The following is a 56329-nucleotide window of genomic DNA, read 5'->3' as shown; positions in this document are numbered from 1 at the left end:
CCGCCCGCACCCAGGCCCCCGCCTTCCACCCCTCGCGCGGGGACGAGGTTCTCGGGCGCTACCCCTTCCTCGCGCCGGGCCGGGAGCTGCGCGAGGCCGCCGAGTGGCACGGCGCTCTCGTCGGCAAGTCGCTGCCGGGCGGGACCGTCACGGCCGCCGCCTGGGAGGAGCTGACCGGTGAGCTGATCGACCGGCTCGCCGCCCTGCCCGAGCTGGACGGCCTCTGGTACGACATCCACGGCGCCATGACCGTAGAGGGCATCGACGACGCCGAGGCGGTACTGCTGGAGCGCATCCGCGCCACCGTCGGCCCCGACGTGATCGTCTCCACCTCCATGGACCTGCACGGCAACGTCTCCCGGGAACTCGCCCACCGCAGCGACCTGATCACCTGCTACCGGATGGCACCCCACGAGGACCACATGGAGACCAAGGAGCGGGCCGCCCGCAACCTGGTGGACCTGCTGGCCTCCGGCGCGCCCCGTCCGGTCAAGGCGTGGGTGCCGGTGCCGGTGCTGCTGGCAGGCGAGCAGACCTCGACGCGCGTCGAACCCGCAAGGAGCGTGTACGCCGCGGTCGAGGAGGTCGAGGCCGCCGAGGGCGTCATCGACGCCGCGATCTGGGTCGGCTACGCCTGGGCCGACGAGCCGCGCAACCGTGCCGCCGTCGTCGTCACCGGCCAGGACGAGGCCGCCGTCGCGGCCGGCGCCGAACGGCTCGCCCGCGGATTCTGGGAAGCGCGCCGCGACTTCGGCTTCGTCGCCCCCACCGGCACCTTCGACGGCATCCTGGACGAGGCTCTCGCCTCCGTCCAACGCCCCTACTTCGTCAGCGACACCGGTGACAACCCGACCGCCGGCGGCGCCGGCGACGTCACCTGGGGCCTGACCCGGCTGCTGGAGCGGCCGGAGTTCCACAAGGAAGACGGCCCGACGGTGATCTACGCCTCCGTGCCGGGGCCGGAGGCGGTAGAGACCGCCGTCGAGGCGGGCGTCGGCGCGACCGTCACCGTCACCGCAGGAGCCGAGGTCGACGCCCGCCACGCCGGACCGGTCACCCTCACCGGCGTGGTGCACGCGGTCCGGCACGGCGACCGCGACGCCCGGACGGAGGTCGTCGTCCGGGTCGGCAGCGTCCACGCGATCCTCACCCAGCTGCGCAAGCCCTACCACCACGAGGACGACTTCACCGGCCTCGGCCTCGACCCGCGCAGCGCCGACATCGTGATCGTGAAGATCGGTTACCTGGAACCCGAGCTTGCGCAGATGGCCGTCAGCTGGAAGATGGCGCTCACCCCCGGCGGTGTCGACCAGGACCTGGTGCGCCTGGGCCACCACCGCATCCGCCGCCCGATGTTCCCCTTCGATCGCGACATGGCCGACCCCGGCCTGACGGCCCGTATCATCCCCGCCTCCGACCGGCCGCTGACCGGGGACGACGAGTGAGCGGCCGCCCCGCTCTCGAGATCGCCGTCACCTCGCCGACCGGCGCCCGCACCGCCCGCGAGCACGGCGCCGACCGGGTCGAGCTGTGCACCGGCCTGGAGTTGGGCGGCCTCACCCCGTCCGCAGCACTGATCGAGGCCGCCGTCGAGGCCGGGCCACCGGTGCAGGTGCTGGTCAGGTGCCGGCCGGGCGACTTCGTGTACGACGCGGAGGAGGTCGCGCTGATGGCCGCCGAGGTGCGGTCCGCCGTCGCCTCCGGCGCGCGCGGGGTGGTGATCGGCGCGCTCACCGCCGACGGCGGCCTCGACGTCCGCGCCATCGCCGCGCTCAGCGACGCCGCCCACGCCGCAGACCGGCCGGTCGAGGTCACCCTGCACCGCGCCGTCGACCAGGCCGCCGACCCGGTTGCCGCCGCCGCGCTCCTCCCCGGGCTCGGTCTCACCCGGGTGCTGACCTCCGGCGGCGCCGCCACGGCGGCCGAGGGAGCCGGACAGATCGCCGCGATGGCCGCCGCCGCTCCCGGCGTGGAGGTGATGGCCGGCGGCGGAGTGCACCCCGGCACCATCCCGGAACTGGTCGCCGCGGGCGCCGCCGCCGTCCACCTCTCCGCCAAAACCCGGGCCGCCCCCCGGCGCGGCGGCCACTGGGTACCGCTCGGCGCCTCAGGGGCCTCGGCCGAGCAGGACACCCACTTCGTCACGGACCCCGCTGTCGTCGCCGACGCCCGGCGGGCGCTGGACGCGGCGAGCTGACCCCGAACCGGCCGCCGGCTGCGCCGGACGCCCCACCGACATGGACGCCCCGCCGCCCACCCTGCGGGCGGCCTTCTCCTTGGCATCGAAACGGGCAGCGCCTCCGTTGGTGTCAGCCCCTGGCTGTTCGTCCCCTGCTCAGTGACGAGGCCCGTCCTCGTCGTCCCGGACGATTGGTCCGACGTCCACGGTGTTGCCGATGTCCCCGAACGCCGCCCTGGTCCGTAGTGCGATCAAGTGCCCGTAGCAGATCGGTGGAGCCATGTGGCTGTGGACCGATGTCGCTCACTTCGCGTTCCACGGCGCCGAACCTCCCCGACCGGCTCCCCTCCCAGTGATCTGCTCGGTGACGGGCTGTCAGTGGAGCGTGGTGCACTGGGAGTTCGCGGGGATCCGCTGAATTCACCAAGGGAGGGCATGTGGTTGACGTCCGTGCGTACACGCGCAGGGATGGGACTCCGGTACGAGCGCACAGCAGGTCTGCTCCGGCCTTGCGAGGGGCGGTCCCGGGAGGGCCGGTGCCGGTTCTGGCGGTGGCTGCTGCCATCGCGCTGCTGCTCATAGCCATCGGGGGGCACGGTGGCGGAGACGGCCATGCCGCCTCCCGTGAGCAGCGGGGCAAGCCGAAGGCTCCTGCGGCGCCCCGCGGCGAGGTGGAGACGCCACTGCTGCGGATCACCTTTCCCACCGGCAAGCCGCCGCAGCCCGGGAGCGCCCGGTGAGCGGGCGGCGGCCGGTGCGGAAGGCTCCGGCCCGGAGGGCTCCGGTCCGTCGCCGGCGCAGGCGGCGGGGCAACGGGGAGGCGAAGCTGCTGGCTGCCGGGGTGGTCGTGGTGGTCGGCGTGAGCCTGGTCATCGCCCTGGTGCAGTGGCTCCTCGCTCACTGGTGGGTGCTGGTCCTGGCCGGGGTACTGACCGCGGCTGCCGCAGCCGTGTGGTGGCAGCAGCAGGTGCAGCGGCGGCGGTGGGAGGCGGCTCGGGCTCACGGGCTGCGCTTCCAGGTGGCGCAGCTGGACACGCTGGGTCACGCGGAGTTCGAGCACGCGGTACGTGACCTGATGTTCCGGGACGGCTGCCGGGACGCGGTACGCACCGGGGGCCGGGGGGACAAGGGTGCGGATGTCATCGCAACGGACCCTGCGGGCCGGCGGTGGGTGATCCAGTGCAAGCACCGCCGTGACGGCCTGGCCGGCGCGGCCATCGGCACCCCGGACCTGCAACGGCTCAACGGGACGGCACGGCCGGTGCACAACGCGGACGTGGTGGTGATGCTCACCAACGGGCGCTTCACCCGGGACGCCGTCCCCTTCGGGAGGGACCAGCAGATGCACCTGGTGGACCGCCACATGCTCGCGCGGTGGGCTGCGGGCTCCTGGCCGCTGTGGGAACTGTTACCGAAGGTTCCGCCACCGCGGCGGCCGGCGCGCTGACCGAGCACAGCGGTGGGGGGCTGACCACCGGCCGGTATCAGCCCCCCACTGCGCCGTCCGCGACTAGGCGTCTTTCAGTTGGACTCCGAGGGGCATCGGGCGCGTCGTACGGGACAGCGCCGCGTACTTCCAGTCAAAGGGGGACTGAACAGCGCCAACTGCGCTCGCATGCCTGCGCGGGGGAGGCAATGTGCCTTACAACGGGGCAGAGGCGAGAGGGGGGCGGGTGCTCAACATCAACCTGGCTGTGCTCCTGGCGTTCATCGTCGTAGTGCGTCTGCGGCGCCGTACGGAGGCTCGGAGTCGTGCCGACGAGAAGCTGACCGTCCTCATCGTCCTGGTCCTGGGCCTCCTCCTCGCGCCGACCGAACTGGGGCAGGGGCTGCTGCGGGTGACAGGGCAACTCGTCGAGCAGGTCGCTGAGATCAAGCTTTAGCTGTAGCCGGATGGCCGGGAAACGGCTGGGTCGCCCGCCCATTTCGGCAGTGGGCAGCCGGACGGTGACGGGCGGGTGAGGGAGCGGAGCCGCCCGCCCGTCGGCGTAAGGCAGCCGGCTCCGCCTCGGCGTCGCCGTCCGGTTCAGCCGGAGACGCTGGCGTGCCCGTTTTCGATGTGGCCCATCAGGCGGCGGTGGAAGGCGGAGTCGCCGTCCACGGTCACTGCCAGGTCGTACCAGCCGTGCGTCCGTGCCGCCGGGTGGACGGCGGTGGCCTCGGCGCCCGGGGCCACCCGGATCTGCTGGGTGAGCCGGGTCGCGTCCGCTTCGCTCACATAGCCCTGCGGCCTGAGGGTGAAGGTGAGGGCGGAGGCCGAGCGGTTGCGGAGGGTCAGCCGGAGCTCGCGGGTGCCCGCGTCCACGGCCGACCGCACCTCGGCGCCCGGCGCCTTCACACCGCCGGCGAACTCGCGGCGGAAGCCGTTCGGTCCGGTCACCGTGAAGCGGTAGCGGTCGCCGGAGACCGGAACCGTCCAGCGGCCGCTGTCCGTGACGTCCTGGTGCTGCGGCGTCTTGAACTCGCCCGCGTACGGGTACAGCGCGAAGTGCACGCCGGACTTGCCCGTGTTGGTGAGCGCCACCGTCACCTTGCCGTCGGTTACCGTTGCGTGCGCCTCCGGCTGGTACGGCAGCGGACGGGCGGGCCGGGTGCCCGGCTCCGGCTCCGGCATCCGCTGGTCGGCAGGGGGCTCGGGCTGCCAGCGGCCGGTGAACGGCGGTATGGGCCCCGGCTGTTGCACAGTGGGCTGGGCCTGGCTGTCGGTGAAGTCGAAGGCCGAGGTGAGGTCACCGCAGACGCGGCGGCGCCAGGGCGTGATGTTGGGGTCCTCGATTCCCGTCCAGCGCTCCAGGAAGCGGTTCACCGAGGTGTGGTCGAAGACCTCGGAGCAGACGTAACCGCCCACTGTCCAGGGCGAGACCACCAGCAGCGGCACCCGGATACCCAGGCCGGTGGGCTTGCCCTTCCACCACTCGTCGGGGTCGTCGGCGGGCGGGACCGGCGGCGGGACGTGGTCGAAGAAGCCGTCGTTCTCGTCGTAGTTGATCAGGACGACCGTGTGCTGCCACACCTCGGGGTGCGAGGCGAGGGCGTCCAGCACCTTGTAGACGATGGACGCGCTGTGGATCGGTGACGACACGCTGGGGTGCTCGGAATCGACGGCCGAGGGGACGATGTACGACACCTCCGGCAGCTTTCCGGCGGCCACGTCTCGTGAGAAGGCCTCGGCGAGGGTGCCGGTCGCCACCCGGCGCAGCGCCCGGTCGAACAGGCTGCGCTCGGCCGGGGAGAGTGTGGCGACGCCCTCGTCCAGCAGTCCCAGCAGCCGCTTGCGCTCGGCGGCGTCGGAGGTGTCGCGGACCACCGCGTAGAAGGACTCCATATAGGTGTGGCCGCCGGTCTTCGCCAGCGCCTTGCGGGCCACCGCCTTGAAGGTGGCGAAGAACTCGATCTGGTTGTCGGTGAAGTTCTCCCACTCGGTGTACGTCTGCCAGCTGCGGCCCGCCTTCTCCAGCAGTTCCGCGTAGGTGGCCCAGGTGTAGCCCGGGTGGGTTCCCTCGTCGTAGGCATCGTTGCCGATGGCCCGCTTGCCGTCTGCCTCGTTCCCGGAGTTGCCGCTCCACAGGTAGTTGCGGTTGGGGCTGGTCGAGGTGTGCATGGAGGAGTGGTAGGCGTCGCAGACCGTGAAGGTGTCGGCCAGCTCGTACTGGAGGGGGATATCGGCCCGGTCGTAGTACGCCATGGTGGCCGGTGTCTTGGCGGCGATCCACTGGTTCATCCAGCCGCCGTTCCACGCCTTCTGGCCGCCGTCCCAGTCGTGGTTGAGCGCACCGATGTACTGGAGATCCTTCTCCTGCGCCTCCGCCGCGGCCCGCACAGGGAAGGGAAGTACGTGTTTTCTGCCGTCCGGCTGTCGGTAGACGGGACCGCCGTTCGGCAGCTCGACGGCGTTGCGGTCGGCGAAGCCGCGCACGCCGCGCAGCATGCCGAAGTAGTGGTCGAAGGACCGGTTCTCCTGCATCAGGATCACCACATGCTTCACCGTGTCCAGACCGCCGGACAGCGGCTCGGCGGCCAGGGCTCGCTGCAGGGAGGGCGGCAGCAGCGAAGCCGCTGCCGAGGCGCCGAGCGCTCCGGCGCCAAGGGCGAGGGCCCGGCGCCGGGAGAGGGACGTACTCATCTCGGTCTCCGTATCTTTCGGGGAGGGGAAGGGGATGGGGGGTGGAGTGCCGGTTCGGCCGGACACCTCGGTGGTCCGGGCCCGCTCGGGTGTCCGGGGCGCGCCACTCGTCCTGCGGGGGCGGCGATCCGGTCGGCCCGGCTTCGACCCGAGTTGTCAGCCGCCGCCCGCACTCCCCCGCCGGGACGCAGGCCCCGCACCGAAGCCGACCACGGCGGTCCCCAGGCCCAGCTCCCGGGAACGAAGTGCACGTGCTCACGCCGAGGAGGCTCTGCGCCGAGCTGGTCACATCGATGGACGGTTGCGGCCCGCTGGGTGAACAGCTCATGACAAGGGCGAGCGGAACCTGGTGCGGAGGGTCCGCGGCCAGCACGTACTGTGCGTACTGCTGGTGCTCGAGACGCGATCCCGGCGCGCCGAAATCCAGCGCCTGCTCACGGCAAATCCGGCTCTGCGGAGCACGCATGACGACAGGCGGCCGGTGCCCCGGTGGTGCAGCCGGACAAACCGCCGTCTGCCAGCGGTGAACACCGGCCCGGCGGGCCTCGACGATCACTAAAGTCCGGTCTCATGACGACGATCACAACGCGTACGGTCGAATACCCGGCCGACGGTCTGACGATGACCGGGCACCTCGCGCTCCCGGCCGGTGCCGAGCCCCGGCCCGCGGTGCTGCTCGGGCCAGAGGGCATGGGGCTCAGCGACGTCGAGCGCCACCGGGCCGATGCCCTGGCTGAGCTGGGGTACGTGGCGCTGGCCTTCGACCTCCACGGCGGGCGGTACTTGGACGACCCGGAGGAGATGCTGGCCCGCTGCATGCCGCTGCTCGCCGACCCCGGCCGGATGCGGGGCATCGGCCATGCGGCGCTCGACGTGTTGCGCGCCGAACCGCGGACCGACCCCGACCGGATCGCCGCTGTCGGGTACGGCACCGGGGGCGCCATCGGGCTGGAACTCGGGCGCGACGGCGTCGACCTGCGCGTGATCGGGACGGTCAACGCACTGACCACGGGCCGACCGGGCGAGGCGGCGCGCATTCGCTGCCCGGTGTGGGCCGGAGTCGGATCGGAAGACCCGATCATGCCCGCTGAGCAACGGGAGGCTTTCGCCGCCGAGATGCAGGCCGCGGGTATCGACTGGCGCCTCGTGGTCTACGGCGGAGCCCTTCACGCCTTCCACCACCCACCGGTCGACCACGCCGCACCCCCCGGCGTCGGCTACCACCCACGGCACGCACGGCGAGCCTGGCGCGACATCGTCGACCTGCTTGCCGAGTGCCTGCCCGTATCGGAGTGATTCGGCCGGCTCCCGCGCCCACTCCTGCCCGCCCGTCCTCGGCGCATACGGAGCCGATCGCCGCCAAGCAGCTCGGTTCGAGGTCCGAAGCAGGTAGCGCCCCTTCCGGTGCCTGCGGGTCACCTCTGGCGTTCACCCGGGCCAACCCCCACCGCTAATGGGCGGCGGCTGCCTCGGCCCTGGTGCGGCCGCGGCGTACGCCGCTCGTCATGGCTTGCGCGCGACTCCGCCCCAGCCCGCCCGGTCGGTGGCTGTTCCCGTGTCCGCGTCAGGCATCCAACGCGGCCAGGAGGTGTATCCAGGAGGGTCGATCAGCTCGAGGCCGTCGAAGAGCTGCACCGTCTTGGAAGGCTCACGGAAGATGTACGGGATCGCACCGCTGCGGTTGTACTCCTCCTGGACCTCACGGTGTTTCTCGTCCGCTGCGGTGGAGTGACTCATTGCCAGCCAACTTCCCGACGGAAGCCTGTCCATCAGGCGGCGCACCAGCCCGAGAGCCTCGTCCCAGTCCACGATGTGGCCCAGCACATCGCTGATGACCACGGCGACGGGCTTGGACAGATCCAGTGTCTCGGCGGCGCCTTGCAGGACAAGGTCCGTGTTCTCCATGTCCTCCTCGACGTAGGCCGTGGCACCTTCCTCCGTACTCGTGAGGAGTGCCTCGACATGAGTGATCACCAGCGGGTCGTGGTCGATGTAGACCACGCGGCACTCGGGTGCGATGCGCTGTGCGATCTCGTGCGTGTTGTTGCTCGTGGGCAGGCCGGCACCGAGATCCAGGAACTGCCTGGCCCCTTCGTCCCGCGTCAGGAAGGTCACGGCACGCCGCAGCCAGTCCCTGCTCTCCGGGGGAAAGAGGCGCATCGGCGGGTAGTTGTCGATGTAACGGTCGCCGGCGATGCGGTCGACTTCGTAGTAATCCTTGCCCCCTGTCCAGTAGTTCCAGATCCGGGCCGAGTGCGGGACCGTGGTGTCGATCTTGCGGCGAGGCCGGGATGCGTTCGTCATGGCTGTTCATCTTCCAGAGGGTGGGGGGTCAGGGCACGGGGACGGATGCGGGGCCTGAGCTTCCTCAACGCGTCTGCGCAGCTTGTGCGTTGTGCCATGGGACGCTTGACGGAGAGCTGTTGCCGACAGCAGGCAGCGACCGCGGAGCGGGCGGCAGCGCTTCACTGAGGCGGCAAGTTGGAGCGTACGTCATCATCCGCTGCGCCAAGTCCTCACCCGCTGAAGGCCGTTGGGAGGGCACGAGCGCGCCCTCGCACATCAGTACCGTATCGCCGCCCCATTAGATCACCCTCGCCTTGGGAGGGAAGGTTGACCCGCGGCGTCGTCCGGCTCACGCCAGTCGGTCCTGGTCACGGCGCAGGCGATCACGCTCGGGGCTCATCCGGGGGCGGCGACTCCCGGTCAGGAGAAGAGCGCATGCACCTGGTCGACCGCTTCGGGGCCGTAACCGACGCTGCCCACAGGAACCGCCCCGCCAACGGCCTCGATGACACGTCCCGCCCACACCGGGCCGAACCCTCCGCACAGCTCGATCAGCTCCACCCCCTCGCTCACCAGGCGGTGTGCAACTTCGACACCTTCCTCGGGCTTCTCCACACCGACGAACACGCAACGGCATTTCCCGGTCTCCACGACACTGAAGTTCCCACCCGCAGCGCTACCGGCTGCCGTGTAGATGAAGCCGAAATGCGTAAGCGCCATGGCTATGGACCTCCTACTACTGTTGCCCCGGAAAAGATCACTGGTGTCCGAAAGCGCGGGCCAGGGCGAGACTGTCCTCAAAGGTGACGTACCGGCTGATCTTTCCGTCGACGACGGTGAAGTGGAATGCGCAGGGCGACTCGAAGAGCTTGCCGGTTGCTTTGACGATCTGTCGCATGCGGGCGAAGGCGACCGCGTCCTCTCCGTCCACCAAGATCCGTTCGATGGAAAAGTCCTCCATCTGCAGATGTTCGGGGAGTATGGAGAAGAACTCGGCCGCTGCCTCGCGTGTGAAGCGTCTGCCCACCCACGGCACGTCTTCGGAACCGTAGATCTCCCAATCGATCCGCTCGGCGAACAGTTCGTGGAGTGTGGACAACTCGCCCTCCTCAAGGCGGCGATAGAACTCATCCACGACTGCGCGTGTACCGGCCACGGCGAACTCCCCTACTGCGAACATCTCACCCGGGTACCCCCCGGTGAGTACCCGGGCATGTATCGCCAAGTGTGCTTTTGACCAGGGGATTTAGCCTTAGCACACGGACCACACCTCCCTTCGCGGTGCGTCTACTGCCCCGCCTCACCCGCCCCGCTGCGGTAGTCCCTCGGGGTGCAGCCATAGGCTGCGCGGAAGGCTCTGGTGAAGTCGGCCGCGCGCGGAAAGCCGGAACGAGCCGCTATGCAGTGGATGGGAACGGTGTGCAGCGCCGGGTCGGCGAGGTCACGCCGAGCAGCCTCCAGTCGTCGCATGCGTATCCAGGCAGCGACGGTGGCTTCCTCACCCTCGAAGAGACGGTGCAGGTAGCTGGTCGACATATGGAGTGCCGCCGCGATCGTGGCCGGGCTGAGCTGGGGATCATGCAGATGCCGCTGGATGTGGCTCTTGACGCTCAGCACGAGCGTCCGTCGGCGGGTGTCGGGGGCGAGAAGGTTTTCGGCCTCGAGAACGTGCGCGAACAACGCGGCAACCATCTCGGCCGCGATTCTGCCCAACCGGGCCCCGTCACCGGGCTCGTATGAGTCGGCGTCCTTGGTCACCTGGATGAGAAAGTGCGACAGCAGCGCTCCGATGCCCTCTCCAGCCGGCACTCGCCGTGGCAGCGTGCGGCCGGTCAGCTTGCGCGGCAGCGGCACCATCGACTTGGGCAGCTCAAGGCTGACAGCGGTGACGGGGTCGTCGCCGGTGCGGATCTCCCACGGCAGGGAGGAATCGTTGAAATGCAGATCGGCGGGCCGGTAGGCGGCCTCGTGATCCTCCCAGGTGCCTACACCGGTACCATCCCTGACCAACGAGACATGGAACACTTCCGGGTCGGACCGCCGGATCAGTTTCGGCGTGCGCTGAATGACCAGTTGCTGGAAGGTCTGCGGCCACAACGACACGGCCCCCAGGTCCAGTACGCGCAGATGGGCGTGGAAGTCGTGGGCGTGCTCGCTTCTCATCCGCACCGGGGCATGTGTCTGCCCGACGCTCTCGGCCCAGTAGGCCAGCCGGTCCGCCGCAGGCACATCGTCGCTCCGGACAACCGTCTCGTTCAGCACGCGCCTTTCCTCCCCCGAGATCGCGAGTCGCTCATGACCAGCGACGACGATAATCGAGGGGCCGCGGGGCCCTCAGGCCCGGCACACGATGGAGGCGTGAAACAGGAAAGGAATTTGCGCACAGCGGGGATGACCATTGCCATCTCGGGCCGGCTCTGTGAGGTCTGAACGTCCTATACCGTACGGGCGGGGCCGTGGGCCCGTGCTCCCTCGTTGCCGGCGCGCCAGTCGGGCCCACCGGCGCCCAGGGGACCAAGGGCGGCGGGGCCTTCGCCCCACCGCCACGGTCACCCGGCCGAGTCGGGCCGGGTGTCGGTCGCGGTCTCGGCGCGGAACTTGGTCCCGTACCAGTTGCCGACCTTCGCGGTCCTTCCGATGGACGGGAGGCGGTCGTACTTCCCGAAGTGGAGAGGGGTGGCCGTCCGCCACAGCTCGGCGCTGTGCGGCTGCATCACGCCGAAGTACATCAAGCGCTGCGCCGTCCCCTTGTCCGAGGCCGTCTTGGTGGGGATGCTCGCGTAGGCACGCCCATGCGCCGCGACCGTGAGCACGTGGCCGTCCAGCAGCTCCGGACCGCCTTCATAGAACTTCAGCGGCTTCGCCCTGTCGTACGGCTCGTCCTTCGTACCGTCCTCGCCGCGGTACAGCACCGGGGCGTTGTGGAGAGTGCAGCTGGAGCTGCGCTTGTTCCGGTACTCCACCAGCACATGGCTGGGCTCGGACAGCGGGATAAACCGGAACGAGCCGGGGGCCGGCCTGCACATGCTCCGTCGCGCACGGGTCGTGTGGTCGGCGCCGCTGCCCGAGCCGCCCCCGATGATCTTGCGCTTGTGACTCTTCTTGCTCCCCGTGCTCTTCTTGACGGACGAGGAAGAGCTCCTCCTGGACTTCTTGGAGGAGTGGTGGCTGCAACCGGTCACCGCGAGCGCACCGGTGAGCCCGAGCACCAGCGCGGCCAGCACCACGCGGTGGCGGCGGGAGCGGTGTACGGTCATGGTTCGAATCTCCGTCAGGGTGTCACTGTGTTCGGCGAGCCGTGAGTATGGCATGCCAGCGTCAGATGGTTTCCGCACGGCCACCCCCCGAACCCGCCGTACGTGGCCGCCTCAGGCTTCCGCTCGCGCCCAAGGGGAACAATCCGTACCCCACTTGCTGACCAGGCACATCCGCATCGAGTAGACGCCGTTCTCCGGCAGATCGCCGCCCTTGCACGCGTACGAAGGGCTCGGCTTGCCGGCTGTGGAGACTTTGCGTCCGGTGCTCAGCTCCGCCCGTACGTACCAGCCGTCCGCGAGCTTGTCGTTGGCGCACAGCTTGTCGCCGTTGTTGAACCAGTCGGCGATGCCCTTCCTGTGGCCCTCGAAGCTGCCCTCGATCCATGCGTTCCCGTGCTCGTAGTCGACGTGCTCCTTCCATACCACCCCGGAACCGGCCGTGGTCGCGGGAGCTTGCGCAGTTGCGGGGGTGGCACCGAAGGCGGCGAACGCCCCAATCGCCAGGAGAGTGGATGCGGCGGCACCCAGGGCGCGCTTCGTCATACGCATAGTGATCCTTTCAAGGTCAACAGTGAGGAACAGCTGCGGGCTCTCGCTCATCCGCGAAGGCGACCGGACCGCCCCTGCAACTCCTCGCGGCACCGATCGGTCCGCTTCCGACATCACTCGGCCGCCCCTCAAGAGTTGCGGAAGGAGGCTGATAAGTCGTTGGCGATGCGTCCACAACCAGATTCGCACCGCGTGTACCAGTGGCGGTGATTGTGGGAGAGGGCGCCGGGCAGCAGCGGCCCCGTCCGGCGCGCCGCAGCGCCGCGGCAGGTGAAGAAGCCGGGTGTTACGCGCCGGTGTCGACGGCGGCGAGGACTCGGTGAGCAGGGTGACCGCGGCGCGCGCCGGATCGGGCGTGCGCCGCGGCCGCCGGTGCTGACGTTCAGCCAACACCCACTCCGGCAACTGGCAGGCCGCAGCCGCCGACCGCGGAGGTGACCGGCTATCCGGCCTTGCACGCCCCCGATGCGCAGGCGTCGAGCCACGCGTACCAGTCCTGGTCGTAGCGCGAGCCGATGGTCTCCTTCAGATAGCTGCGGGCCGCGTCCCAGTCACCCGCGCGGTAGGAGGCCAGCACCGTGTCCACGTCTCCGGGGTGCTTCTCCAGCATGTAGCGCACAGCCAGATAGCCCCAACGGTAGGTGCGGTTGGTGTCGGTGTTCTCGTAGGTGGTGTCGAACAGCGTGCTCAGCGGATACGTCTTCTTGCCCGCCTCCTCGATCGCGTCGTCGTAGGGAAGCTTGCGGTACGAGTACGAGACGTACTCGGCGAAGCCCTCGATCCACCAGACGGTCGGCGTCGAGACACCGGCCTCGAAGTCGCCGTACATGTCGAAGCGGCCATCGAGGTAGTGCGTGTACTCGTGGTTCAGGTTCCAGATCTGGAAGTCGGGCCGCAGCCAGTCCGCCTCGTAGGCGACGAAGCGGGGAAGGTTCCCCTCGGCCGACGGGTCGCCCTCCAGGTACATGCCGCCGTTGTTGGTGTCGATCCCGTAGATCGCGCCCGCGTACGTCTGGTAGTCGGTGCGGGAGTCGAAGACGACCACCTCGATCCTCGTGTTCTTGTCGTCCTTCACCGGTCCTTCGTCCTTGGCGACCTCGTGGAAGAACGCGTCCTGTCCGTTCAGGCTCTTGCAGGCGGCGGCGAAGTTGCCCGCGTCCATCTGCTGCGCGGCCATGGAAATGCTGTCGCTGCACGACTCCTTGTCCGTCAGCACCGCGTCCTTCAGCCGCTGCTGGAGGTCGCAGACGTCGTAGTACGCGCAGTTGTCCTTGTCGTACTCGTCGGCCATCTCCGCCACGCCGACCCACAGCGGGGCCGTTTCGCCGGTCATCCCGCTCACTCCGAGCAGGTCCTTCATCAGCGGGCGCGCCTTCTCCGTCAGCGCGGTGTGCTGGACGAACCGTCCCAGCTCGCGGCCCGCGTTGGAGGTGAGGTACGACTGCTCGCCGCCGAGCAGGTCGAGGTGCTCCTTCGCGAAGGTGTGCAGCGTGTCGAGGACACTCGGGTCGCCCTCGACGGCCTTGACGAAGTCCGGCATCTGGTGGCCGCGCCACAGCACCGTGTAGACGTTGTTGACGGCGCTGAGCATCCGCTGCTTGTCGTCGTACGAGTTGTCGTAGCCCTCCAGCATCCGCTTGACGATGCCGAGGTAGCGGGCGTTCTCCTCGGCGCTGTCGATGAGTGTGACCGCCTCGGACAGGGTCTCACCGTTGGCGTCGGTCACGTCCCGCGAGTGCTCCGAGCCGAAGAACGCGTCCAGGCCGCCCCGGATCGCGGACTTCAGTTCGGGCCCGTACTCGCCCACGTCCGGCTCGTGGTTCCAGTGCACGTAGTAGCCGGCGCGCAGGAACAGCACGATCTGCGGCATGCCGGTGCTGCCGTCACCGGGGTAGCCGGCGGAGCCGTCGCGCAGGGCCTCGGCGACTGTGATCATCTGCTCCTCGCGGAACGCGCCGTGCGCGTCCTGGCCGGTGAGGCCGAAGAGGGTGTTGATGCACTCTGTCGTGGCCGAGGTGATCTCCTTGACCAGCGCATCGCCGGTCTGCGCGAAGTCGCCGGGAGAGCACCCCGCCGCTGAGGGGCGCTGTGCTGCGGGGACCGCGGGGGTGTCGTAGTCCTGCCGCAGGGCGTCCTGTGAAGCGGACAGCGGGGGGCGGTCCTTGGCCTTGAGCCGCTTGCTGCGGACGTGCTCCGCCTCCGCGGCGGCGGCCGATGGCCGCGGCCCCTGCCCCTGCTCGCGGGACGCCGCATGGGCCGTGCCCTCCGGTACCGCATGGGCCGCGCTCGGCGACGCCGCCCGGGCCGTGCCGACGTCGCCGAACTGACCGGCTCCGGCACCGAGCGAGACGGTGAGGACACCGGCGCACGCGGCGCGGGTGAGACGTGCGCGTAACGAGCTTCTTCGATCGTTCCGGCTCATCTGGGTTCTCCTGTGGGGGATGTTGCTGCCAGTGGTGGGCGCCAATGATCGACTGTCGTGAACACGCCCACATGCGGACAGTACAATTTCACACATCACATGGCGCAAGACTGCTTCCGGTCACGAGTGAATTGCCTTCGCTCGCAGACGCGTTGAGCGAGCTCCGACGTACGATCAGCTACGGACAAGCCCGTACGCCAGCACGATGTCCTGCGAGGAGCAGCGCACCCATGACCGCAGAACGCCCGCTGAAGCTGCCCGCCGTGCCGGACCGGCTCAGCATCCGCGACCACGTCGCTCAGGCTCTGCGTGCCGCGCTCATCGCGGGAGAGCTGCGTCCCGGGTCCGTCTACTCCGCGCCGCAACTGGCCGCGCAGTTCGGCGTCTCGGCCACCCCTGTGCGCGAGGCGATGCTCGACCTCACCCGTGAGGGCATGGTCGAACCGGTCCGCAACAAGGGTTTCCGCGTCACCGAGTTGTCCGAGCGCGATCTCGCCGAGTACGTCGCGATCCGCGAACTGATCGAGGTGCCGACGGTGGGCCGGGTGGCACTGACCGGCGACCCGGAGAAGCTGGAGGCACTCCGCCCTGTCGCCCGCGAGATAGTCGCGGCTGCCGACGCAGGCAACCTCGTGGGCTTCCTGGAGGCCGATCGCCGCTTCCACCTCGCCCTGCTCGAACTCGCGGGAAACCGCCGCCTCGTGGAGGTCGTCGGCGAACTGCGCTGCCACTCCCGCCTGTACGGACTCGCCGGGCTCGCCGAGAGCGGCCAGCTCATCGAGTCGGCCGAAGAGCACGAGGTGCTGCTCGACCTCGTGCTGGCCGGCGACGCGGTGGGCGCCGAAGCCCGGATGCGCACCCACCTCGGCCGGTTGCGCACCCAGTGGGAGGTGGCCGAACGCGCATCGGGGTAGAACCTGTCCCCGGCAGCACAACCGGGGGTGTACTGCCGCGCTGCGCCGCGTCACCGCTCCGTGAGGGAGCGTTCGGAGGCGTACTTCCCCAGCCCCGGGCTCAGCTGCGTCCCCGTTCCGGAGGCGGTCACCGGACCACGCGACACGGGGGCGGCTGTGAACGCCGTGCCCTTCGCGGCCCCCGGCCCCCCAGGCGGCCTGCTCATCCCGGACTGCGCACGCGTTTTCTCCTTACTCTGGAAGGGGCCGCACCCGGCCGGTTCGGAGGCAATGGGATGAGGGAGAACACGGGGGCGGCATTCGGGTTCGCGGGGGCGGCGATGGCGGCTGTCTATGTGCGCGATCAGGAGGACGCCGACCGGCTGCGGATGATCGAGACACTCGGCCGGACGAGTACGCCGTACGAAGTGCGCGCGGTGCTGTCCCTCAGTGATCGCTCCCCCGTGGCCGATGCGTGCCGCACCGGCCACTCCGTGTGGCCGGCCCCGGGCCCGCCGGCCACCGCGGACGAGACGCCCGCCGTGTCGGTCGGCGCCCTGCCGCTGGGCGCGGGGGACGCCCGGCTGGGCTGCCTGATGGTCGTCGCCGACGGTCCCCACGGCTTCGACACCACGCGCCGCCGGCTGCTGGAGATGTACGCAGCGCAGGTCGTCACCCGGCTCGAGGCGGACGGCCGACCGCCCACCACGTCCGGACTCGGTCAAGCCGGGGAGCCTGCCCGGGGCGACTCGGTACTGCGCCGGATTCGCCCTGGGGCCTTCACACTCGACCTGGACACCGGCGGCATCGAGGCCGACGAGCGGCTGCTGCGGCTGTTCGGCATCGCGCCAGAGAGCTTCGACGGGCGGGTCGAGGCCCTGCTCTCACGCACCGTGCCCGACGACCTGCCCGCGCTGATGTCCTTCGTCGAACCGGACCGGCGCGCCCGGGGCGTCCGTAACCTGGAGTTCCGGGTCCGGCTGACCAGCGGCGAACTGCGCTGGCTCGCGCTGAGCTGCCGGGTGCAGATCGCCGCGGCCGGGCTGCCGGACCGGCTGCTCGGCGTCGTCACCGATGCCTCCCAGCTGCGGCCCAGGGTCCATGAGGTCTCCCGGGTCCAGCGGCTGGCCACGGCCCTCGCCGCCGCCACGACCATTCGCGATGTCGGCAGCGTCGTCGTCACCGCCCTGCTCGACGCGCTGAGGGCCGACCGGGTGGCGCTCGCCGAGCTGGAGGGTGACCGGCTGGTGATCACCACCCTTGAGCCTCCGGAGCAGAACGCCTGGCCAGGGGCGTGGTGGTCGGCCTGGCGCGCGGAGTGGCCCGGCACACCGTCCAGCTCCCTCCCGAGGCTGGAGGCCGCCTTGCGTGCGGGGACCGTACGCCTGTGGCCGTCGGATACGGCCCTCCAGCCCGATCTGGCGGGCCTGGGTCCCGGCGGGCTGGCTCTGCTGCCGCTGCCGGCCGAGGACCGGGTGGTCGGCGTGTGCGTGGCCGGCTGGGACGAGCCGCACGACTTCGGCCCGGAGGAGCGTTCGCTGCTGACCGCCACCGCGTCCCTGGCGGGGCAGGCCCTGGTGCGGGCCCGTGCGGTCGACGCGGAGCACGAGCTCGCCACGATGCTCCAGCGCAGCCTGCTGCCGCGCAGGCTGCCCGCCCTGCCCGGCGGGGTCGCCGTCGCCCGGTATCTGCCCGCCACAGCGGGGCTGGAGGTGGGCGGCGACTGGTACGACGTGATCCCGCTGACCGACGGCCAGGTCGCCTTCGTCATCGGGGACGTACAGGGCCACAGCGCTGCCGCCGCGACCATCATGGGCCAGATGCGCACGGCGATCAGGGCCTACGCGGTCGAGGGCCACGCCCCCGATGTGGTCGTCTCGCACGCCAACCGGCTGCTGGTGGACATGGAGACCGATCTGTTCGCCACCGTCTGCTATGTGGCACTGGACATGGAGGAGGGAAACGCCTGGTTCGTGCGGGCCGGGCACCTGCCGCCGGTGGTGCGCGACCCGGAGGGCAGGACCGTGGAGCTGCAGGCCGAGGTGGGGCCGCCGCTGGGCGTAGTCGCGGAGGCGGAGTTCACGATGGCGGCCGCCGCGTTCGCGCCCGGCTCCGTCCTGGCTCTGACGACGGACGGCCTGGTGGAGTCCTCGCACCTGGACGTGGAGGAGGGGATGCGCCGCGTCGGCGACTCGCTGGCAGCCGCGGACCCCGCCGACCCCGACCGGATGGCGGATGCTCTGCTCGGGAGCGCCGCACGCCGCGACGACGACGTGGCGCTGCTCCTGTTGCGCTACGACGGGATGGCGGTCCGGCCCCGCCGGGCCGGCTGGGCGGTGTGGCGGCTGCCCGACGCGGCAGTACACGCACGCCGCTTCACCACGCGCACCCTGCGCAAGTGGGAGGTGACGGAGGAGTCCGACACGGTCCTCCTGGTGGTCTCCGAGCTGGTGACCAACGCGCTGGTGCACACCCGGGGCGAGGTCCGGCTGGATCTCACGCTGATCGGCGACCGGCTGCGCATCGCGGTCAACGACTCCTCGCCCCGCACGCCCGTCAAAGCGGCCAGCATGGACTGGGAGGCCACCGGGGGCCGGGGCATTCTCCTCGTCGATGCGCTGTCCGAATCGTGGGGATCGGTGCCGCTCAGCGGTGGCAAGCAGGTGTGGAGCGAGATTGCGCTGCCGTCGGGGGAATCCGGCCTGCTCGCGCCGGAGGACGAGGCCACCCAGGGGAACGGGGCCGACCACGGAGATGCCGCAGCCGCGAAATAACAAATAAAGCCGCGAAGTGCGGAATAATAGGACATTATGGCGTCTCTGAACTGACAGACGGGCCGGGCGGGCCAAGGAGGTGCCGTGCATGAAGCCTCACCGGGCGCGTACCGGGGCCGTGCCGGCCGCCATGGTGCTCGCGCTCATCCTTGCCGCCTGCGGGCAGGCCAAGCTGTCCGGCAGTCATCTGGACAGGAACAACGCCACCCCGCGCAAGAATCAGGCAGTCACCATCGGACTGCTCCTCCCGTCCAGCCAGGCCACCCGCTGGCAGCAGTTCGACCGGCCGCTGATCCAGCGCAGGGTCCACAAACTGTGCCGCGACTGCAAGGTGCGGTATGTGGCAGGCGGAGCGGATGCGGCCGCCCAGCAGCAACAGGCCCAGTCGCTGCTCTCCAGCGGTATCGATGTGCTGATCATCGGCTCCGTCGACTCCAGGGCCGCCCGTCCCGCGGTCCGGCAGGCGACAGCGGCACAGGTGCCGGTCATCGCGTACGACCAGCTGGCCGAGGGACCGATCTCCGGGTATGTCTCGTTCAGCGGCAGGGAGGTCGGCAGGCTGCAGGGCAGGGCGCTGCTGAAGGCGCTGGGTCCCGGGGCGTCCCGGCGCAGCATCGTCATGCTGAACGGGTCACCGAACGACCCGAACTCCTCGGACTTCAAGGACGGGTCTCTGTCCGTGCTCAGGGGCCGGGTGAAGATCGCCAAGGAGTACGACGTGCTCAACTGGAGCCCGGCGGGTGCGTACACCGACATGGCCGCCGCCATCTCAGCCCTCGGGCCCGGTCGCGTCGACGGCGTCTACGCCGCCAACGACGGCCTCGCCTTCGGGGCCATCGCCGCTTTGAAGGCGGCCAACGTCGGCCCGCTGCCCCCGGTCACCGGCCAGGACGCGGACCTGGACGCCGTACGGCGCATCATCACCGGCGAGCAGTACGAGACCGTCTACAAACCCTTCAGCCGTGAGGCCCGTGCCGCCGCCGACATGGCCGTCGCCCTGGGGCGGGGCAGGAGCATCGCCGATATCGCCACCGGGACGGTCAGCAACAGCTCTCTCCAGGACATCCCCTCCGTGGTGCTCAAGCCCCGCTCGCTGACCGTCGCCGACATCGGCATCGTGATCAAGGACGGCATGTACACCACCGATCAGATCTGCACCCACCCATTCCGCTCCGCCTGCGCGAAGGCCGGCCTCCTCGGATAGGCCTCCGCCGGAGGGCAGCCACGCAAGGCAAGGTTCGAGGCAAGGGAAAGCTCACGTGTCGACCACCCCCGTCCTGGCGCTACGCGGCATCTGCAAGCACTTCGGTGCCGTGCAGGCGCTGATCGACGTCGACTTGGAGATCCACGCCGGTGAGGTCGTCGCCCTGGTGGGTGACAACGGCGCAGGCAAGTCCTCACTCGTCAAGGTCATCACCGGTGTCGGGCCGGCCGACGAGGGCGTGATCGAATGGCAGGGCCGTACCGTCCGCATCCTCCAGCCGCGTGACGCCCGCGAGCTGGGTATCGCCGCCGCGTACCAGGACCTGGCGCTGTGCGAGAACCTCGATGTGATCGGCAATCTGTTCCTCGGACGGGAGGTCCGCCGGCTGGGGGTGCTGAACGAGGTGGCGATGGAGCAGCGGACCAGGGAACTGCTGAACACCTTCTCCCTCCACATCCCCGACCTGCGCGTCCCGGTCGCCTCGCTGTCCAGCGGGCAGCGGCAGGGGATCGCGATCTGCCGCTGCCTTCTCGGCGAACCCGAGCTGATCCTGCTGGACGAGCCCACCGCCTCGCTGGGCGTCCAGCAGTCCGTACAGGTCCTCGACTACATCGAGCAACTGCGGGAGCGGGGACTCGGCGTGATGCTCATCAGCCACAACCTCGGTGACGTCAAGGCCGTCGCGGACCGCGCGGTGGTGCTGCGGCTGGGACGCAACAACGGTTTCTTCGATGTCACCACCACCTCTCAGGAGCAGATCGTCTCCTCCATCACCGGTGCCACGGACAACGCGGTGACCCGTCGTGCGACACCGGAGTGGGAGCTGTGACGCCCCCGGAACCGCCCTCGGCCGGCCCATCGTCCGGAGCCACCGGTTCACCCGGCCGGGAGGCCGGGCAGTGGCGCAAGGACCTCGTGGAGGTCGCGCGGCGACGGCTGCGCGGCGGGGAGCTCGGCTCGGCCTCCGTCATCGTCGCCCTGGCCGTGATCTGGGCCGTCTTCGAGAGCCTGGACACCAGCTTCCTCAGCCCGCGCAATCTCTCCAATCTCAGCGTCGACATCGTCGGCACCGGTCTGATCGCTGTCGGCGTCGTGTTCGTGCTGCTGCTGGGCGAGATCGACCTCTCGGTCGCATCGGTCAGCGCCCTGGCCGCGGCCGTGTTCGCGGCGGGCAATGTGCGCTACGGCATCCCCGAAGTACCGGCCGTTCTCCTCGCACTGGCAGTGGGCGCGGCGGTCGGCGCCATCCAGGGCTTCATCGTCGCCAAGGTGGGCGTACCGTCGTTCGTCGTCACGCTCGCCGGGCTGCTGGGCTGGAACGGTCTGACGCTGTACGTCTTCGGCGGGCAGGGCTCCATCATCCTGGACGACAACGGACTGGTCGTCACACTCACCCACTACTACTTCCACGACGTCGCCGTCGCCTACGGCCTGGCGGCGTTCGGTACGGCCGCCTACTTTCTGCTTTCCTACCGCAACGCGCGGCGCCGCAGAGCCGTCGGCGCGCTGCCGACCCGTGGCATGCACGAGATCGCCTTGCGCACCCTCGCGCTCGCCGCTGTCTCCTTCGCCGCCGCCTGGACGCTCAACCAGTTCCTGGGGCTGCCCCTCGCGCTGCTGATCTTCCTTGGATTCCTCGTCTGCCTCGACGTGCTGCTGCGCCGGACGACCTACGGGCGCCGGATCTTCGCCCTCGGCGGCAGCGTCGAGCCGGCCCGGCGCGCCGGCATCGCCGTGGTGTCGGTACGTGTGTCGGTCTTCATGATCTCCAGCACGATGGCCGCGATCGGCGGCCTGTTCCTGGCCTCCCGGATCACCTCCGCCAGTGAGACGGCAAGCTCCGGCAATCTGCTGATGCAGGCCATCGCCGCAGCCGTCATCGGCGGTACCAGCCTCTTCGGCGGCCGGGGCCGCACCTGGTCGGCGCTCCTGGGCATCCTGGTGATCCAGTCGATCGCCTCGGGCATGGCGCTGCTGGGTATCCCGGTGGCCGTCCAGCTCATGATCACCGGCGTGGTGCTGCTCGCCGCGGTCATCATCGACACTCTCGCGCGCCGCACGATGCACGCACACGGCTGGGCCTGAGCGCGCGTGGGCTTCGCAGCTCGTGCTCGACGGCCGACTGCACCGGCGACGGCCGACTCCCCCGGACGGCCCAGTCGCCGACGCGGAAGATGTCACTCCGCAGGGGCGTCCCCCGGCTTCAGCACCTGGCGGATCGCGGTGCCCGCCGCCAGGGACTCCAGGGCCTGGTTGACCTCGGAAGTGGTCAGGCCGAGGGTTCCGGTGTGCAGTTCCTCCACCGGCAGCAATCCGGCCCGCCACAGGCTGAGGAAGCGCGGTATGTCGCGGCTGGGGACGGCGTCGCCCATGTAGGAGCCGAGGAGGGACTTGCCCTCGCCCGCGAAGGCGAGGGCCGGAACCGCCTCCAGCTTCCGGTCCGGCGCGGGCAGCCCCACCGAGACGACTTTGCCGCCCCGGACCACCGCGGCCAGGCATGCCGCCGTCACACCGGGGCTGCCGACCGCCTCGACGGCGACCTCCGCGCCACCGCCCGTCCAGTCGGCCACCGCCGCGGCGGCCTCCTGCGGCGGGCACGCGTGGGTGGCGCCGAGTCGCAGCGCCAGCTCCCGCTTGGCCGGCACGGGGTCCACGGCGACGATGGGCGAGGCGCCGGCTGCTCGCGCGCCCAGCACGGCCGAGAGACCGACCCCACCGAGGCCGAAGACCACCGCGGACTGTCCGGCTCGCAGCTCCGCGGTGTTGAGTACGGCTCCCGCACCCGTCAGCACCGCACAGCCGAACAGCGCGGCGGTCGAGAACGGCACATCGGCAGGGATCGGCGCCAGTGACTCCTGCGCCACCACCGCATGCCGCGCGAACGCGGAGACGCCGAGCTGGTGGTGGACCGTACCGCCCATGGCGTCCCGCAGCAGTGAGGGACCGTGCAGCAGTCCCCCCGAGCCGTTCGCGGCGGCTGCGGGGGCGCACAGTGCCGGCCGGCCCTCGGCGCAGCGGGCGCACCCTCCGCAGCTGGGCACGAACACCATCGCGACGTGTTCGCCCGGCGCGACCCGGCGCACCCCGGGGCCGGTCTCCTCGACGACGCCGACCGCCTCGTGGCCCAGAGCCATCGGCAGCGGGCGCACCCGGTCTCCGTTGACGACGGACAGATCCGAGTGGCAGAGGCCGGCTGCGGCGATCCTCACCAGCACCTCGCCCTCCCGCGGCGGGTGCAGCTCCAGCTCCTCGACCTGCACCGGGTGCGTCGTCCCGTACGGGCGGGCCGTGCTGGTGCCGCGCAGAACGACAGCCGTGGTCTTCATACGGCGCCCTCCGCACAGGGCGCGAGACGTACCACGTCGCGGGATTCCAGCAGCGGTACGACCCTCTCCAGCAGCAGGCTCCGGAAGTGCCCGGTGGCACAGTGCGCGGGGAAACCGGCCTCGGTGTCGTACTCCTCGTACAGGACCACCGTGCGCGGGTCCTCGGTGCCCTGGTGCACCCGGTACTGCCGGTTGCCGGGCTCGCGGCGGGAGGCGGTTGCCATTTCGCCCAGCAGCGCGAGGACCTCGTCCTCCTTGCCGGGCCTGGTGCGGTACCGGGCTATGACGACAAAACTGTGGTGACTGACGAAACTGTCGTGGCTCATGAGGTATCAGCTCTCGGTAGGCGGCGGCAGGGCGTCCCGGGTCAGGTGCCACAGCCGGGGGTCGGAGGTGGCAGCGGCTACGGCACCCATCCGCAGGGCGGCCGTGATGTCCTCGGGTGTCTGCACGAACCCGGCTGCCACATGCGGGGACATCGCCCGCAGCGAGGCGGGCTCCATACGGGCGACGATCGGCGCGGGCATGATCTCCACCAGATCGGGCAGCCCGCGGGCCACGGCGTCCAGGCTTCGGGCGAGGTTGGAGCGGTCGGTGACGAACACCTTCTGCATCGTCAGCAGTCCCAGCGGGCGTCCTCTCTCGATGAGGGAGAGGCGGGTGCTGACCACCCCCGCGGCGCCCATGTGCTTCAGGAACTCCAGTGCGCCGCGGTCCTGGGCCAGTCCCGGGGAGGAGTCGACGTTGACGAAGACGGTGTTGCCGGCCCGGCCCAACGCGGGGACGACCTGGGGCAGTTTGCCCACCGGGACCGAGGCGAGGATGCACACGGAGGTGGGGGCGGTCAGGAAGTCCTTGAGATTCTGGGCGCCGACCACAGAGGCGACGATCGGTACTTTCGCGAACGCGGTGGACAGTCTGCGGTCGAGCGCCGTGGCGCTGGGCCGGGGGTGATCGGTCATGACCTGCCTAGGCTTTCGTCAGCTCAGCGGGGAGATCCCGAAGCGGCTGGGGAGGCCCAGCTTGCCAGGGTTGAGAATGCCGGCGGGGTCCAGCGCCTGCTTCACCGCCGTGAAGGTGGCGAAGCCGTCGCCGAGCGCCTCGGGCAGGTACGGGCCGCGCAGCAGTCCGCAGCCGTGGTGATGGCTGAGCGTGGCACCGTACCGCAGCAGCACGGCGTTGGCCGCGTCCCACACCGACCGGTACCAGCTGCCGCGTTCGGCCGGGTCGACATCGCCGCGCAGCGAGAAGTAGACGCAGGCACCGTCGGTGTAGGCATGCGACTGGTGCGCGGAGGCGGCGAGCGTGCCGGGCACCGATTCGATGGCTGTCACCACCTCGTCGTAGAGACCGGGGAGGTCTCGCCAACGCGCTGCCATCTCCAGGGTGTCGGCGACGAAGCCGGGGGATGCCTTGAAGCCGTCGGAGGACTTGCCGACCAGCATCCGCTCGTCCAGCCACCGGGCGAAGACGCCCTCGCTGTCCAGTTCGGGCCCGTACTCCGCGCACACCTCGCGGCTGACCGCCAGGGCGGCGTCGACCAGCGCCGGATCGCCCTCGTCGGCGATCAGCAGGAGGTTGGTGTCCGGATGGCCGAAGTGCACACCGCTCTCCAGCCGGTCGTAGAGCCGCAGCACGGCCGGGGTGGCGCCGCGTTGCAGGATGCGGCGGCACGCCTCCAGGCCTTGCGCGAACGTCCCGAAGCCGAAGGCGAGCGCCTTGGCGTGGTCGGGCAGCGGATGCACCCGCAGCCGCACCGCGACGATGATGCCCAGGGTCCCCTCCGAGCCGACGAACAACTGGCGCAGGTCCGGGCCGGTGGCGGCGCGCGGGTGGTCGCCATAGGTGGCGCGGGAACCGTCGGCGTGCACGACGTCCACCCCGACGACCATGTCCTCGATCTTCCCGTAGCGGGTGGACAGCTGCCCGGCACCCCGGCAGGCGACCCAGCCGCCCACCGTCGAGAGGGCGAAGGCTGAGGGCCAGTGCCCCGTCGTCACCCCGTGGGTCTCCTGCAACTCCTTCTCGAACAGGTCGCCGAACATGCCCGCTTCGACGTCCACCACCATGGACTCCGCGTCGAAGGACCGGATCCGGTCGAGCCCGCACAGATCGAGCACGACTCCCCCGAAGACCGGCAGCGCGGCGCCGGTGACGTTGCTGCGCCCGGCCGATGCGGTCACCGGCACTTCCGCCTCATGGCAGATCCGCAGCACCGCGGCGACCTGTTCCGCGTCGGCGACCTCCACGACCACGGCGTCCGGCGTGGCCGGCCGGCCCTCCGTCTCCCCGATCATGGAACCGGCCCACCAGTCCCTGGTACGCGCCACGACCTCCTCCCGCTCGGTGTGCACCGCCCGCGCGGCGCGGCGCAGCGCGTCCAGGACCGGGCCGGGGACCTCGACCGGATCCCGTTGCAGCGCAGCCGCCCCGTCGCCGACCGGGGTGCGCTGCGCCCAGGCCGAAGGGCTGGGCGCGCCCACGGTGTAGCGGCCCCGGTTGAAGGGGTGGGTGACGGTCTGGCGGCTGATCATGCGGCTGCTCCTTCGTGGTTGTGGTCACCGGCGCTCCCGGCGACCGCGGAGGCTCCATGGCCCGGGTCACCGAACAGGACGGCTTTCTCATGGCGTACGGCTGTGAGGTACTCGGCCACCTGGCCCTCCACCTGCTGCGGGGTCAGGCCGAGTTCGCGGCCGAGCAGGGCTCCGACCTCGGGCGCCGCCTCCATCGAGGCATCGCGGGCGAACAGCCGGGCCCGCAGCCGCCGGGAGAGCACGTCGTCCACGGAGCGCGCCAGCTCGGCGCGGGCCGCGTAGACGACTTCGGCACGGGTGTAGGGCAGTCCGGCCACCACCGGTTCGGACAGCGAGGGGTCCTCGGCGATCAGATCGTGCACGAAGCGCGCTTCGGTGCCGTAGCGCTCGCCCAGGTGGGCCGCCAGTCCACCGGAGGCGGCCACCGCCTCCGCGTCGTATCCGGCGCCGCCCAGCAGCGGCAGCCGCGCGGTACGGCTCCGGGGAGTCTTGCCCCGGCCGGGCAGGGCGGCCCGGCCCAGCACTCCGAGCACCTTGTCGATGACCAGTTCGCCCATGTGCCGGCTGGTGGTCAGCTTGCCGCCGGTCACGGTGACCATGCCGGTGGGCCCCACGGTGATGTGGTGGTCACGGCTCATATTGAGGGTCGAGCCCTCCTTGCCGCCCACCAGAGGGCGCAGCCCGCCGATGGAGCCCAGCACGTCATCGGGGGTCAGCTCCGCGTCGAACGCGGTACGGGCGCCATCGAGCAGGAACTCCATCTCCTCCCGGGTGCAGTGCACATCGTCCGGCGACCCCTGGTAGTCGGTGTCCGTGGTGCCCAGCACCACCGTGTCGCCCCAGCGGGTGCAGGTGGCCCGGCGGGCCCGGCCCGGTACCGGCACGGTGACCGTGCAGCCGATGCGCAGCTTGTGCCAGGGCACGACGATGTGCACGCCCTTGGCCGGACGGACCTGTCCGGTGTGGTGCGGGTCGGCCATGGCATCGAGCCGGTCGCTCCATACGCCGGTCGCGTTGACGACGGCGTGGGCACGGATGTCGATCTCCTCTCCGTCGATCGTCGCCTTCGCCCCGCAGGCCCGGCCGCCGCTGGTCAGCAGCGCGTCGACGCGGGCGCCGTTCAGCACGGTGGCACCTAGGGCCGCCGCCGTGCGGGCCACGGTGAGGGTGAGCCGGGCGTCGTCGGCGCGGCTGTCGAAATACAGCAGTCCGCCCCTGAGGCTGTCCGCGCGCAGCGTCGGCGCGTGCGCCAGCACTTCGTCGACCGTCAGCCGCTGGTGCAGCTTGCCGATGCGCCAGCCGCCGACCAGGTCGTACGTCCACAGCAGCCCCTCGAATCCCTTGGCGAGCCGCGCGTCGAAGACGCCCTCCCGCTCCAGCACCGGGAAGAGGAACGGCAGCCGGTGCACCAGGTGCGGGGCGTTGCGGCGGAAACGGTGCCGTTCCAGCAGTGAATGGCGGACGAGGTCGATGTTGCCCTGCTCGATGTAGCGCAGGCCCCCGTGCACCATCTTCGACGACTTCGAGGAGGTGCCGGAGGCGAAGTCGTCCCGTTCCACCAGGGCGGTACGCAGTCCGCGGGAGGCCGCGTCCAGCGCGGTGTAGACCCCCGTGATGCCACCGCCGACGACGAGTACGTCGAACTGTTCGTCCGCCAGCTGCCGGGTGAGCCGCTCCCGGTCGAGCAGCAGCGCCGAGTGGCGTGTCGCCCGTGCCGAGCGGCCCGGCCTGCGGGCAGGCATGGTGATCACAATCAACTCCTGGTAGTGCGTTACGGCAGCAGGTCGGCCGCCGCAGGTCGTGCGGTTGCTTCAGATGGGTGGGCACATGCGGGTGCGCACAGCGGGTTCGCTCCGCGGAAGGAGGCGGGCGTTCGGGGTCGTTGGGTCGCGGGCGTCGCGGCACCGTACGGATCAGCGGTGCAGTGCGTGTGCGCGGAACGTGCCGGGCTTCCGGTTGTCAGCCGGGCAGGGCGTCGTCCAGCTGCGCGGCGGACAGGGCACGCCATTCGGAGCGCCACTCCTCCCGCACCGCCGGATCGGTTTCGGGCGCGAAGATGCGGCCGGCCGGCTGCGCGTCCACGACCTCCCCCAGCGACGACCACAGCCCGGCACCGACACCGGCCAGGTAGGCACTGCCCCGCAGGCTCGCCGTGGCCGAGTCAGCGACCCGCTCCAGCTCCATCCCGACCAAGTCGGCCTGTATGTGCAGCAGTTGGTCGCTGGCCGAGACCCCGCCGCCGACGCGGAGCCGGCGCAGCGGCGCGCCCATGGTGGCCGCCACCCCGTCGACCAGGTCGCACACCGAGTGCGCGATGCCCTCCAGTACGGCGCGGGCGATGTCGGCTCTGGTGGTCGCCAGGCTCAGCCCGGTGAGCGCCCCCGTCGCGGCGGGCCGCCACACCGGCACCCGTACCCCGGCGAGCGCCGGGAAGAAGCGCGGGCCGCCGGGCAGGTGCGCGGTGGTGGCGGCCAGCTCGCCGATCTGCTGCGGTGTGTCGAACAGGTGCAGGTCTTCGCAGAGCCAGCGCAGTGCCGAGCCGGTCGTGGCCGCGTACGCCTCCAGGCTGAAGAGGGTGCGGTCGCCCTGCCGCCAGCCCGGCTGGGCCAGCACCCCGGCGATGCCCGGCCGGGGCAGGGCCGGCTGGTCACCGGTCGACACGTCCACGAAGGCGCCGGTGCCGAGGACGCACATCCCCAGTCCCGTCGCCAGCCCGCCCAGCGCCAGCAGCGCGGCGTGCTGGTCCCCCATGGAGGCTGCGATGGGCACCGCGATGCCGAGCGTGCCGGGGTCGGTGTGCCCCAGTTCGGCGTCGTCGGCGCACAACTGCGGCAGCAGATCGAGGGGGAAGCCCTGGTGGGCGATCCACTCGGTGTCCCATGCGTGTTCCCGCAGCAGATAGCCGCCGGTCGAGCCTGCGTTGGAGGCGGTGGTCGCATGGCCGGCGCCGCCGGTGAGCTGCCAGATCAGCCAGGTGTCGACGGTACCGAACAGCAGCCGCCCCTCCCGGTACGCGGCGGCCACCTCCGGCTGCTCGGCCAGTTGGCGGGCGGCCCACAGGAAGGGTGCCCGGGATCCCACGGGCCGTCCGGTGCGCGCCAGCAGGATCTCGTCCCATTCGGCCTCGTACGCCAGCAGGTCCCGGGCATAGCGCCGGTCCTGCCACACCACGGCCTGCCGCAGCGGCAGTCCGGTGATCCGGTCCCAGAGGATCGCGGTGGCGCGTTGCGTGGTCAGTGCGACGGCCCGCACCTCGATGCCGCTGTCGGCGGCAGCCGCGAGAACGTGGCGGCAGACCTCCAGCGTGGCCGTCCAGATCTCCATCGGGTCCTGCTCGACACAGAGCGGGTCGGGATGGCTGACTTCGATCGGCCGGTAGCGGACGTGCTCGACGGTGCCGTCGTCCAGAACGATGCCGGCCCGGGTGCCGGTGGTGCCCTCGTCGATGGCCAGCACCCCGGCGCGTGCGGTGGATCGGGGAGCGGAGGCGGTCACGGCTGCGCCTCCCCCGCGCGGACGGCCGGGTTCCGCTGTGGTGGGACCTCGGCCGCTTCGGGCAGCGGCTGTACCCGCTCGTCCGGGGATGCGGTGGCCTGGATCGGGTCCCACTTGACGGTGAGGCACGTCAGCATGCCGAGCAGCGGGACGACGGACAGCACCAGGAAGGTGCTGCCGAGCCCCAGCGCCTCCTTGATCTGCGGAAAGACATACAGGCCGACGACTGAGCCGACGCTGCCGATCATCCCTGTGACGCCCGTGCCGAGAGCGCGTACATCGCTGGTGTACGACAGGGCGGCGATGGATTTCCCGTTGGCGCCCGGGCCTGCCGAGTGACACAGGATGAACAGCACCGGCAGACAGAACGCCACCACCAGCGGCGCCTTGCCGAAGGTCAGCCCCATCAGCACCAGCGCGCCGAACACTCCGCAGAAGCCCCACGCCGAGCTCATCCGCAGGCCCAGCTTGCGGCCGAGAAGAGCGGAGGCGAGCCCGCCGGCGATACCGACCGCGTTGAAGACCATCGAGCCGACCGTCGCCTTCTCGAAGCTCTCCCCGAAGATCGTCAGGCTGATCACGGGCAGATACCAGCCCACCGCGAAGTACTGCAGGGCCTGCGCCAGGGAGATCACCGACGACAGCACGGTCCGCGGCAGATAGGCCCCGCGGAACAGCACCCCGGCATCCCGGAACCCCACAGGGCGCGGTTCGGAAGCCGCCTGCTTGTCCTGTGCGGGACGCGCCGTGCCGGCCGCGGGCTCAGCCACGGCGTCCAGTGCGTACATGCGGCGCAGATTCCGCACCGCCTCCTCCAGCCGGCCCTTGCTCGCCAGCCATGCGGGGCTCTCCACCAGGAATGCCCACTGGAGCACCAGCAGTACGGCGGCTATCACCCCGGCCGAGCCCAGCGACCAGCGCCAGATGTCCTGGCCGACGTCCAGGTGGTAGAAGCCGAGCGCCAGCGCGAGATTGCTGGTGGTCGCGACGTACCAGACGGCCTGCCACAGGTTGAGGCGTCCGCTGCTCGCCTTGGGCGTGTACTCCGCGAGCAGTGCCATCGCCACGGCGAAGTCCACCCCGTAGGCGACGCCGACCAGGACGCGGCCCAGCCAGACCGTGGTGAAGTCGCCGGAGAAGGCGGCGAGGAGTGCGCCGGCCACCGCGAACACCTTCGCGGCCAGCAGCGGCGGCACCCGGCCGATCCGGGAGGCCGCCCAGCCCCCGACCGGGTTGAAGAGGATCGCCAGGAACGGTGCCGTCGCCGTCAGCACCGAGATCTGGGTGCTGGTGAGGTGCATCTGGTCGGTCATGGGGCCGAGGCCCGCGCTCAGTGCCGCATTGGCGTACGCGTCGAGGAAGAGCCCGCCGAAGGCGAGATACCACGACAGCCGCGCCCGCCCGCTGACGGTTTTCAGCCCGTCGACGAGCGCGACGACGTCGGCGACGCCTCTGACGCCGACTGCCCCTGGTCTGCTGCCTGAGACGCTCGGTGGTTGTGCCATCATCCCGCCTTTTCAGGAGGACCTGTCCGATGGCACAACGCGAGGAATGCAGACACAGCGGAGCCACCGACAGGTGGTCTGTGTCTGTGCCTGCCAAAAAACTACGGGTGAACCGTAGGGAAGTCCGTCAAGGACTGGTCGTACAGCGAGAAGTTAAAAGCGCAAGACCAGTTTTCGTCAAGAGTCGCGGGAAGATTTCTCCGGCCTGCGGATGAGGCAAGTCCGGGTATTGACGCACTCCGTCGCCGGTGCCATGGTTACCGGCACATAGACATCAGATGTCTGACGTCAGATCTCAGCGGTTCCCCGTAACGTCACCGCACCCGACCCGCACGGTGGTAGCTGAACCACCGCCCCGCTCCCCGCCGGAGGCCCCACGATGTCGCTCTCGGACGAGCTCGCCGATCAGCTGCTCAGCGAGATCATCGACAGCACCTACCCGCCGGACTCCGCCCTCCCGCCGGAGGCCGAGCTGGCCGAACAGTCCGGCGTGAGCCGGCTCACCGTTCGTGAGGCGGTCAAGCATCTGCGCGCACAGAACGTGGTGCGGGTGGTCCGCGGCCGCGGTACGTATGTGAACCCCCCGGAGCGCTGGACGGCCCTGGAGCCGGTCGTCCGTGCCGCGTCCCACTCCCCCCACACCTCGCTGTCCGAGCGCCTGATCGAGGCCCGGCGCCTCATCGAGAACGGCGCGACGGAGCTGGCCGCTGTGCGTCGCGAAGACACTCATCTCGCCGAGCTGCGCGAGCACCTCGACACGATGCGGGAGGCCGCCGACGAGGCCGACACGGAGAAGTTCGTGCAGGCCGACATCGACTTCCACGCCACGGTGATGCGGGCGACGGGCAATCTCTTCGTCCCGCTCCTCTTCGAACCCTTCGGCGCTCTCCTGGCCAAGGGCCGCCGCGAAACCTCGGCGATCCCGCAGATTCGCGTCAACGCCATAGCGCACCATGAGGCCGTCCTTCTGGCGCTGGAGACCGGCGACCCGGACAAGGCCCGCGCAGCGATGAACGACCACATGAACCAGACGGCGATCGACTACCGCACCCATGTCCTGAAGTCCGCCGACTGACGCCCGGCCGGGAGTTCGCACACCACCTCGTCGCCAGACAGCCGAGCCTGCCGCACATCCCGCTCTCGCCGCCCCGACGCACCCCGTCCCCAGGAACCGCCATATCCCTACCCCGCCATGCCCTGCCGGAACGAGAAGTCCTCTCCGGTATCCCGCCCGCCAGGACGGTCACACCCGCACAGGTGACCGCCCGGCTCGCCGGGGCACCCCGCCTCGTGGTTCTCGACGACGACCCCACCGGCACCCAGACCGTCAAGGACGTCCCGGTTCTGACCACCTGGACAGTGGACGATCTGCGCTGGGCCCTCCGCCAGGACACCCCCGCCTTCTTCGTTCTCACCAACACCCGCAGCCTCTCCCCCCAAGACGCCGCCGACCGCAACCGCGAGATCGCCCGCGCCCTGCACCTGGCCGCGGAGGCGGAGAACGTCGCCTACGTCATCGCCTCCCGCGGCGACTCCACCCTCCGCGGCCACTTCCCCCTGGAAACCGATGTGCTCGCCGAGGAGCTGACGTCCGTCGGTGCCGCCCCCGACGGAGTCGTCCTCGTCCCCGCCTACATCGAGGCCGGCCGGCTCACCGTCGGCTCGACCCACTGGATGCGCACTCCGGACGGGCTCCTCCCGGTCGGCGAGAGCGAGTTCGCCAAGGACGCCACCTTCGGATACGCCTCCTCCGCCCTCCCCGACTGGGCGGCGGAGAAGACAAAGGGGCGCATCCCTGCTGACGAGGTCGTCCGCATCACCCTCACCGACCTGCGCACCGGCGGCCCCTCCCACGTGGCCGGCCTGCTGCGCGGCCTCCACGGCGGCGCCATCGCGGTCGTGGACGCGGTGTGCGACGACGACCTCCGGGTCCTCGCCCTCGCCGCGGCCGAAGCGGAGGAAGCAGGCAGCCACCTCCTCTACCGGGTCGGCCCCTCCTTCGTCCGCGCCCGGGCAGGCCAGCCCGCCCATCCGCCGCTCACCGCCCGCGAACTGTCCCCGCTGCGCGCACCCGCTCCGCACGGCCTGATCGTCGTCGGCTCCCATGTCTCCCTGACCACCCGCCAGCTGAACCGCCTGCGGGAGCGGGCGGGAGACATTGCCGAGTACGAACTCGACGTGGCCGGTCTCCTCGACCCGGCCGGCCGGGAGACGCACATCCGCGAGACGGCCGATGCCGCGGCCGCGGCGCTGAGCACCGCGGACACCGTGATCCGTACCACCCGCGCCGTGGTCACGGCCGCCGATCCGGAGGAGAGCCTCGCGATCTCGCGCAGCGTCTCCGCTGCCCTGGTCGAGACGGTCCGCCGCATCACTGCCGCCCGCCGCCCCGCCTTCGTCATCGCCAAGGGCGGCATCACCTCCAGCGACACCGCGACCCATGGCCTGGAGATCCGCCGCGCCTGGGCCCGCGGCACCCTGCTGCCCGGCATCGTCTCGCTGTGGCAGCCCGTCGACGGCCCGGCCGCCGGCATCCCCTACATCGTGTTCGCCGGGAACGTCGGCGGCGACGACGCCCTAGCCGACGCCCTCGACCTGCTGAGGAGCGCTGTCTGATGCTGACAGGACCCGACGGCCTCAAGGCCCTGACCACGGCGTACGAGGACGGGCGCGCCCTCCCCGGCTTCGTCGCGTACAACCTGGAGACGGTGCAGGGCATCGTCGCCGCTGCGGAATCCCAGCCGGACCTCCCCGTCCTCATCCAGGCCGGATCCAGCCCCTTCAAGCACGCGGGACGCGACCCCCTGATGCGTCTGGCTCTCGACGCCGCAGCCGCGTCCCCCGCCCGGCTCGGCGTCCATCTCGACCACAGCCGCGACCTCGACGAAGTCACCTGCTGCCTCGAGGCCGGCTACACCTCCGTCATGATCGACGGATCCCACCTCCCCTTCGCCGAGAACATCGCTCTGACCCGCGAGGCGGTACGCCGCGCCCGTGACCACGGGGCCTGGGTCGAGGCCGAGTTGGGTGCTCTATCGGGAGACGAAGACGTGTCGACGGACGCGGACGCGGCCTCGGCGGCGATGACGGACCCGGCGCAGGCGGCGGAGTTCGTCGCCGAGACAGGCGTGGACGCGCTCGCCGTCGCGGTCGGCAACGTCCATGGCTTCACCCGGCACCCGGTCCGTCTCGATCTGGACCGCCTCGCGGCGATCCACACCGCCGTCGCCGTACCCCTCGTGCTCCACGGCGCGAGCGGTCTCCCCGAGCAGGAGCTGCACGGCGCCCTCGCCCGCGGGGTCGCCAAGGTCAATGTGAACGCCGAACTCCGCCGCGCCTGCCTGGAGGCGATGAGCACCCAACTCCCCACCGCACTTCCCGGTTCCGACGTGGTCAGTGTCTGGTCAGCGGGCCGGGACGCAGTGACACGGGCAGCAGCCCGCGTCATCAGCCAATTGTCACCGGCCGGCCGAAGCTCCTCGGCTGAACCGGCCGGCTGACACCCGCTGAAACAGCCCACGCCGACCTCCCCACCGGCGTGCACAACGCAAGGCAATCCGCACCCCCGTCCCCGAAGGGCACGTCCCCATGCATCCCGCTCCCCCTCCCCGCACAGCCGTCATCGGCCTGGGCGCCATGGGCCTCCCGATGGCCCGTCGCCTGGCCACCCGTCTCCCCGTCTCCGGCTACGACATCGCCGCCGACCGCCGCGCTCTCCTCGCGGCGGACGGCGGCACCGACGCCGCATCCCCCGCCGAAGCAGCCCGCGACGCCGAGGTGGTGCTGCTCGCCGTACGCGACCGGACTCAGCTCGAGGAAGCGCTGTTCGGCGCGGACGGGGCGGCTGCGGCCCTGCATCCCGGCGCCGTCACCGTCCTGACCAGCACAGTCGGCCCGGACGCAGCCCGCGCCATCGCGGACCGCCTGGCCGGGCAGGGCATCCTCACTGTCGACGCACCCGTCAGCGGCGGTCCCGTCCGAGCCGGCGACGGCGACCTGCTGATCGTCGTCGGCGCCGGGGACGAGGCGCTCACGGCCGCCCAGCCGGTCCTCGACCTGCTGGCCTCCACCCTCACCGTGGTGGGGCCGCATCCCGGCGACGGGCAAGCCCTCAAGGCGATCAACCAGTTGCTCGCGGGCGTGCACATCGCGGCCGCCGCCGAGGCGATCGCCCTTGCCCGGGCTCTCGGGCTCAACCTGCACACCGTCGTGGAGAGCCTGCGCCATGGCGCCGCCGGATCCTTCATGTTCGCCGACCGCGGTCCGCGAATGGTCGAGACCTACTCCGCCGAACAGCCGCTGGACGTCAAGTCACGGCTCGACATCTTCGTGAAGGACTTGGGCATCACCACCGGAATCGCGAAGTCCGCCCACGTTCCGGTCCCCCTGGCAGCCGCCGCCGAGCAGCTCTATCTGCTCGGCGAGCGTTCCGGACTAGCCGCCCACGACGACTCCAGCATCGTCACCGTGCTCTCGCCCAAGGAGGCCGACAGATGAGCGCCGCCACACTTCTGCTGATCGCGGCCGGCGGCATCGCCGTGCTGCTCATGATGGTGATCAAGTTCAAGATCAACGCGTTCATCGCCCTGCTCATGGTGAGCATAGGCGTGGCGCTGGCCGCGGGCGTCCCCGCGGGCGAGCTGGTCGACACCATCCAGGAGGGCATGGGACAGACCCTCGGCTACATCGCCATCATCATCGCGCTCGGCGCCATGGTGGGCAGGATGATCGAGATGTCGGGCGGAGCCCGGTCGTTCGCGCACTCGCTGATCGACAGGTTCGGTGAACGCCGGACCCCGCTCGCGCTGACCGTGGCCGGCTTCGTACTCGGCATCCCGATCTTCTTCGATGTCGGCCTGATCATTCTGATGCCCATCGTCGTGGGCGTCGCCCGTGTCTCGCGCAAGCCGATCCTGCTGTACGCCCTGCCGCTGGCCGGCGCGATGCTCACGGTGCACGCTCTGCTGCCTCCGCACCCGGGGCCGGTGGCGCTGGCCGGTCTGATCGGCGCCGACCAGGGCATGATGCTGCTTTTCGGGCTGCCGATCGCCGCGGTGGTCACCGTGCTGGGATTCCTGCTCGCCCGGCGGATGACCCGCCGGGAGTACCCGATGGACCCCGAGCTGTACGAGCGGGTCTACGGCGGGACCACCGCACCGGACGTGGACGGTTCCGGCGGCACGTCCACGCCGGCGACCGACGGCGGGAAGGCCGAGAGCGGCGGTGGCGGCACCGCTGTGCTGGCACCGGCGGTCGGCGAAACCCAGCAGGCGGAGCGGCCGCCGTCCTTCGGGATGATCCTCACCATGGTCCTGACGCCCATCGTGCTCATCATGTGCGGCTCGGTCGCCTCGACCACCCTGGCCGACGGCTCACCGGTGCGCACCGTCCTCGGCGTCCTCGGTGCTCCGATGACAGCCCTGCTCATCGCTGTGGTGCTGTGCGCCTACTTCCTGGGCGTCCGCCGGGGATGGTCGGCCACCCGCATCGAAGAAGTCCTCGGCTCCGCGCTGCCGCCTGTGGCGCTGGTCATCCTGGTCTCCGGCGCGGGCGGCATCTTCGGCAAGGTGCTCGTCAAGACCGGCATCGGTGACGCGGTCTCCGAAGTACTGCAAGCCAGCGGTCTGCCGCTGCTCACCCTGGCGTTCCTGATGACGCTCGTGCTGCGGGCCGCTCAGGGCTCGGCCACGGTCGCGCTGGTCACAGTCGGTGGCGTGCTCGCACCGCTGTTGAAGGACGTGGACCTCTCCTCGCCCCGGCTGGCGCTGGTCGCGCTGGCCATGGGCGGCGGAGCCCTCGCCCTGTCGCACATCAACGACTCGGGCTTTTGGATGTTCACCAAGCTCGTCGGCCTCAACGTGGCCACAGCGCTGCGCACTTGGACGGTGCTGACCACAGGGATGGGGCTGAGCGCCTTCGCGCTCGCGGCTGCCGTGTGGCCGTTGGTGTAAAGCCTCTACAGCCCGGCCAGGCGCCCGTCAGCCGCGTACTCTTCGCTCGTGACCAGCGCAGTCGTGAGCCGTCGACGCATGCTGAGCGCTGGGCTCGGAGGGGTCGCGGGGGCTGCGCTGAGCGGCTGCGTCCGGGACGCCGGGCCGGTACGGCGGTTGCGGTTGGCGACGGGACCGGAAGGTGGGCCGTACAACGCTTTCGGGAGGGCCTTGGCGAAGGCGGTTGCCGAGAGCACGCCGCGGCTGCGGATCACCCCGGTGCCCACGTCCGCGAGCGTGGACAATCTGCGGAAGCTGGACGACGGCTCGGTGGAGCTCGCCCTGGCGATGGCGGACGCGGCGCAGGACGCGGTGCTGGGAGAGGAACCGTTCGCCCGTGCGGTGCCCGTGACCGCTCTCGCCCGGATCTATGTCAACTACACGCACCTGGTCGTACCGGCGGAAGGGCCGGTACGTTCGCTGGACGATCTCGCCCGGCGGCCGGTCGCCGCAGGGGCGGCGGGGTCGGGTGTGCAGGTGGTGGCGGGGCGGCTGCTGCGGGCGGCCGGACTGACCGGCGAGCGGTCGGTGCGGGAACGGCGGCTGGGGCTTGCCGCCTCGGCCGCGGCGCTGCGCGAAGGCACGGTCGACGCGCTGATCTGGTCCGGCGGTGTGCCGACGCCCACGCTGGCGGCGCTGGCGCGTGAAGTGCCGTTGCGGTTCCTGCCGCTGGAGGACACCGTGGCCGCGCTGCGCGAGCGGTACGGACCCGGCTACACGGCCGTCGCACTCCCGGCGGGTGCGTACGGGTTGACGGAACCGGTGGGCACCATCGGAGTGGGCAACTATCTGATGGCCCGCGCTGCCGTGCCGCGGTGGGTGGTGAGCGACGTGCTTCAGGTGGTGTTCGACCAGTGGCGGGTGCTGTTGCGGAAGGTGACAGCGGGTGCCCGGCTGGAGCCGCGGTTCGCCATCTCCACCGGAGCGGTGCCGCTGCACCCCGGCGCGGTCGCGTACTACCGGTCGGTGTACGACTGACCGGGCCCGCTGTTCTGCCCACCCGTCGCCCGGCGCTCAGCAGGATGGCAGCCGGAGTTCCACGGCGAGGCCGTGCGGGGTGTTGCGGGCCGCGGTGAGCCGGCCGCCGCTGAGGCGGGCGATCTCCTCGGCGATGGCCAGGCCGAGGCCGGTCCCGGGGATGTTCTGGTGCTCGGGTGCCCGGGCGAAACGCCGGGTGAGCAGGACAACTTGTTCCTCGGGCACGCCGGGTCCGTCATCGGTGACCCGCAGGAGGACCTCGTCGTCCTCGCGCGCGGCGTGCACGCGGACATGGCCGCCGGAGGGGACGAACTTGGCGGCGTTGTCGAGGAGCGAGTCCAGGATCCGGCCCGTCGCATCCGGTACCGCGCGTGCGCGCAGGCCGTCGGGGACGCCGGAGGCCGTCAGCTGCAGTCCGGCGTCGCGGAAGACGGGCGTCCAGGCCGCCACCCGGTTGCGTACCGTCTGGGACACGTCGTGTTCGACCGGTTCCGTCGTACCGGACTCGACACGCGCCAGCGCGAGCAGGCCGTCCAGCAGTTCCTCCAGGCGTTCGGCCTCATCAAGCGCGCGGGCATGCTCCGCCCGGCCGGGACCCGGGGTGATGTGCGGTTCCACGTTCTCCAACTGGAGCACCAGTGTGGCCAGTGGGTTCCGGAGCTGGTGCGAGGCGTCGGCGACGAAGTCGCGCTGCCTGCCGATGGAGTCGGCCATGGCCTCGGCCATGGCGTTGAAGTGCTGCCGGAGGGAGCGCAGCTCCGGCGGTCCGGTGTCGGAGACGGCCCGCGCCTTCATGCTTCCCGAGGTCAGTCCCGCCACGGCACGGTCCAGGTCGCGGACGGGGCGCATCAGCCACCGGGCGATACCGACGGCGACCAGAGCGGCAGCCGCGAAGGCGGCGACCGCTCCCCCGGCGATGAGTGACCAGCGGGCTGCCACGTCGTGGCGGGCGCCGTCGGTGGGAACGGCCAGGACGACAGCGCCGCTGACCCGCTCGTCCTGTCCCACCGGTTCGGCCAGGACGACGGTGTCCGGCCCCCACGGCCGGATGGTCGGCAGATGCTCGGTGGACCGGCCGGTCAGCGCCCGGTCGCGGGCGGCCCCCTCACCCGGGACGGCGGAGGTGGGGTCCCCGGGGCCGGCTCGGGCGACTGTCCGCCCGGCCGTGTCGACCACGGTCACCGCGGCTTCGTACAGCTCGGCATACCGGCGGATCTCGGCCGACAGCTCGGCCCGGTCCGCGTCGGTGCGGACCCGGCCGGCGAGATCGGCGAACCGCACCGCCTCCGAACGCCTCTGCAGCAGCAGGTGCTCGGTCCGCCCGTTCGCGTACGAGTTGGCCAGGGGCAGGGAGAGGAGCAGTGCGGCGGCGCCCATGAGCACCATCAGCACGGCGAGGAGTCGGCGCCTCATCGGCCGTCCGCCCCTTCGTCCCGTTCGCTGCCCGGAGCCGGAGCCGGAGCCGGAGCCGGAGCCGGGGCCGGGGAGCCGAGCTGGTAGCCAAAGCCACGCACGGTACGCACCAGGCCGGGCCGGCCGGTCTTGGCGCGGATGCCCGCCACATGCACGTCCAGGGAGCGGGAGGCGGCCAGGAAGGCGTCGCCCCAGATCCGGTCCAGGATCTCCTCCCGGGAGTGCACCTCGTCCGGCCGCGCGGCGAGGAATGCCAGGACGTCGAACTCGCGGCGGGTGAGCCGGACTTCGGCCCCAGCGACGGTGACCGTGCGGCCCGCGATGTCGATCTCCACATCGACGGCCCGTACGCGGACGCCCTCGCCGTCCGTACTGCTGGACGGCGGCCTGGTCCGGCGGCGCACGGTGTCGATCCGGGCCAGCAACTCGTTCATCCGGAACGGTTTGACCACGTAGTCGTCGGCCCCGGCGCGCAGCCCCTGCACGATGTCGCGCTCCTCGCAGCGGGCGGTGACCACGATCAAAGGTGCGTCGCACACGGTCCGCAGCCGCCGCAGCAGTTCCAGCCCGTCCAGGTCCGGCAGGCCGAGGTCCAGCAGCACGAACTCGGCCTCGCGGACGTGCCGCAGGGCGTCCAGGGCCCGGCCGACCCGGCGCAGGGTGTGCCCGCGCTGGGTGAGAGCGGTGCCGAGCGCCTGGGCCATGCGGTCGTCGTCCTCGACGAGAAGCGCGTGCATGGGAGTCCTTGTGCGGCTGTGACCTGGGCAGCAGCTTACGGAAGCGGGCCGCCCAGGTCACTGTGACGTTGATATCGGTTCAGTTGATACCGGTTCAGCGGACGGCTTCGGCGGGCGCTGGCTGCCGCAGGCCGGAGGCACTGTCGGTGTCCGCTCCGGTCTCGGCGCGGCTGAGCGCGGCATCACGGGTGTCCGGCATGAGGAGGTAGGTGATCAGAGAGATCATCGCGCACCCGGAGACGTACCAGAAGAACATGGTCTCGTGGCCACTGTCCTTGAACCACAGGGCCACGTACTCCGCCGTACCGCCGAACAGGGCGTTGCCGACCGCGTACGGCAGCGCCACACCCAGCGCGCGCACCCTGGTGGGGAACAGCTCCGCCTTCACAGCGGCGTTGATCGAGGTGTATCCGGTGACGATCACCAGGGCGAGCAGCGAGAGCCCGAGCGCTGACCAGTAGGAGGAGGCCGAGCCGAGCGCGGTCATGATCGGGTAGGTGCCCACGGTGCAGCCGGTCGCGAAGGCGATCAGCAGCGGGCGGCGGCCGATCTTGTCGGAGAGCAGTCCGGCAAAGGGCTGGAGCACGGCGAAGACGGTGAGCGCGGTGAAGCTCACGAGCGTCGCCGTGGTCTTCGACATTCCCGCGCTGCCGACCAGGTACTTGGTGAGGTAGGTGGTGTACGTGTAGTAGGCCACCGTTCCGCCGAGGGTGAGCGCCATGACGAGTCCGGCCTGGCGGCGGTGCTCCCACAATGCCTTGATCGTGCCGCGCGTGCTGTCGTCGCCGCTCTCGCCGGTCTCCTCGGTGAACGCGTCGGTCTCCTGCAGACGGCGCCGCAGCCAGAAGACCACGACGGCGAAGACCGCACCGAGCACGAACGGGATGCGCCAGCCCCAGCTCTCCAGCTGTGCGGTGGTCAGGGTGTGCTGCATCGTGATGAGGATGCCGAGGCCGAGGAGCTGGCCGCAGGTCATCGACACGTACTGGAAGGAGGAACCCAGGCCCCGCCGGTTGCGGGCCGACGCCTCGGTCAGATAGGTGGCGCTGGCAGCGTACTCGCCGCCGATGCTCATGCCCTGCAGCAGCCGTGCCAGCAGGAGCACGACGGCGCCGAAGTACCCGGCCTGCCCGTAGGTCGGGGCGGCAGCGATCAGCAGGGCGGCCACCGACATCATCGTGACCGTGAGGGTGAGCGCGCTCTTGCGTCCGTGCCGGTCCGCTGCGCGACCGAGCACCCAGCCGCCGACCGGACGCATCAGGAAGCCGACCGCGAAGATCCCGGCGGTGTTCATCAGCTTGGTGGTCGGGTTGTCGCCGGGGAAGAACGAGTCGGCGAAGTAGATCGCGAAACTGGCATAGACGAACCAGTCGTACCACTCGACGAGATTGCCCAGCGACCCGCCGACGAGTGCCAGGCGGCGTTTCGCGCGCAGGTCGTCGGGCCGGGTCGCGGGCATGGCCGGGGACGAGGACATGGCGGCTCCAGATGAAAAATCCCTGGTGGGAGAGGGGAGATGCCCCTTGGTCGGGGAGTGCTGCATGAGCATGGGCGCGCCCGGCACGTCCGTACAAGGTCCGTTACCCAGATCTAACATCCCGCTAAGAAACGGCCGGACGCAGCGCCCGCCCACCGCCACGACACGTCACCGGACCGCCCACGCGGAGCGGCAGGGTCCGTCAGCAGCAGCCCTCGGCGGATCCGTTGCCCCGTGACGAGTCACTGACAGCCGACAGCCGGCAGAAGCAGGAGGCATCGACGGGAACGTCGGCCCTGGCCCGGGCGAGGCGCAGCTGCTGTTCGATGATCGCGGCCTCTCCCCCGCGGTCCTGCCGGACCAGGCACTCGTGGTAGCCGTGCAGGCTCCAGACGTTGCCCGGGTGCTGCTGGGACCGGGGGACGGTGCCGTCCAGCCCCAGGTCGGCCCGGTACACCGCCTCGGCCTCCTTGACGTGGCCCTGTTCCAGCAGCAGTGCCCCGTAGGCGTGCCGGGTCGGCTGCATCCACCCCCAGGGCTCGTCATAGGGAAGGTTGTCGTCGAGTTCGATCGCCCGCCGCAGTGCGGCGTAGGCATGCTCGACGTTCCCCTTGCGGTACTCCACCTCGCCCTCCAGCATCGCGGCCGCCACCGCGAGGATGTCCCGGCAGGTGTTGTTGAAGAGCGTGCGTGACTCGGGGACCCGCTCCACCGCCTCCCGGAAGAGCGCCCGCTGTGTCTCGGCCTCTGCCACCTGGCCGGAGGCGGCGTGGGCGACTGCCTTCGCGTAGCGCATCATCGCCGTGGTCACGCAGTAGAGCTCGGAGTCCCTCGGCAGTTCCGCGTCGATGATCTCCTGCCACATCCCGAAGCGGATCAGCACGTGCACGCGCATGGGGATGAGGCCCTCGAGCCAGTCCGCCATCGGTGGTGTCCGGACGTGGAGAAGTTCTTCAGGAACCGCCGCCTCGAGTTCACCGCACGTCTGCAACGCGACTGCCCGCTGCCCGAGGAACATCGAGCCGTAGATCTTGAAGTGATAGTTGTGGCAGCGGTAGAGCGTGTAGAAGTTGATCGGGCCGGAACGGGCCACGAACTTCTCGTCCGCCTCGATCGCACGCGCGTTGGAGGAGACCACGCGTGAGTAGTCACCGCACAGGACGTCCAGATGCGTGGGCATGTGCTGCAGGTGACCGGCATCGGGCACGAGATCGCGCAGTCGGTCGGCCACCGGCAGGGCCTGCTCCGGCACGGACGACATCTCCATCAGGTGGATGAACAGGTGCAGCACGCCCGGGTGTTCCGGCCCGCCCGGCAGTTCCAGCGCGTGGTCGAGTACGGCACGCGCCTCCACGGCAAAGGATCCTGGGGCCGGCTGACCGGTGCGCTGGTCCCACAGCTGCCATGGGGTGAGGTTCATCAGCGCGTCAGCGAACAGCGCGCTCACGTCGAGGTCCTCGGAGTGTTCGGCGTACACCGTGCGCATCGCCTCTGCGTAACGGTGATTCCATACCGAGGGGTCCGGAACCGCCGCCGGCTGTGGATAACGGTGCCGGAGCGCGCCGATGAGTGCCCGTTCGACAGGCGTCGCCCTGTCCGCCCTGTCCGTGAGACGTTCCGCCTGGGCAGCCGCCTCGAACGCACGGGAAACGCTCGTCTCGAGCTCGGCCGGGTCGAAGCGTTCCCAGGGCTTGTTGTAGTTGGGCCCCAAGGCGTAGGCGATGCCCCAGGAGGCCATGGCGCACGCCGGGTCGAGCTCGCGGGCCCGCTCGAAGCAAGCGATCGCTTCCTCGTGGTTGAAGCCATAGCTCCACAACAGGCCGCGGTCGAACCAGGTCTGCGCCTCACTCACCCCGGTCGACACCGGCCTGGTGTAGCGGCCGAGATCGTAGTAGTCCGTCATCGTGAGTCTCCTCGGAACATCGCCCGACGTCGCGCCACGGCAGGCACCGTTGACCGACATCAGGACCACATCGAGTGGGGGACACCGCTCCTGCGCACTGCATGATCGGCCTCCGGCGCTGTCTGCGCGGGCGTCCTCCGCCGCATCGAGGAGCCCGAGTGCAGCGCCCGTGCGGACCGCAGCCGCCGACGCACATCTTCGCAGGGTGAGGTGATCTTTGATGTAGTGCACACACCGGGTGACGGCGAACGGCCGTACAGCCACCCGGGTGTACGCACGGGCAACGCGCGCCCGGCCGCCACGCTCGGTCACCGGTTCGATCGTCGGCCAGCCCCCGCCGCCCGGCCGACGCGCCCCTGGCCGGGCACGGGGCTGCCCACCAGCCGCACCCCGCAATCGTCGCCTTCATGTACGCGTAAACCTTCCCCGCGTTCACCTGCAGGGCCCCAGAATGATCGCTGGTGTCTCCAGGAAGTAGCGGAAAGGCGGAGTGGAATGACGAGGCGTCAGGGCGAAATCGGGCAGGGCGGCAAAGCCGGGCGCCGGGCCGGCAGACGGGGCACCGCGCTCGCGGGGGCTGCGGTGGCTGTCACGCTGCTGGGTTCGGTTCTGCTACCGCAGACCGCGGCTGCCACCACCGACGCGGGGAAGAAGGCGGGTGGAGGGACCAAAATGCCGGCAGTCATCGACGGTGGGGCGTGGGACGCCGGCCACGTCCAGGGCATGGCCCTGGACCGCAAGGGCGGCTACATGTACTTCTCCTTCACCAACCTCCTGGTCAAGACCGACCTGCGCGGCAACCCGGTCGGCTCCGTCACCGGGTTCACTGGCCACCTGGGCGACCTGGACTTCGACGAACGGGACGGCAGGGTCTACGGTTCCCTGGAGTACAAGGACGCCGAGTCGTTCTACATCGCCGCCTTCGACGCCGACCGCATCGACCGGATGGGCATCGACGCGCAGACCAGCGACATCGTCTCGACGGTCTACCTCAAGGAAGTCGTGGCCGACTACACCGCCGACATGGACGGCAACGGGGTCTTCGACGGCGACACCGCCGACACACGCGACCATCGTTACGGGTGCAGCGGCATCGACGGCGTCGTGTTCGGGCCGGACCTCGGCGGACGCGGCGGGCGTCATCACGGCACTCCCCTGCTGACCGTCGCCTACGGCATCTACTCCAACAACGCGCGCCACGACAACGACCACCAAGTGCTCTTGCAATACGACGTGCGACGGTGGAAGAAGTACGAGCGTCCCCTCAGTGAGTCGGCCCCGCACACCAGCGGTCCGGCGCACGCCGACGGCAAGTACTTCGCGTACACCGGCAACACCACCTATGGCGTGCAGAACCTGGAGTACGACGCCGCCTCCCACAACTGGCAGATGGCGGTGTACGAGGGCAAGAAGCCGGACTTCCCCAACTACTCCCTCTTCACCATCGACGGTACGAAGCCCGCCGTGCGCGGCCCGGTCCGCGGCCAGCCCGAGCCGGAGCAGGGCAGGCTGCTGACCCTCGCGCGGCAGGGCCTGTACGACCCGGTCACGGGCGTGCGGGGCTGGCAGGCCCCTGGTGAGTACGGTCTGGTCTCCCTGGACGACGGGCTCTACTACGTCGCCGAGTCCGGCACCGTCGAGGAGGACGGCGCCACCAAACAGACGGGCCGGGCCGTCCTCCACCGCTGGACGGGCCGCACACCGAACCCGCTCGCTCCTGTGCGCGAGTCGACGCGGTAGCAGGGAATCAGGCTCGCTTGCGGGCCGCACCGGGGAGTTGGTCCCCGCGCTCGCGCGGGGACCACGCATCGCCAAGACCGGCGTCGCTGCCAGGTACGGAAACCCGCGCGACGGGCCCGCACGAGGCCGCCCCGGGTGCGCCCGGCCTCAGACCTCGAGGTTGGACTCGATCCGGCGCAACTGGTGCCGGGCCATGGCGAGGTTCGCCTTGCCGACGTCCAGCGCGATGTAGAGGAACAGGCCGTTGCCGCTGCTCGCCTTCAGCAGCCGGATCAAGTGGTACTGCTTGCCCAGGCTGATCAGGATGTCCTCTATCTGGTCGTCGAGCCCCAAGTGCTCCATGGTACGGAGTTTGGCGCGGACGACGTCCGTGTTGCCGGCTGCGGCAACCTCCAGATCGAAGTCCTGTCCGCCGCCGACCGTGCCCAGCGCCATCCCGCTGGTGTAGTCGACCAGGGCAACCCCGATGGTGCCGTCGATGCTGCTCATCGCTTCTTTGAGGGTGGCGTCGATGTTCGGCATGGTGGTGTGCATTCCTTTCGTCGGTACGCTTTTACGTTGCCGGCCGGATGCGGGCCATTCGGGACCCGCTGCTGCGGAGTGGCCGACTTACTCCGGGACTTACTCCGAGCCCTGCGTGCCGCGGCGGCGGCGCTCGAGCGGCTGCCGGCGGCGTTCCAGCGGGGGCCTGCGGTCCGGCGGCGGGGCCTCCGGGGCGGGCCGCGCAGCCGTAGAACGCTGGACGTGGCCCACGAGTTCGCCGATGCGGCCCGCCGTACGGCGTCCCTCCAGGTGCAGTCGGCCCACGTTGATGTTTTCGTCCGCGAGGAGCGTGAGCACGGCGGCAGGGCCGGCCGCGTAGGTGGCGACGTAGCCCAGCTCTCCGTGGATCAGCAGTTCGCGGAAGGCGCCCCGCTCCGTTGCCTCGTTCATCCGGAACGCCAGCCCGAGCGCGGCGGCGGTCAGTGCCGCCAACGGCTCGGCCTCCGGTTGTCGCTGTCCGGCCTGGGCCGGCGGAATGTCCTCGGCCAGCACCAGACCATCGACGGTTGCCGCCAATGCCCCGCCGACTCGCGGGACTCTGGCCCGCAGCCCGCGCAGTTCCTCCACCACGCCCGCTTCCGCTGCCATCAGCACTCTCCTCTCGGCACGCTGACGGAATCCCTTGATCACAGTGCCTCCAGCGCGTCCATGAGCCTGCGCAGCAGGGCGACGTCCGGTTTCGCGAAACCATCCGCAGGCGGTACGGCGGCAGACTGTTCGCCCTCGCGCACGGCCTCCGCCACGTGCTCCTCCATGCGGCCGGACCCGGCGGGGACGACCAGGCCGCCGGCCGCAAGCCGTCGCAGCTCCACGAGCGTGTGGAAGGCGGGCCGGCCCAGCTCCCGGGCGATATCGGTGGCAGTGCGGGTCCCATCGGCCAGTTGCAGGATCCGCAGTTGCCGGTCCGTCACCGTCGGCGGCCGCCCGGCCCCGACTGCCGAGGCAGGGGGCAGTACATCGATACGGGCGTCCGGCCAGATGCGGTCCAGCAACGCCAGGCGGCGAGCAGTCTCGCTCTCCACCGCCGCCGGCGCCACGCCCACGCCGGCGCCCAGCCAGTCCCGTACCTCCCGCCGGAAACGCCCGAGCCGGCCACTGGGCGCCAGCACGAAGAACGCCGCGTCGTACAGGGCCGTGCGCTGACACAGTTCCAGCAGCCCGAGTGGCACGTGGCCGCGGGCCACCAGATTGTGGGCCACACTTCCCTCCCGGCCCCACCGGCTCAACGCGGCGTCCCAACGTGCCTGCGACAGCACGGAACCACGGGTCAGCAACACCTCAAGGCCCGTTGCCGCGGGACTTTCGGCATGCACGATCTGTCCGTCGACGAGGAAGAGGGTGCCGCCGGCCCGGGTGAACGCACCAGTGGCCCGCTCCGCCGCCAGCCGGTGAAGCATCGACGGTGCTCGGTCCTGCGCCGGTCGTTCTGCACCGGGCTGCCGCGGCGGTACGGCCCGGTACGTCGCCGGACGTTCGGAGCCCTCTGGATCGGTGACGTGCATCAGAGGACCAAACGCCCCGCTATCTCCGCCAGCCGGATCCGCGCCAGCGCGAGATTCCCCTCGTCCCGGTCGAGCCACACGTGGAGGAAGAGGGTGCCGTCGAGTGCACCGGTGACGAACCGCAATACGTGGTAGCTGTCGCTGTTCGTCGCGATGATGTCCTCGACGGCCGGTGTCTGCCCGGCGTGCTGCTCGGCCGGGACGGTGACCGCCGACGGGGTACCGGCTGCGTGGAGCGGGCTGAAGGAGCGGTACTCGGCAACCATCCTTGCCAGTTCGGCGGTCTCACAGGCAGCCGCCTCGTGGTCGCCGCCCGGCGCGTCTCCGGCGGTGCCCAGCGCCAGCCCGCTGACCCAGTCGACGACGGCGGCGCCTCGGGCCCCGGGCAGCCTCAACGCCTCCAGGAGACATTCGTCGATTCCGGACACGTTGCGCCCCCTCTCTGTCTGCACGCTGCATCTCCACGGCAAAGCCCGGCACTTAAGGCCCGCAGACCTGTGTGCATTCGGCAACTTCTTGTGGGCCATGCCAAGATCGTGTGGAAATTTATCAGACGACTTCGAAGACCGATCTCCTTCGTGATGTAGCTGACAGAATTTGGGACTTGCTGCATCAGCTGTGATCACGTTCATCAGGTCAACCGCTTCTGGGCAGCCGCCGCGGTGAACGCATTGCGACCCGGGTCGCAAATCACCCTGAGAAAAAGGCAGTTGACCGCACAGACGTATGTGGACGGAACTGTCCGAGCCCAGGAACGCGGGCTGGGCTGAAGCCCCTGGGGCTTGAGTCGTCGAGTCAGCTGTGCGCAATCAGCTCTTCACCTGCCGGAGGCACGCAGAGTGGGGCCCGCGGCTCCGCCCCGGCGGGGCAGCGCGGACGGAGGGACTCATGGAGTAGGTCTTCGACCGTCGGAACCCGCGACTTCGGCGGCTCGCTCACGGAAGGTCGCTGGGGCTGGGCGATTTTTTGCTTTTCGACATTTCGCGCCTCTTCGACTCCTACGTCGGCCGCGAGGCTTTCCTCCTCCAGATCCCTCGCCCACTACTTCCCCTACGTCCCAACGAGTTCACAGATCCACCTCTCTGACCGCTGCCGGCTCTCTGACCGCTGCCGGCAGAAGTTCGGCGGGGCGGAAGTTTCAAACCGGCGCATTCGACCGGCAAACGTCATCTATACGGATCACACGCTGCCCGTTGAGCTCTCGGTTCGATATGTAGGCCCCGGCTCAGCTCATGGCAGTTGTTCGCTGTTCTGGCGAATGGTCAGGTACGCGGTCGCAGTCCTGGACCGGACGGGTCCCAACGCACTGCCACCGTGTTCCACACAAGGAGGGCGAGAACTCACCCGTGCCTCGGTGACGCGGACCTCGGCGCGGTGATCGCGGCGGTCGAGCCGTTTCGGCTGCCCCTGCGGAACTCGCGGCCGCCTCCGGATCGCCGTCGTCCTCCACCGTCAGCTGCCCCGCCAGACGCCGCTGCCCGCACCCCAGTCGCTCCGCTTCGCGACGCAGTGCACTGATGCCGGCCACAGGCGCTGCCCGCAGCAGCCCGTCTTCCTCTGCGTCAGCGCGCGCCTTCCTCAGGTCCGGCCGTCGGCCTGTCTGCTGGGGACCCGCTTGAAAACACGAATGATTATTCGTAACCTGGCGTCGCCGAACGGAACACGAATAGGTACTCGTATATCGCCTCGGGGGGGTCTGTGCTCGGAAGATTCGCTGCGCAACGGCCAGGCGGCTCAGCCTGGCCGGCACCGCCGTCCGGCTGATCGCCTCGTTGATCGCGCGTACTCCCGGGCGCGTACGGCGCTGAGCTTCGGCGGCCCGCGCCGCTGACACCCTCTGCGGCGCCGACGGCCGTCAGGCCCCGTGCCGAGCGGAAGCGGCCCGCGAGAAAGGGCTGGTCATCCCAGGCCCTCAGCAATCCTCCGCTCGCCGATGCCCGCCTCGGCTTCACCTTCCGACAAGGCGCCCCGTTCCAGGGCGGCTTCGACTTCGACCGCCGGCTCGGCTTCCCGGAGCGACCCGCGCTCCGACCGGGAGTGACCGGTCCCCACCTGCTTCGCGAGCACCCGCTCCGCGGCTCACACCCACCCACGCCCCGAGAGATGAGGCAACACAGTGGCAACCACCCCCGCAACTACGGCACCGGCACGGGGGCCGGAAACACCCGCCGGGACAACGGCCTTGGAGGACACGGCACTGCACCGCCTCGGCGGCGGCATCGCCCGTCGGCCCCGCCTGGTGATCTGGCTGAGCGTGCTGCTCACCGTGATCGGCCTGGCCCTCGCGGCGGGTGCCATGGACCGGCTGGTCCTCAGCCGGTTCGAAAGCCCCGGCTCGGAATCGGTGAACACCCGGGCCGCGCTGGCGAAGGAGTTCGGCACTGGGACCCCGAGCGTGCTGCTCCTGGTAACCGCCCGGCACGGCACCGTCGACGACTCGGCCGTGGCCAAGGCGGGCCGCGGTCTGGAGCGGGAGCTGGCCCGGCAGGATGGGGTGGCCGAGACCGCCTCGTACTGGTCGCGCGGCAAGTCGCCCGTGATGCGTGCCAAGGACAGTCGCCAGGCCCTGGTCATCGCCCGGATGTCCGGTACGGTCACCGAGGCGCGCACCCGGCTCGCCGAGTTCGCCCCCGATTTCGCCCGTGCCAACGGCACGGTGAAGGTCCAGGTGGGCGGCGGCGACGAAGTCTTCCGGCAAGCCGCTGAGCAGGCCCGAACGGATTTCCTGCGGGCCGAGGTGATCGTCTTCCCGCTGGTCCTGCTGCTGCTCGCGTTCATCTACCGACGCTTCAACGCCGCCCTGCTCACCCTCGGCATGGGCCTGTTCTCCGTGATCACGACGCTGGCGCTGATGCGACTGCTGACGTCGTTGACCGACGTGTCCACCTTCGCCGCCAACCTCACCCTGGTCATGGGCATCGGACTCGGCGTCGACTACAGCCTGTTCGTCATCAGCCGCTTCCGCGAGGAACTGGCGGCGGGGCGTGAGGTCGCCGAGGCCACCCGGCAGGCAGTCGGCCGGGCGGGCCGCACAGTGGCCTTCAGCGGGCTCACGGTGATCGTCTCGCTCGCCTGCCTGATGCTCTTCCCCTTCCCGTTCCTGCGGTCGTTCGCCTACTCCGGGATCGCGGTCGTCCTCACCTCGGTCTTCGCCGCCCTGGTGATCCTGCCCGCCGCCCTGAGCCGGCTCGGCCACCGCATCGCGCGGCGGCGCAAGCACGGTGCACGCGCAGCCGGGTCCGGTGCGCCGGACGGCTGGTGGCACACCACAGCGCTGCGCATGATGCGCCGCCCGCTGATCCACGGCATGCCGGCCCTGGCCGTGCTCCTGGCCCTGGCCGCCCCGGCCCTGGGTGTCGCCTTCGGCACCCCGGACGACCGGGTCCTGCCCACGCAGACGTCCAGCCGCGTGGTGCAGGACGACATCCGTGCGCACTTCGCGGCCGAGGAGATGGACGCCATCCAGGTCCTGCGCCCAGGCCTGCCCGGCAACGACGCGGGCCGCGAGAGCATCGACGCCACCGCCGCCAAGCTCTCCCGCCTGGAGGGCGTCCAACAGGTCGACGCACTGACCGGGTCCTACGCCGACGGCCGCCGCATCCTGGAGCCGAACCACTCCGCGAAGCGCTTCGCCTCGGACGAGGACACCTGGTTCTCGGTGATCGCCACCCAGGACGCGCTCGGCGCCGACCCCGACGCCGTCCTCGCCGACGTGCGGGGCGCGTTCGGCGGCACCGAGGTCGAGATCGGAGGCTACCCGGCCGAACTCGGCGACTTCCGCACCGTGCTGGTGGACCGGCTGCCGCTGGTCTTCGGCCTGATCCTGCTCGTCACCTTCGTCATCCTCTACCTGATGACCGGCAGCGTGCTGCTGCCCGCGAAGGCGATGGTCCTCAACGCCCTCAGCATGGCGGTGATGTTCGGCGCCCTGGTCTGGATCTTCCAGGACGGCCACCTCTCCGGCCTGCTCGGCTTCACCGCCACCGGCAGCCTGGAGCCGAGCATCCCCATCCTGATGTTCTGCACCGCCTTCGGGCTCTCCATGGACTACGAGGTGTTCATGCTGTCCCGGATCAAGGAGGAGTACGACCGCACCGGCGAGACCGCCGCCTCCGTCGCCGCCGGCCTGGAGCGCAGCGGCCCGCTGATCACCGCCGCGGCGGTCATCCTGGCCGCGTCCTTCGCGACGTACGCCTCTTCCGGCATCGTCTACCTCAAGATGCTCGGCCTGGGCATGGTGGTGGTCATCATCGTCGACGCCACGCTGATCCGCGCCGTCCTGGTCCCCGTCCTGATGCGGCTGGCCGGCGGGGCCAACTGGTGGGCCCCCGCCCCGTTGCGCCGCCTGCACAACCGCTTCGGCATCACGGACTAGAACGGGAACGGGTACAGGAGGCATCCCGTCACGGCGTCGACCTCCAGCTGTCCGGTCACACCCCACGGTGGCCGGATGGCACCCCTCACCACGGTCGTCGCCTTGTCCCACGCGGGTGCCTGTGACTACCCCTACGGGTGAGCCCTCCAAAGCGTCGTCAGCTCCCCAATGCGCGGCAGATGACCGCTCACCAAAAGCCCTTCATCTTCCGCTGCTGGTAACAGAGCACCGGCTCCACCCTCCGGCCCTCGTGTGAGTGCTCCAGGCCGGCCAAGGCGGTGGCAAGCCTGCGAGCTGCCCTCGTCGTCAGCCGCCCCACGGCCTCCCGCGTCGTCTCGTCCCGGCCCCGCGGCTCCACCCCCGTGCCCCTGACCGCCCTGGCGAACTCCGCATCGAACCGCACGCGCCCAACCCTGGACGCCAACACGATCAGGTACCTGATCTGCTTATCGGTGGCCAACATGAGCTACAGCCTCTCACCCCTCCCAGTCACCAGGCGCCCGCGGCCCCGGGAGGGCCGGAACGGCCATCTCGGCCGGCCGCAGGTCCCGAGCACCTGGTGAGGCACTCGTACGGCCCTACCTCCTCGCGCTGTTCGAAGGCGATGTCCTGTGCCTCACGTTCGGCCAGTTCCACGGCGGCGTGTGCCAGGCGCCGCATTCCCTGGGGGCCGCCTTTGTCGAATGTCTGGTCGTCGGTGAGCATCCGCCATACCAGTTCCGGCCGGCACGGCACATACGCCCACGCCGGGCCGAGCCGTACTTCCACCAAGTTGCCGTGCTGCGGGAGGGATTCAAGGAACGCCAGGCCGTGGCGCAGCAAGGCCCACCCGTGTCCGATCACTGGAAAGCCCTCCGCGGCGACCCCCGCCTTGAGCGACATCGCATATGCCTCCGGCCCCTGTCGAAGAGAGCTTTCCGATAGAGAGCTTTCCGGCTCCGGGGTGACAGCCGAAGCAGTGAGCCGGAGCAGCCCGGGAAACCGCGTACGCGGCACGAGGTGAACCCGTCCTCGGCCCCACCGGCTCATGGCCCGCGCCGTCAACGCCGCGGGGCGGGAGGCGGGCCTGACGCTGAACTATCGGCGCCCCTCGGTGGCGCAGTGGCTGGCCGGAGCCAGACGCCTTCCAGCGCCTTGCGGACGCCGAGCACCACCTGGCCCACGTTGCCCAGGCGGCCGGCTCGGCCACGCAGCGCAGCCAGTCTGGGGCGGCTACCACCAAGGTGCCCTGCGCGACTCCCTGTTGCACCGTCCCTCGTACGAACTGAGCACCCGCGCCTGCCTTCCCGACCGGCTGGCCCGGCTCCAACTCGCCCAGAGACATCTGGAGGCAGCCTGCGCCGGCTGGCACGAAGCCCTCACCCACCTCCCCCCTACAGCGCCCACCCAACCGTCAGAGATCTCCTCGACCGCACCGCCGAGAGGTGAACACCCCGGCCGCGGATCACCCTTGTTCAGCCGGGCAGCACCGCTGCCCGGCTGCCCGTCGGAGCCGGATGTACGACAAGCCTAAAGTTTTTCAAATTGCCAGCATGCCTTGTGTGGTCAGAGGGTAACGTGCGGTGACCGTGTCGATGAGGTGCAGCCGCGGGCCGGAAGATGTCCTCCGCGGCCGGCGCCTGCACGGTGATCGTCTGCCGCTCATGAAGGTCGAGGAGCTGAACACCCATGTCGAACTCGCAAGGCTCGGGCATCCGTAGCGACATCCCGCACTCCGCGCGGATCTGGAACTACTGGATGGGCGGCAAGGACAACTACGAGGTCGACCGCACCGTCGGGGAGGCGTGCCTGGAGATCGATCCGGACATCTCCACCATGGCCGTGCAGTCGCGCCAGTTCCTGATCCGCGCAGTGCGATACCTGGCCCATGAAGCCGGCAGTCGGCAGTTCCTCGACATCGGCACCGGCCTGCCCACCATGCAGAACACGCACGAAGTGGCCCAGGGCGCGGCACCCGACTCCAAGATCGTCTACGTCGACAACGACCCTCTGGTCCTCGCCCACGCCCGGGCACTGCTGGTCAACACCACCGACGAAGGCGTCACCAGCTACATCAACTCCGACTTCCACGACCCCGAGCAGATCATCGCCGACGCCCGGAACGTACTGAATTTCACCCAGCCGATCACGGTGATGTTCATGGGCGTACTCGGCCACGCGAGCACCCACGAGGACATGCTGCGCATCGTGCGCACCGTCATGGACGCCGTACCGTCGGGCAGTCACCTGGTCCTGTGGGACGGCACCACCGACAGCCAGGATTATGTGACCCTCTGCGAGGAATACGCCAAGACCGGCGGGGCCCCGTACTACCCGCGCACCCAGGACCAGGTCCGCGCCGCCTTCGACGGCTTCGAACTCGTTGACCCCGGCTTCGTCCCCATCACCGAATGGCGGCCCCAGACCTCCGAACTCGGGGAGCGTCCGAAGATCGCCGCCTACGGTGGGGTCGCACGCAAATCCTGAATTCGCGTACGCATTGCCGCGCGGCCTCCCGACGGTCCGGGCCCGAGGACCGTCGGAGGCTGCGCCGGCGCGTCATCCGGTGAGGGTGCCGCGCAGTCTGCGGGCCTCCTTCACCAGGCGGGACTTCGGCGGCCGGGACGCCAACTCCCGCAGACCGGGTATCTCCTCGCGCGTCCCGGTACGGATGGCGAGATCCGTTGTCAGGGCCAGGAGATCGCTGAGGCCGTGGAGGCGTGCGCCTGATGGCAGCAGGTGCGGCAGCAGGCCCGTCAGCACTGGCCATAGCACTCCGGCCGCCACGGCCGTCGAGGCGTCTTTCAGTGCGGTCGCCAGACGGGAGGCCACCGGCGAGCGCAACTCTGCGAGGGCCGCGGCCAGCCGGGCCGGGTCCAGTTCTGCGCGCGCCACCATGATGACGAGGGCGTCAACGGCGGCCGCCCGGTCCTCGCGGCGTTCCTCGTTCAGTCCTTCGGCCAGTGCGCGGTGCATCGCCTCGCCTTTGGGGCCGGGCAGCGCCGCAAGACGTTCCAGGATCCGGCAGTCCATACGGGCGCCGCTGCGGCGCACGACGTACCACGCCCAGTCGGCCTGGATGTCCGGGTGGCAGGGGAGGTCTTCCGGACGGCAGGGGAAGACCGAGCGGGTGGGGACGGGGCTGTTGCCCTTGGTGGGGCCGGGACCGGCCAGGAGGGTGGCGAACGGCTCGGGGTAGGCGGACCGGTCGGCGTCCTGTCCGCCCGTACGGAGCCGCTCGGCGAGACGGCGTCCAGCGGGCGAGGCAAGCGCGTCGGCGGCCGCCCGCACCTCCGGGTCGGCCTGCGGCCTGACGCGCAGCAGTGCCTGCGCCAGGTCCACCGGGCCGGGCTCGGTCCCCAGCCGCTCGTACTCGGCGATCCGCGCGACGAGTTCGGCTGCCTCCACCGTACCGTCGTCATGGGTGGCGGTGGCCAGCGGGAACGGTGTGGTGACACCGGCGTGGAGCCGGGCGATCAGCTCCCGGCCCCGTATCTCCACCATGGTGTCGAACATCGACGCGCTTCCCGGATACGGCACCCCGCACACTGCCGCCGCCACCCCGAGGGGGTTCCACGGTTCGTGCCCGGCGTGGGAGAACCATTCGAGGTGGTCGGCGATCCCCGCCCGCAGCGCGGCCGCGAGCCCTTCGCGGTCCCGGTGGGCGTGGCGGATCAGGCGGTCCAGCAGGGCGTCCTCGAACGGGCCGTCGTCCTGGTGGCGGCGCCACCAGATGCGGAGGGTCGCGGCGACGTCTTCCGGGGCGTCGTCCTGCGGGCCGTCCAGCCGCGCCGGCTCCGGTGGTGGGGGCGGTGCGATGTCGGGCTCGGGTGCGCGCTCCGGGCCCGCAGACGGTGCCGGTGCCAGTGCCAGTGCCAGTTCCGGTGCCGGGGCCGGCGCCTGGAGGCTCTGCGGTGAGTGACGGTTGATCAGCCGCTCGGTCCGCTCCCGCAGCGCCGCGTCCTCCAGCGCGTCGCGTGCCTCGGCCAGTGCCGCGACGGCGGCTCCGGCGGTGGCGGGCTCCTGCCTGACGGCTCGGTCCAGCCAGCCCAGTTGGGCACGGACCAGTTTCTTCTCCGGGCGGAGCAGCGCATCGCGCGACACTTCGACGACGCGGGCGGGCGCCAGCACCCCCTTCAGCACCTGCTGTGCGTGGGCGGCGACGGTGGACGGGCCGTCCAGCAGCAGACGGACGTACTCGTCCTCGTACTTCGCGCACTCTTCCATCGAGGGCGCGAGCTTCTCCAGGGTCCACAGCCGGAACCGGATGTCGGCCGCCGCTCCGGTGCCGCGGACCAGCGAAGCGAGCACGGCGTCATGGAGGCGACCGGCGTCGAGGGTGCCGTCGGTGGCGAGCGCCGCGAGCGCGGCGGGCCAGGAATGGTCCGGGTCGTCGCGGGAGTACGCGCTCAGGTTCGTGTAGCCCGGCACCCCGTCGATCTCGAAGAGGCGGTAAGCGAGGGGCTGGAGGAACGGGCTGTCCGCGAGGATGCCTGCGAGCGGGCGTTCGTCCCAGGTCGGCGCGGTGGTGTCGATGTTGTACCGGCCGGCCGTCTCCCGGGCCCAGGTGAGGACGAAGGCGTCGGTGGCCGGGACGGGGCAGCCGGAGCGCCGGATGAGCTCGACGGCCAGATGGTAGTAGGGCAGTTCACCGTCGTCGAGGCGGCTGTCGGCGATCCGGCGGACGAGCTCGGCCTGGAAGTCGGCATCCCGGGTGTCGGGCCCGTCGGCGAACAGACAGGCGAGCAGGGATGCGTCGGGCCGCCAGCCCGGGATGGAGGTGACCCTGGTCTTGCCTTTGAGCAGCCATTCGGCGACGGCCGGGGCGCTGGCGAGACACCCGGCGCCGGCGAGCTGGACGGCGATACGGCGCGGATCGTCGTACGTCCACAGGGTGACCCTGCTGAGCGAGGCGCGGGCGGCTTTCAGTCCGGGAACGACGGCGCGGCGCTCGTCCGCGTTCATGGCCGCCAGGGCATCGGGGACGGCGTGGTAGTCGCCGTTGTCGATGAGGGTGAACAGCGGGTGGCGGTCCGGCATGTGCGGTGACACTCCCCAGTGCGGTGATTCGGTCGGTGTGCGGTGCGGGCGGTATGAGGGGCGGCGGTCGGCAAGAGGTGCGGAGAGGGCGATGTTGGGCGGGTG

The 56329-nt window shown here is 70.5% G+C and carries 46 protein-coding genes and 1 pseudogene; 21 read left to right on the top strand and 26 right to left on the bottom strand.

From position 1 onward, the window contains the following. From ITI46_RS06570 to ITI46_RS06550, 5 genes are all read left to right on the top strand, one after another. Positions 1–1445: M81 family metallopeptidase (locus tag ITI46_RS06570; protein ID WP_209238446.1), on the top strand; the 1445-nt coding region annotated here is incomplete at its 5' end. After that, complete coding sequence (locus ITI46_RS06565) at positions 1442–2197, top strand: copper homeostasis protein CutC (RefSeq protein ID WP_209238445.1); 756 nt, start codon at positions 1442–1444, stop codon at positions 2195–2197. The genes ITI46_RS06570 and ITI46_RS06565, both read left to right, overlap by 4 nt. Positions 2198–2715: 518 nt before the next feature. Further along, positions 2716–2919: a hypothetical protein gene (locus tag ITI46_RS06560; protein ID WP_209238444.1), complete on the top strand. Its 204-nt coding sequence runs from the start codon at positions 2716–2718 to the stop codon at positions 2917–2919. Beyond that, positions 2916–3626 carry a restriction endonuclease gene (locus ITI46_RS06555; protein WP_209238443.1) on the top strand — a complete coding sequence of 237 codons (711 nt, stop codon included), beginning with the start codon at positions 2916–2918 and terminating at the stop codon, positions 3624–3626. The genes ITI46_RS06560 and ITI46_RS06555 overlap by 4 nt, the downstream gene beginning before the upstream one ends. Positions 3627–3852: 226 nt before the next feature. Further along, positions 3853–4062, top strand: coding sequence for a hypothetical protein (locus tag ITI46_RS06550; protein WP_209238442.1), 210 nt, complete (start codon positions 3853–3855; stop codon positions 4060–4062). 143 nt (positions 4063–4205) lie between these two features. Here ITI46_RS06550 and ITI46_RS06545 read toward each other — a convergent pair whose 3' ends face one another. Beyond that, entirely contained in the window at positions 4206–6302 is a 2097-nt protein-coding gene (locus ITI46_RS06545) for a phosphocholine-specific phospholipase C (protein WP_209238441.1), read from the bottom strand. A 570-nt stretch (positions 6303–6872) separates the two neighbouring features. Between ITI46_RS06545 and ITI46_RS06540 the strand changes: the two genes are divergently transcribed. After that, positions 6873–7598, top strand: coding sequence for a dienelactone hydrolase family protein (locus ITI46_RS06540; RefSeq protein WP_209238440.1), 726 nt, complete (start codon positions 6873–6875; stop codon positions 7596–7598). A 207-nt stretch (positions 7599–7805) separates the two neighbouring features. On the opposite strand, the gene ITI46_RS06535 is transcribed toward ITI46_RS06540, so the two are convergent. The 7 genes and pseudogenes from ITI46_RS06535 to ITI46_RS06505 all read right to left on the bottom strand — a co-directional run. Next, on the bottom strand, positions 7806–8606 hold the full coding sequence (locus ITI46_RS06535; protein WP_209238439.1) for an SAM-dependent methyltransferase: 801 nt from the start codon (positions 8604–8606) through the stop codon (positions 7806–7808). 402 nt (positions 8607–9008) lie between these two features. Beyond that, a complete protein-coding gene (locus ITI46_RS06530) occupies positions 9009–9308 on the bottom strand; it encodes a DUF6506 family protein (protein WP_209238438.1) in 300 nt (99 codons plus the stop codon). Positions 9309–9345: 37 nt separating this feature from the next. Next, positions 9346–9744 carry a nuclear transport factor 2 family protein gene (locus ITI46_RS06525; RefSeq protein WP_307808076.1) on the bottom strand — a complete coding sequence of 133 codons (399 nt, stop codon included), beginning with the start codon at positions 9742–9744 and terminating at the stop codon, positions 9346–9348. Between the two features lie 131 nt (positions 9745–9875). Further along, entirely contained in the window at positions 9876–10850 is a 975-nt protein-coding gene (locus ITI46_RS06520; RefSeq protein ID WP_209238436.1) for a helix-turn-helix domain-containing protein, read from the bottom strand. Positions 10851–11137: 287 nt separating this feature from the next. Further along, the gene (locus tag ITI46_RS06515) at positions 11138–11845 is read right to left on the bottom strand and encodes a hypothetical protein (RefSeq protein ID WP_209238435.1); all 708 of its coding nucleotides are present in this window, start codon (positions 11843–11845) and stop codon (positions 11138–11140) included. Between the two features lie 111 nt (positions 11846–11956). After that, entirely contained in the window at positions 11957–12388 is a 432-nt protein-coding gene (locus ITI46_RS06510; RefSeq protein WP_209238434.1) for a hypothetical protein, read from the bottom strand. 451 nt (positions 12389–12839) lie between these two features. Beyond that, a pseudogene (locus ITI46_RS06505) lies at positions 12840–14816 on the bottom strand (collagenase); the annotation flags it as partial. Between the two features lie 230 nt (positions 14817–15046). Here ITI46_RS06505 and ITI46_RS06500 point away from each other — a divergent pair. From ITI46_RS06500 to ITI46_RS06480, 5 genes are all read left to right on the top strand, one after another. Further along, positions 15047–15730, top strand: coding sequence for a GntR family transcriptional regulator (locus tag ITI46_RS06500; protein WP_209238432.1), 684 nt, complete (start codon positions 15047–15049; stop codon positions 15728–15730). Positions 15731–16005: 275 nt separating this feature from the next. Further along, positions 16006–18483, top strand: coding sequence for a SpoIIE family protein phosphatase (locus ITI46_RS06495; protein ID WP_247745560.1), 2478 nt, complete (start codon positions 16006–16008; stop codon positions 18481–18483). Between the two features lie 88 nt (positions 18484–18571). Beyond that, positions 18572–19687: a sugar ABC transporter substrate-binding protein gene (locus ITI46_RS06490; protein ID WP_209238431.1), complete on the top strand. Its 1116-nt coding sequence runs from the start codon at positions 18572–18574 to the stop codon at positions 19685–19687. A 55-nt stretch (positions 19688–19742) separates the two neighbouring features. Beyond that, positions 19743–20516, top strand: a complete 774-nt coding sequence (locus ITI46_RS06485) for an ATP-binding cassette domain-containing protein (protein ID WP_209238430.1) — start codon at positions 19743–19745, stop codon at positions 20514–20516. Continuing rightward, positions 20513–21772: a sugar ABC transporter permease gene (locus tag ITI46_RS06480; RefSeq protein ID WP_372451854.1), complete on the top strand. Its 1260-nt coding sequence runs from the start codon at positions 20513–20515 to the stop codon at positions 21770–21772. The genes ITI46_RS06485 and ITI46_RS06480 overlap by 4 nt, the downstream gene beginning before the upstream one ends. A 92-nt stretch (positions 21773–21864) precedes the next feature. On the opposite strand, the gene ITI46_RS06475 is transcribed toward ITI46_RS06480, so the two are convergent. The 7 genes from ITI46_RS06475 to ITI46_RS06445 form a co-directional block, all read right to left on the bottom strand. Beyond that, entirely contained in the window at positions 21865–23013 is a 1149-nt protein-coding gene (locus ITI46_RS06475; RefSeq protein ID WP_209238428.1) for an alcohol dehydrogenase catalytic domain-containing protein, read from the bottom strand. After that, positions 23010–23339, bottom strand: coding sequence for a putative quinol monooxygenase (locus tag ITI46_RS06470; RefSeq protein ID WP_209238427.1), 330 nt, complete (start codon positions 23337–23339; stop codon positions 23010–23012). Before ITI46_RS06470 ends, ITI46_RS06475 begins: the two co-directional genes overlap by 4 nt. A 6-nt stretch (positions 23340–23345) precedes the next feature. Further along, on the bottom strand, positions 23346–23975 hold the full coding sequence (locus ITI46_RS06465; protein ID WP_209238426.1) for a glycerol-3-phosphate responsive antiterminator: 630 nt from the start codon (positions 23973–23975) through the stop codon (positions 23346–23348). A gap of 18 nt (positions 23976–23993) precedes the next feature. Continuing rightward, complete coding sequence (locus ITI46_RS06460; protein ID WP_209238425.1) at positions 23994–25547, bottom strand: FAD-binding oxidoreductase; 1554 nt, start codon at positions 25545–25547, stop codon at positions 23994–23996. After that, the gene (locus ITI46_RS06455; RefSeq protein WP_209238424.1) at positions 25544–27298 is read right to left on the bottom strand and encodes a glycerol-3-phosphate dehydrogenase/oxidase; all 1755 of its coding nucleotides are present in this window, start codon (positions 27296–27298) and stop codon (positions 25544–25546) included. The genes ITI46_RS06460 and ITI46_RS06455 overlap by 4 nt, the downstream gene beginning before the upstream one ends. A 208-nt stretch (positions 27299–27506) precedes the next feature. Further along, the gene (locus tag ITI46_RS06450; RefSeq protein ID WP_209238423.1) at positions 27507–29042 is read right to left on the bottom strand and encodes an FGGY family carbohydrate kinase; all 1536 of its coding nucleotides are present in this window, start codon (positions 29040–29042) and stop codon (positions 27507–27509) included. Beyond that, positions 29039–30547: an MFS transporter gene (locus tag ITI46_RS06445; RefSeq protein ID WP_372451853.1), complete on the bottom strand. Its 1509-nt coding sequence runs from the start codon at positions 30545–30547 to the stop codon at positions 29039–29041. Before ITI46_RS06445 ends, ITI46_RS06450 begins: the two co-directional genes overlap by 4 nt. Positions 30548–30926: 379 nt before the next feature. Between ITI46_RS06445 and ITI46_RS06440 the strand changes: the two genes are divergently transcribed. From ITI46_RS06440 to ITI46_RS06415, 6 genes are all read left to right on the top strand, one after another. Continuing rightward, positions 30927–31622 (top strand): FadR/GntR family transcriptional regulator, encoded by a 696-nt coding sequence (locus tag ITI46_RS06440; protein WP_209238422.1) that lies wholly within the window; start codon positions 30927–30929, stop codon positions 31620–31622. 182 nt (positions 31623–31804) lie between these two features. Further along, entirely contained in the window at positions 31805–33163 is a 1359-nt protein-coding gene (locus tag ITI46_RS06435) for a four-carbon acid sugar kinase family protein (RefSeq protein ID WP_307808075.1), read from the top strand. Next, positions 33163–34047: a class II fructose-bisphosphate aldolase gene (locus tag ITI46_RS06430; protein ID WP_209238421.1), complete on the top strand. Its 885-nt coding sequence runs from the start codon at positions 33163–33165 to the stop codon at positions 34045–34047. The genes ITI46_RS06435 and ITI46_RS06430 overlap by 1 nt, the downstream gene beginning before the upstream one ends. Positions 34048–34135: 88 nt before the next feature. Next, positions 34136–35044 (top strand): NAD(P)-dependent oxidoreductase, encoded by a 909-nt coding sequence (locus tag ITI46_RS06425; RefSeq protein ID WP_209238420.1) that lies wholly within the window; start codon positions 34136–34138, stop codon positions 35042–35044. Continuing rightward, positions 35041–36498: a GntT/GntP/DsdX family permease gene (locus ITI46_RS06420; RefSeq protein ID WP_209238419.1), complete on the top strand. Its 1458-nt coding sequence runs from the start codon at positions 35041–35043 to the stop codon at positions 36496–36498. Before ITI46_RS06425 ends, ITI46_RS06420 begins: the two co-directional genes overlap by 4 nt. Positions 36499–36576: 78 nt before the next feature. After that, positions 36577–37515 carry a TAXI family TRAP transporter solute-binding subunit gene (locus tag ITI46_RS06415; protein ID WP_209238448.1) on the top strand — a complete coding sequence of 313 codons (939 nt, stop codon included), beginning with the start codon at positions 36577–36579 and terminating at the stop codon, positions 37513–37515. Between the two features lie 36 nt (positions 37516–37551). On the opposite strand, the gene ITI46_RS06410 is transcribed toward ITI46_RS06415, so the two are convergent. The 4 genes from ITI46_RS06410 to ITI46_RS06395 all read right to left on the bottom strand — a co-directional run bounded on the left by ITI46_RS06410 (position 37552) and on the right by ITI46_RS06395 (position 43045). Further along, entirely contained in the window at positions 37552–38928 is a 1377-nt protein-coding gene (locus ITI46_RS06410; protein WP_209238418.1) for a sensor histidine kinase, read from the bottom strand. After that, a complete protein-coding gene (locus ITI46_RS06405; RefSeq protein WP_209238417.1) occupies positions 38925–39665 on the bottom strand; it encodes a response regulator transcription factor in 741 nt (246 codons plus the stop codon). The genes ITI46_RS06410 and ITI46_RS06405 overlap by 4 nt, the downstream gene beginning before the upstream one ends. 94 nt (positions 39666–39759) lie before the next feature. Next, the gene (locus tag ITI46_RS06400; protein WP_209238447.1) at positions 39760–41124 is read right to left on the bottom strand and encodes an MFS transporter; all 1365 of its coding nucleotides are present in this window, start codon (positions 41122–41124) and stop codon (positions 39760–39762) included. A gap of 220 nt (positions 41125–41344) precedes the next feature. Continuing rightward, positions 41345–43045: a tetratricopeptide repeat protein gene (locus tag ITI46_RS06395; RefSeq protein WP_209238416.1), complete on the bottom strand. Its 1701-nt coding sequence runs from the start codon at positions 43043–43045 to the stop codon at positions 41345–41347. Positions 43046–43540: 495 nt separating this feature from the next. On the opposite strand from ITI46_RS06395, the gene ITI46_RS06390 reads away from it, so the two are divergent. Continuing rightward, on the top strand, positions 43541–44785 hold the full coding sequence (locus ITI46_RS06390) for a hypothetical protein (RefSeq protein ID WP_209238415.1): 1245 nt from the start codon (positions 43541–43543) through the stop codon (positions 44783–44785). Positions 44786–44932: 147 nt separating this feature from the next. On the opposite strand, the gene ITI46_RS06385 is transcribed toward ITI46_RS06390, so the two are convergent. The 4 genes from ITI46_RS06385 to ITI46_RS06370 form a co-directional block, all read right to left on the bottom strand. Beyond that, the gene (locus ITI46_RS06385; protein WP_209238414.1) at positions 44933–45307 is read right to left on the bottom strand and encodes a roadblock/LC7 domain-containing protein; all 375 of its coding nucleotides are present in this window, start codon (positions 45305–45307) and stop codon (positions 44933–44935) included. 99 nt (positions 45308–45406) lie between these two features. Next, complete coding sequence (locus ITI46_RS06380; protein WP_209238413.1) at positions 45407–45916, bottom strand: roadblock/LC7 domain-containing protein; 510 nt, start codon at positions 45914–45916, stop codon at positions 45407–45409. Positions 45917–45954: 38 nt separating this feature from the next. Beyond that, the gene (locus ITI46_RS06375; RefSeq protein ID WP_209238412.1) at positions 45955–46725 is read right to left on the bottom strand and encodes a transcriptional regulator; all 771 of its coding nucleotides are present in this window, start codon (positions 46723–46725) and stop codon (positions 45955–45957) included. 104 nt (positions 46726–46829) lie between these two features. Next, complete coding sequence (locus ITI46_RS06370) at positions 46830–47258, bottom strand: hypothetical protein (protein ID WP_209238411.1); 429 nt, start codon at positions 47256–47258, stop codon at positions 46830–46832. A 1754-nt stretch (positions 47259–49012) separates the two neighbouring features. Here ITI46_RS06370 and ITI46_RS06365 point away from each other — a divergent pair. Further along, positions 49013–51205 (top strand): MMPL family transporter, encoded by a 2193-nt coding sequence (locus ITI46_RS06365; RefSeq protein ID WP_209238410.1) that lies wholly within the window; start codon positions 49013–49015, stop codon positions 51203–51205. Between the two features lie 187 nt (positions 51206–51392). On the opposite strand, the gene ITI46_RS06360 is transcribed toward ITI46_RS06365, so the two are convergent. Further along, positions 51393–51668 carry a hypothetical protein gene (locus ITI46_RS06360; protein WP_209238409.1) on the bottom strand — a complete coding sequence of 92 codons (276 nt, stop codon included), beginning with the start codon at positions 51666–51668 and terminating at the stop codon, positions 51393–51395. A 26-nt stretch (positions 51669–51694) separates the two neighbouring features. Continuing rightward, positions 51695–52087 (bottom strand): hypothetical protein, encoded by a 393-nt coding sequence (locus tag ITI46_RS06355; protein ID WP_209238408.1) that lies wholly within the window; start codon positions 52085–52087, stop codon positions 51695–51697. 145 nt (positions 52088–52232) lie between these two features. Between ITI46_RS06355 and ITI46_RS36275 the strand changes: the two genes are divergently transcribed. Together ITI46_RS36275 and ITI46_RS06350 are read left to right on the top strand one after the other, a co-directional pair. Next, positions 52233–52718 carry a hypothetical protein gene (locus ITI46_RS36275; protein ID WP_504739811.1) on the top strand — a complete coding sequence of 162 codons (486 nt, stop codon included), beginning with the start codon at positions 52233–52235 and terminating at the stop codon, positions 52716–52718. A gap of 155 nt (positions 52719–52873) precedes the next feature. Then, the gene (locus ITI46_RS06350; RefSeq protein ID WP_209238407.1) at positions 52874–53671 is read left to right on the top strand and encodes an SAM-dependent methyltransferase; all 798 of its coding nucleotides are present in this window, start codon (positions 52874–52876) and stop codon (positions 53669–53671) included. Positions 53672–53743: 72 nt separating this feature from the next. Here ITI46_RS06350 and ITI46_RS06345 read toward each other — a convergent pair. Then, the coding region (locus ITI46_RS06345) for a hypothetical protein (RefSeq protein ID WP_209238406.1) at positions 53744–56329 on the bottom strand (2586 nt) is incomplete at its 5' end.

It is taken from the genome of Streptomyces oryzae (assembly GCF_017676365.1).
Lineage (GTDB): Bacteria > Actinomycetota > Actinomycetes > Streptomycetales > Streptomycetaceae > Streptomyces > Streptomyces oryzae.
Note: the sequence above shows the minus strand (reverse complement) of the source record. Positions and strands in the feature narration are given on the sequence as shown.

Bases quoted from the DNA above. Each gene is read 5' to 3' on its own strand.
- ITI46_RS06545 (WP_209238441.1), bottom strand. From the start codon at position 6,302: ATGAGTACGTCCCTCTCCCGGCGCCGGGCCCTCGCCCTTGGCGCCGGA.
- ITI46_RS06540 (WP_209238440.1), top strand. From the start codon at position 6,873: ATGACGACGATCACAACGCGTACGGTCGAATACCCGGCCGACGGTCTG.
- ITI46_RS06535 (WP_209238439.1), bottom strand. From the start codon at position 8,606: ATGACGAACGCATCCCGGCCTCGCCGCAAGATCGACACCACGGTCCCG.
- ITI46_RS06530 (WP_209238438.1), bottom strand. From the start codon at position 9,308: ATGGCGCTTACGCATTTCGGCTTCATCTACACGGCAGCCGGTAGCGCT.
- ITI46_RS06515 (WP_209238435.1), bottom strand. From the start codon at position 11,845: ATGACCGTACACCGCTCCCGCCGCCACCGCGTGGTGCTGGCCGCGCTG.
- ITI46_RS06510 (WP_209238434.1), bottom strand. From the start codon at position 12,388: ATGACGAAGCGCGCCCTGGGTGCCGCCGCATCCACTCTCCTGGCGATT.
- ITI46_RS06500 (WP_209238432.1), top strand. From the start codon at position 15,047: ATGACCGCAGAACGCCCGCTGAAGCTGCCCGCCGTGCCGGACCGGCTC.
- ITI46_RS06495 (WP_247745560.1), top strand. From the start codon at position 16,006: ATGAGGGAGAACACGGGGGCGGCATTCGGGTTCGCGGGGGCGGCGATG.
- ITI46_RS06490 (WP_209238431.1), top strand. From the start codon at position 18,572: ATGAAGCCTCACCGGGCGCGTACCGGGGCCGTGCCGGCCGCCATGGTG.
- ITI46_RS06475 (WP_209238428.1), bottom strand. From the start codon at position 23,013: ATGAAGACCACGGCTGTCGTTCTGCGCGGCACCAGCACGGCCCGCCCG.
- ITI46_RS06470 (WP_209238427.1), bottom strand. From the start codon at position 23,339: ATGAGCCACGACAGTTTCGTCAGTCACCACAGTTTTGTCGTCATAGCC.
- ITI46_RS06465 (WP_209238426.1), bottom strand. From the start codon at position 23,975: ATGACCGATCACCCCCGGCCCAGCGCCACGGCGCTCGACCGCAGACTG.
- ITI46_RS06460 (WP_209238425.1), bottom strand. From the start codon at position 25,547: ATGATCAGCCGCCAGACCGTCACCCACCCCTTCAACCGGGGCCGCTAC.
- ITI46_RS06445 (WP_372451853.1), bottom strand. From the start codon at position 30,547: ATGGCACAACCACCGAGCGTCTCAGGCAGCAGACCAGGGGCAGTCGGC.
- ITI46_RS06440 (WP_209238422.1), top strand. From the start codon at position 30,927: ATGTCGCTCTCGGACGAGCTCGCCGATCAGCTGCTCAGCGAGATCATC.
- ITI46_RS06430 (WP_209238421.1), top strand. From the start codon at position 33,163: ATGCTGACAGGACCCGACGGCCTCAAGGCCCTGACCACGGCGTACGAG.
- ITI46_RS06425 (WP_209238420.1), top strand. From the start codon at position 34,136: ATGCATCCCGCTCCCCCTCCCCGCACAGCCGTCATCGGCCTGGGCGCC.
- ITI46_RS06420 (WP_209238419.1), top strand. From the start codon at position 35,041: ATGAGCGCCGCCACACTTCTGCTGATCGCGGCCGGCGGCATCGCCGTG.
- ITI46_RS06415 (WP_209238448.1), top strand. From the start codon at position 36,577: ATGCTGAGCGCTGGGCTCGGAGGGGTCGCGGGGGCTGCGCTGAGCGGC.
- ITI46_RS06410 (WP_209238418.1), bottom strand. From the start codon at position 38,928: ATGAGGCGCCGACTCCTCGCCGTGCTGATGGTGCTCATGGGCGCCGCC.
- ITI46_RS06405 (WP_209238417.1), bottom strand. From the start codon at position 39,665: ATGCACGCGCTTCTCGTCGAGGACGACGACCGCATGGCCCAGGCGCTC.
- ITI46_RS06400 (WP_209238447.1), bottom strand. From the start codon at position 41,124: ATGCCCGCGACCCGGCCCGACGACCTGCGCGCGAAACGCCGCCTGGCA.
- ITI46_RS06395 (WP_209238416.1), bottom strand. From the start codon at position 43,045: ATGACGGACTACTACGATCTCGGCCGCTACACCAGGCCGGTGTCGACC.
- ITI46_RS06390 (WP_209238415.1), top strand. From the start codon at position 43,541: ATGACGAGGCGTCAGGGCGAAATCGGGCAGGGCGGCAAAGCCGGGCGC.
- ITI46_RS06385 (WP_209238414.1), bottom strand. From the start codon at position 45,307: ATGCCGAACATCGACGCCACCCTCAAAGAAGCGATGAGCAGCATCGAC.
- ITI46_RS06380 (WP_209238413.1), bottom strand. From the start codon at position 45,916: ATGGCAGCGGAAGCGGGCGTGGTGGAGGAACTGCGCGGGCTGCGGGCC.
- ITI46_RS06375 (WP_209238412.1), bottom strand. From the start codon at position 46,725: ATGCTTCACCGGCTGGCGGCGGAGCGGGCCACTGGTGCGTTCACCCGG.
- ITI46_RS06360 (WP_209238409.1), bottom strand. From the start codon at position 51,668: ATGTTGGCCACCGATAAGCAGATCAGGTACCTGATCGTGTTGGCGTCC.
- ITI46_RS06355 (WP_209238408.1), bottom strand. From the start codon at position 52,087: ATGTCGCTCAAGGCGGGGGTCGCCGCGGAGGGCTTTCCAGTGATCGGA.
- ITI46_RS36275 (WP_504739811.1), top strand. From the start codon at position 52,233: ATGGCCCGCGCCGTCAACGCCGCGGGGCGGGAGGCGGGCCTGACGCTG.
- ITI46_RS06350 (WP_209238407.1), top strand. From the start codon at position 52,874: ATGTCGAACTCGCAAGGCTCGGGCATCCGTAGCGACATCCCGCACTCC.